Source organism: Flavobacterium sp. NG2 (genome assembly GCF_034119845.1).
Lineage (GTDB): Bacteria > Bacteroidota > Bacteroidia > Flavobacteriales > Flavobacteriaceae > Flavobacterium.
Genome location: NZ_CP139420.1, coordinates 3,595,071 through 3,652,741, shown reverse-complemented (window position 1 = coordinate 3,652,741; position 57,671 = coordinate 3,595,071). Strand labels below are relative to the sequence as shown.

The window sequence follows — 57,671 nt, the reverse complement described above, 5'->3', positions numbered from 1 at the left end:
TGTAGCCCCTGAACAGTTGTCATTAAAAACGGCATCGGTTACTGTTACAGAAGTTGAACAACCTGAACTAATATTCGCTGATTGATTCGCACCAGCGGTTAATGTTGGTAAAATAGTATCACTAATAACGATGTCTTTAGAACCAGTAGTCATATTTCCAGACGCATCAGTTACGGTATAGTTGATGGTTGTTGTTCCTTTGTTAAATGTATAGGTTCCTACTTGTCCATTAGTTATTGTTTTAGTAGTTGCACCTGTTAAAGTATAAGCAATAGAAGCCCCTGAACAGTTGTCGTTAAAAACAGCATCGGTTACTGCTACCGCAATTGAACAACCAGAACTAATGTTTGCTGATTGATTCGCACCAGCGGTTAAAGTCGGTGCAATAGTATCGTTAATAACGATGTCTCTAGAACCAGTAGTTGTATTTCCAACCGCATCAGTTACGGTATAGTTGATAGTAGTTGTTCCTTTGTTAAAAGTAAAAGTTCCTACTTGTCCAGAAGTGGAAGCAGCCGTAGTTGCACCTGTTAAAGTATAAGAAATAGTAGCCCCTGAACAGTTGTCGTTAAAAACTGCATCAGTTACTGCTACCGCAATTGAACAACCTGAACTAATGTTCGCAGATTGATTTGCACCAGCGGTTAAAGTTGGTGCAATAGTATCACTAATAACGATGTCTTTAGAACCAGTAGTTGTGTTTCCAGCTGCATCAGTTACGGTGTAGTTGATAGTAGTTGTTCCTTTGTTAAAAGTAAAAGTCCCAACTTGTCCAGAAGTGGAAGCAGCTGTAGTCGCACCCGTCAAAGTATAAGCAATAGTAGCTACTGAACAGTTGTCGTTAAAAACAGCATCAGTTACTGCTACCGCAATCGAACAACCTGAACTAATGTTCGCTGATTGATTTGCACCAGCGGTTAAAGTTGGTGCAATAGTATCATTAATAACGATGTCTTTAGAACCAGTTGTTGTATTTCCAGTCGCATCAGTTACGGTATAGTTGATAGTAGTTGTCCCTTTGTTAAAAGTGTAGGTTCCTACTTGTCCATTAGTTATTGTTTTAGTAGTCGCACCGGTCAAAGTATAAGCAATAGTAGCCCCTGAACAGTTGTCATTAAAAACTGCATCGGTTACTGCTACAGCAATCGAACAACCCGAACTAATGTTCGCTGATTGATTCGCACCAGCAGTTAAAGTCGGTGCAATAGTATCGCTAATAACGATGTCTTTAGAACCAGTAGTTGTATTTCCAGCCGCATCAGTTACGGTATAGTTGATAGTAGTTGTTCCTTTGTTAAAAGTAAAAGTTCCTACTTGTCCAGTAGTTATTGTTTTAGTAGTTGCCCCTGTTAAAGTATAAGCAATAGTAGCTCCTGAACAGTTGTCGTTAAAAACAGCATCAGTTACTGCTACAGCAATTGAACAACCTGAACTAATGTTCGCCGATTGATTCGCACCAGCGGTTAAGGTTGGTGCAATAGTATCGCTAATAACGATGTCTTTAGAACCAGTAGTCATATTTCCAGCCGCATCGGTTACGGTGTAGTTGATGGTTGTTGTTCCTTTGTTAAAAGTAAAAGTTCCTACTTGTCCAGAAGTAGAACCTAAAGTAGTTGCTCCTGTTAAAGTATAAGCAATAGTAGCCCCTGAACAGTTGTCGTTGAAAACAGCATCAGTTACTGCTACAGAAGCTGAACAACCTGAACTAATGTTCGCAGATTGATTTGCTCCAGCGGTTAAAGTTGGTGCAATAGTATCGTTAATAACGATGTCTTTAGAACCAGTTGTTGTATTTCCAGCCGCATCGGTTACGGTATAGTTGATAGTAGTTGTTCCTTTGTTAAAAGTAAAAGTCCCAACTTGTCCAGAAGTGGAAGCAGCCGTAGTTGCACCTGTTAAAGTATAAGCAATTGTAGCCCCTGAACAGTTGTCATTAAAAACAGCATCAGTTACTGCTACAGAAGCTGAACAACCCAAACTAATGTTCGCTGATTGATTAGAACCAGCGGTTAAAGTCGGTACAATAGTATCATTAATAACGATGTCTTTAGAGCCAGTAGTCGTATTTCCAGTCGCATCGGTTACGGTGTAGTTGATGGTTGTTGTTCCTTTGTTAAAAGTAAAAGTTCCTACTTGTCCAGAAGTAGAACCTAAAGTAGTTGCCCCTGTTAAAGTATAAGCAATTGTAGCCCCTGAACAGTTGTCATTAAAAACAGCATCAGTTACTGCTACAGAAGCTGAACAACCCAAACTAATGTTTGCTGATTGATTCGCACCAGCGGTTAAGGTTGGTAAAATAGTATCACTAATAACGATGTCTTTAGAACCAGTAGTCATATTTCCAGACGCATCAGTAACGGTATAGTTGATGGTTGTTGTTCCTTTGTTAAAAGTATAGGTTCCTACTTGTCCAGAAGTGGAAGCAGCCGTAGTTGCCCCTGTTAAAGTATAAGCAATTGTAGCCCCTGAACAGTTGTCATTAAAAACAGCATCAGTTACTGCTACTGCAATTGAACAACCAGAACTAATGTTTGCTGATTGATTCGCACCAGCGGTTAAGGTTGGTAAAATAGTATCACTAATAACGATATCTTTAGAACCAGTAGTCATATTTCCAGACGCATCAGTAACGGTATAGTTGATGGTTGTTGTTCCTTTGTTAAAAGTATAGGTTCCTACTTGTCCAGAAGTGGAAGCAGCCGTAGTTGCCCCTGTTAAAGTATAAGCAATTGTAGCCCCTGAACAGTTGTCATTAAAAACAGCATCAGTTACTGCTACTGCAATTGAACAACCAGAACTAATGTTTGCTGATTGATTCGCACCAGCGGTTAATGTTGGTAAAATAGTATCACTAATAACGATGTCTTTAGAACCAGTAGTCGTATTTCCAACAGCATCAGTTACAGTATAGTTGATAGTAGTTGTCCCTTTGTTAAAAGTATAGGTTCCTACTTGTCCAGAAGTTATTGTTTTAGTAGTTGCTCCTGTAAGTGTATAAGCAATTGTAGCCCCTGAACAGTTGTCATTAAAAACAGCATCAGCTACTGCTACAGAAGCTGAACAACCCGAACTAATGTTCGCTGATTGATTTGCACCAGCGGTTAAATTTGGATTAGTAGTATCTGTTACATTGAATGTTACTGTTTCAATGTTTGTTGCTGAAGCAGTGGTTGTAACTTCCAAAGAAACTAAATATTCTCCTACTGCTGAAGGAGTAAAAGATGTTGATGTACTGACTGTGTTGTCAGCTAATGTTCCAAAAGCAATAGTAGCAGTTGTTTCGTCAGGATATCTAACGTTCCATTTGTAAGAAACATTAGTTTCTGTCCCAGTGTAACCTCCCGTTAAATTGATTATTGAGCAACCAGAAACATTAACATAGTCAACTGAAGGAGTTGTGATATCAGCATTTACATTTCCTCCAGAGGCGGCTACTTCACCAAAAGTATACACATTTGAACCTCCTCCTACGCAGGCAGCATATCGTTTGGTTCCAATATAGATTTCATCGTTGTTTGTACAACTCCCCGCAAAATTACCTCCATTTTCTAACGTAATGACCGCGTTTGAAGGTAAATTTAATCGTATTTTATTGGAATTAAAATTTAGTATACCTCCATTAATATTTAAAAAAGGAGTTGATAGCGTAATAGTATTTGGATTAGATGATGGATTTAAATTTAAGGTTCCTTTTATATCCACTGTTCCCATTGTAGTTGTGGAAAGGTTATTAGGAATAGTAATAGTGTGTAAATTAAGTATCGTTACTGTATAGGAACCGTTATTTTGTCCAGGATAAAAAGTTGGAGCAGGGTCCCATATTCCGGCACCAATATAGATTTCCCAAGAGCTTGTAGCGTTCCAGTTACCAGTTGAAACTTTTGATCTATAGTCACCAATAACTTGTCCAAAGCTAATTAGGCAACTAAGAAATAGAATATGGATAAAAAAGTATTTTTGTTTCATAATAACCACTTTTTAAATGATTCAATGTTTACTGTGAATTTTTAGTGATCTACTATCCTTTACAGTATTAAATTGTATTGTTTTGCGGTATTATTTTGCAAACATTAAATTGTATTTATTAATGTTCGTCTAAGTTCTTTTTTAAGGAAATAATCTAATTATAGGAAATTTGTAGCAAAATTAATCATTTTTGTGAGTAAATACCTTTTTTTCGATTAACTACTTTTAAAATCCGATGAACAGTTTATTTCTTAAATAATTCTTAAAACATTTCAAAATGAAGCGTATAAGATATTATGGTGTAAAAATAAATGTTTTTTCTGTATAACATCGATAAAATGACATAAATAATCGATAAAATGCATTATTTGCTTAATATGTAAGAATAAAGGTATTTTATTTATAGTTTTTTAACACGGCTTACACATCATATAGAGGAGTTTGTATTAAATAAAAAGAGCTAAAGGATATTTATAATTCAATTTTATTAATTAAAGGGAATTTCTAATAATAATTGAGGATTCATTTTCTATTTGTTCGTTTCTTCCGGTTAAAGCCATTTGAGCTACAATTTTCCCCATAGTCTCGAAGTTGGTAGAAATTGTCGTAATGCCATTTTCTACTATTTTTTTTAGAGGGGTTTCATTGTAAGATATGACACCAAAATCAGTACCTAATTTAAACCCCTGTATTTTCGATCGTTCAATTACGCTTACGAGGTCTCTATCGTTAGGTATAATATAAACTTCTCCTTTTTTTAAGTCTCTTTTTTTAAATTCAGAAATGATTTCGAAATCAAACGAATAATCTTGACAAAAGTTTTCAAATCCAATTTTCATTCCCACAGGTTCTCTAGAGCCAGAGAAGATCATTACCAGCTTGTTGTATTTTTTAAGTTTGATTTTTTCTTTGGATAAACCTTCGTATATGTTTTTTTTAAAATTTTGATAAACTGCAGGATAAGATTTTAATTCTTCATTGGTTTGGTCTAATATATAAACATCGTTAACTGGTAGGGTTTTTATAAAAGTACTAGCTTGAAGTAGATTGGTTGGCATTATAATGTATTTTGTATAATTGCCATTGCAGTCATTAATCAGTTTTTCAAATACTTTGATATTGAAATGATGAAAGAAGATATCAACTTGAGCGTCCTCACCAATGTTTTCTAAAATAGAATTATAGAGGTCTTCTTTAAAAATGTTTAATTCGTCAAAAAGTAAAAATATTTTTTGTTGAATGGATACTTGAGTGCTTTTTACATAATAGCCTTTACCTAGTATAGCATAGATTATCCCTCGTTTTTTGAGTTCTTCATATGCTTGTAAAACAGTGTCTCTTGAAAGTGAAAATTCGAGACGTACTTTGTTGATAGAAGGTAATTTATCATCTTTTTTTAAAATGCCATTTTCAATTGTTTTTTCAATTGAATATATGATTTGCTTGTATTTAGGAATGCCTGAGTTGTTTTCGATACAAATAATTTTCATCCTTGATAATTTTTTGCAATATATAAAAAAAACTGGTAGGTACTGGTGTGTATGGCTGTATTATTGTTCTAAATTTGTTTTTACTATTTAATAATAAAACAATGGAAATAAAACATATATCTCATTTAAATCAAGATTTTTCAATCAAATCATTTGGTTTTACTCCAGAAGGGCAAAATGTCGAAGTTTGTGAATTAGTAAATAAAAACGGAGCCAAAGCAAATATTATTACTTACGGTGCAACATTAACTTCTTTGCAATTACCAATTCCTAAAGGTATTTTAGTTGATGTCGTTTTGGGATTTGATAATTTGGAATCCTATATAAAATCGTTTGAATTAGATGGAGCACCTTATTTTGGTTCAACAGTAGGGAGGTATGCGGGCAGAATTAAAGACAGCAAATTTACACTGAATGGGAAAGACTATCAGCTAAATACAAATAACTTCAATCATTCGTTACATGGTGGAATCCAAAATTTCAGTCGAAAAAATTGGACTATAAAAAACACTACTACTGGCGAGAATCCTTCAGTGACATTAACCTGTGAAAGTAAATCGGGTGAAGAAAATTATCCTGGGGACTTAAATGTTGAAATAACCTATACCTTAACAGAAGCTGATGAATTGGTATTAGAGTACAAAGCAACTACGTCCGAAGATACTGTGATTAATTTAACGCATCATAGTTATTTTAATTTAGACGGTCATAAAGGGACTGTTGTCAATCAACAATTACAATTACCATCAGCAACTACGGTTGAAATTACAAATGAAGGGGTACCTACCGGTAAAATTATTGAAGTTGCCAATACCAAGTTTGATTTTAGAGAAGTGAAAGCTTGCCCTGACTCTATTGATAATAGTTTTGTAATTGAAGATAATGATAAGGTTGCTGCGACTTTAACCAGCGTTAAAAATAATCTTAAAATGGAAGTGATTACTGATCAGCCAAGTGTGCATATCTATGTAGGTGGAAAAACGGCTTCAGAATTAGAGAACAAAGAAGGGGTTGAATATCATTCACAAAGTGGAATTTGTTTTGAAACGCAAAACTATCCCGATGCTCCTAATCATTCTCATTTTCCAAATTCTGTTTTAAAAGCAGGAGAAATTTATCAACAAAAAACAATTTACAAGTTTTCAAGAGCAATGATTCTTTGGGACTAAATAATATATTCTAATAACTTCAAATAGTACGATAATGAATGAGATTTTAATTAAAGACACAACATCTTTTTATCAAAAAACATTTAATAAACCTGCTGAAAAAGTAATTCTTTCTCCAGGAAGAATTAATATCATAGGTGAGCATATTGATTACAATGATGGTTACGTTTTACCAGCTGCCATTGATAAAATAATTTGTTTTGCTTTCGAAAAAAACAATACAAAAACGGCAAACATTCACGCCATTGATTTGGGGGAAAGTTTTGAAATTGATGTTACAGCTAAGCCTGAATTAACAGATACCGTTTGGACAAACTATTTGAGAGGGGTTTTGAATCAAGTACAATTAAAAGGTCATTCAATCGAAGGTTTCAACTGTGTGTTTAGCAGTAATATTCCTTCGGGTTCAGGGTTGTCGTCTTCTGCTGCTCTAGAATGTGGTTTTTTATATGGAATTAACGAATTGTTTAATCTAGATATAAAGCCTATTGATATTGCGCTAATGGGACAAAGTGCAGAGCATTGGGTTGGAATTAACTGTGGAATTATGGACCAATTCTCTAGTGTTATGGGATTGGAAAATAAGGTAGTAAAAATCGATTGTAAGACATTAGATTATACGTATCATGAAGCTAATTTTGTGGATTACTCTTTAGTTTTATTTGATAGTAATGTAAAGCACTCTTTATTTACATCAGAATATAATACTAGACGTATAGAATGTGGTGAAGGATTAGATATTATCAAAGCAAATTATCCAGAGATTAAAAGCTTTAGAGATTGTAACGAAAGTCATGTAACCAGTTTAAAAGATAAAATGACTGACAACGTATACCGAAGAAGTTTGTATGTTGTTAAAGAAATAAGTCGAGTAATTCAAGCTTGTGAGTCATTAGATAAAGGTGATATTCTAAACCTTGGGAAGTTAATGTTTGAAACACATGATGGATTGTCTAAGGATTATGAAGTAAGTTGTGAAGAGTTAGACTATTTAGTAGAATTAGCGAAAGAAGAAGAAAACGTAATCGGTTCTCGATTAATGGGTGGTGGTTTTGGAGGTTGTACCATCACATTAGTGAGAAAAGGAAGTGAAGATGCAGTGAAAGCGAAGTTTTCAAAACTGTATTCGGATAAATTTGGAATTGAATTAAAAATACATGATGTAAAAGTATCTAACGGAACATCACTTTATAAAAACTAAAAATAGCATGAGAAATTTTGATATCAACGAAGATCCGCACAGAAGATATAATCCTTTAATTAACGAATGGGTATTAGTTTCCCCACATAGAGCAAAACGTCCGTGGCAAGGGCAAAAAGAAAATGTTGCCACTGATGACAGACCAGAATACGAACCAGAGTGTTATTTATGCCCTGGAAATGTACGTGTAAATGGAGAAGTAAACCCAGAATATACAAGTTCATTTGTTTTTGAAAATGACTTTGCCGCTTTGAAGCAAGATGAAATCAATTTTGAAGATAATGGTAGTGATACTTTCTTTAAAGCAAGACCTGAAAGAGGAATTTCAAAAGTGGTTTGCTTTTCGCCAAAGCATAATTTAACTTTGCCTGAGATGGAATTGGATACCATTGAAGATGTAGTACGTACTTGGCAAAAAGAATATACAGATTTAGGGAGCGTAGACTATATCAATTATGTGCAAATTTTTGAGAACAAAGGAAGTGTAATGGGATGTAGTAATCCACATCCTCATGGACAAATTTGGGCTCAATCATCATTGCCTACTCAGGTTGAGAAAACGCAAAATAACCTAAAGGCTTATCACGATAAATTTGGTACTAATCTTTTAGTGGACTATTTGGAAAAAGAATTGTTGCTAGAAGAACGTATTGTAGTCGAAAATGAACATTTTGTAGCTTTGGTTCCGTTTTGGGCGGTTTGGCCATTTGAAACAATGATTGTAGCCAAACGTCACGTAACTAAAATCACTGATTTTACGAAAGATGAAGTAGCTGCATTTGCTGTAATATTAAAGAAATTAACAGCTAAGTACGATAATCTTTTCGAAACGTCATTTCCGTATTCATCAGGGATTCACCAAGCACCAACAGATGGTCAGGAGCATCCAGAATGGCAATTCCATATGCATTTTTACCCACCATTGTTGCGTTCGGCTTCAGTGAAAAAATTCATGGTAGGATATGAAATGATGGGCGAGTCACAAAGAGACATTACAGCTGAGAAGAGTGCTCAAATGTTGAGAGACTTATCGGATGTTCATTATAAAACAAAATAAAGAATATGAAAATATTAGTAACAGGAGGTTTAGGGTTTATTGGGTCTCATACTGTAGTTGAATTGCAAAATGAAGGCTATGAAGTAGTAATAATCGACAATCTTTCCAATTCGTCTGAGGATGTGTTGAAAGGAATTGTTTCTATAACTGGAAAGACGCCTATTTTTGAAAAGTTAGACTTGAGAGATAAAGCATCAGTTCAAAGTTTTTTTGCAAAATATACTGATATTGCTGGAGTGATCCACTTTGCTGCTTCCAAAGCGGTTGGGGAGAGTGTTCAAAATCCATTACTTTATTATGAAAACAATATTGCTGCTTTAGTTTATATTCTTCAAGAATTAGAGAAAAAAGAGGAAGCAAACTTTATTTTCAGTTCTTCTTGTACCGTTTATGGTCAAGCAGATGTTTTACCTATTGATGAGAATGCACCTATAAAACCAGCGATGTCTCCTTATGGAAATACCAAACAAATAGGGGAGGAAGTAATTACAGATGTTTCTAAAGTAAGCGGAATCAAAGCAATCTTATTGCGTTATTTTAACCCTATTGGTGCGCATCCTTCGGCAGCAATTGGTGAATTACCAATTGGTGTACCTCAAAATTTAGTGCCTTTTATTACACAAACCGGAATTGGGTTACGAAAAGAGTTGATGGTGTATGGTGATGATTACCCAACAGCTGATGGAACTTGTATTCGGGACTATATTCATGTAGTTGATTTGGCCAAAGCCCATGTGGTAGCACTACAACGTCTACTAGGGAATAAAAACTTAGAAAAAGTAGAAACTTTTAACTTAGGAACAGGTGTAGGTAGCTCTGTTTTGGAAGTTATTAAAAGTTTTGAAAAAGTAAGTGGCAAGCCGTTTCCTTATAAAATCGTAGACAGACGCGAAGGTGACGTAACAGCAGCTTATGCAAGCACAGACAAAGCAAATAATGTATTGGGTTGGAAAACTCAATCTTCATTAGATGAAGCGATGGCTAGTGCATGGAAATGGGAAACCAAAATAAGAAGCTAGCAATTATGAAGGCTTTATATTGTTAATATAGAACAGCCTTGATGAAATTTAAAATAGATTGATCCTTTAAGTTTTTAAGGTTGTTAATTTAAATTTTATTGAGGTTGTTGTGTTTTTTGATTCGAATGAAGCAAAAAACGGCGATGTAAACAAGTAATTTCTTATTTTTTTTAAAAAAGAGAAAACGTTTTCGATATGTAGATTGATTATTAGAGGTGTTTTTTTTGATATATAAAAACGCATCATTAAACACGTATAATATTGTTAATCAGTGCTTTGAGAATTATGTTTTTTGGTGTGTCCATTAAAAGCCTCTATATTGTTAAATAGCGAAAGAAGTTTTTCGTATCATTGCACATCACTATTTAAAACAGTGTTTTTTTATGATATTCGTTTTTTTATTTCGAAATTTTAGAAAAATATGTTTTTTTTTTTTTTTTTTGAGTATTATTTGAATCACGCATTTGAACATTGAACTAAATATAAAAATTGAATTTTAAAAGTAAAAATTAATTATGGAAACAGGATTTGGGTTTATTGACTACGCGGTCTTTGCTGCTTATGCAGTTTTAATCTTAGGAGTGGGTTTATGGGTCTCTCGTGATAAAGAAGGAGAGCAAAAAAATGCCGAGGATTACTTTTTGGCAAGTAAATCTTTGCCATGGTGGGCTATTGGTTCATCATTAATTGCAGCAAATATTTCTGCTGAGCAATTTATCGGAATGTCTGGTTCTGGTTTTGCATTAGGTTTAGCTATTGCTTCATATGAATGGATGGCTGCCTTTACGTTGATTATTGTGGGTAAATATTTCTTACCTATCTTCATTGAAAAAGGAATTTATACAATTCCTGAATTCGTAGAGAAACGTTTCTCAACCAACCTTAAAACGATTTTGGCAGTTTTCTGGATTGCTTTATATGTTTTTGTGAACCTTACAACAGTATTGTACTTAGGAGGTTTGGCTATCGAAACTATTTTAGGTATTGATATGATGTATGCTATTATTGGATTAGCATTGTTTTCAGCAGCTTACTCACTATACGGTGGATTGTCAGCGGTTGCTTGGACAGATGTTATTCAAGTAGTTTTCTTGGTACTTGGTGGATTGGTTACTACTTATTTGGCGTTGAATACAGTTTCTGATGGAGCTGGGATGTGGGAAGGTATGAAAACCGTTTACCACTCAGCACCAGATCGTTTTGTGATGATTTTAGACGAATCTAATCCAGAGTATATGAACTTACCTGGAATTGGAGTTTTAGTTGGAGGACTTTGGGTAGCGAATATTTACTACTGGGGTTTCAATCAATATATCATTCAAAGAACTTTGGCTGCTAAATCTTTAAGAGAAGCACAAAAAGGTATTTTATTAGCAGCTTTCTTAAAATTATTAATTCCGTTTATCGTTGTTATTCCTGGGATTGCGGCTTACGTAATGGTTAATGATCCAGCTATCATGGCTAGATTAGGAGCAATGGCTGCTGAAAATTTACCAGGTATAGGTACTGCTGACAGAGCGTATCCATGGTTGTTACATTTCTTACCTGCAGGTATGAAAGGATTGGCTTTTGCTGCATTAGCTGCTGCAATTGTATCTTCATTAGCTTCGATGTTGAATTCAACTTCAACTATCTTTACAATGGATATTTACAAACAATATATCAATACAAGCGCAAGTGATAAAACTACGGTAAATGTTGGTCGTATTTCGGCTGGTGTAGCTTTACTTATTGCTGTTATTATGGCGCCACTTTTAGGAGGTATTGATCAAGCTTTTCAATTCATTCAAGAATATACTGGAATTGTAAGTCCAGGTATTTTAGGGGTATTTTTGTTAGGGTTATTTTGGAAAAAAACAACAAACAAAGCTGCTATTTGGGGTGCATTAGTTTCTATTCCAATCGCTTTATTCTTTAAAATAGGACCTAAAGGATGGGCTGAAGGAGCGATGTTCCCAACATTACCATGGATGGACCAAATGGGGTATACAACTGTTTTAACTATGATTGTTATAGCTGTTTTAAGTATCACACAAAACAATGGTAAAGATGACGAAAAAGGTATTTCTTTGACTAAAGAATTCTTCAAAACGAGTCCATTATTTAATATTTGTTCGTTTGTAATATTAATTTTGTTAGCTGTTGCTTACGCTTTTTTCTGGAAATAATAAAATATGGAACTTTAGTTCCTAATTAATATAACTGCATTAATTGCTATTCTTCAAATAGTAATTAATGCAGTTTTTTTGTGAGTTGTTGAAAAGTTTAAATGCGATATGGACTAAAAAGAAGTCTTATACCATTCTGGCTTACTTCTGAATATGCCTATGTTATAAAACAATTAAAAAAATCTGTGTTATCCGTGTTCCAATGTGTTGTCTAGGTTTAATTAATTTATTCAATCTTCAAAAACTCTCCTTTGAAATTCTGATTTAAAACGGTCATAACTATTGGGCTTCCATCGGCATCAGGGATTACTTCAATCGAAGCTTTTCCGTTGGCCATTTTGATAGACTCACTACCAGTAGGTGTGCCTTGGTTTTTTAAGGTGGTTCCACCTTTTAAACATTGGAAATAGATTCTTTCTTCGTAATCTAAACAACGTAAATTATTTTTATCTACCGCAAGTGCAGTTACTAAGTAATTACCATTTTTTAATTTTTCGGCAGATAAAGTTAATCCTAAGGCAGTATCATTTTTCTTAAATCTGTAGTTAACATTTATAGTGTCTGAGACGGTTTTACCATCTTTGGTTTCACCAACAGCTATTAAAGTGTTTTTTCCTTCTTCAAAGTTCAAATCCCAGTTCAAACCACAAGCTGGAAAAGCTTTACTATCCCGTTGCTTTTTACCTAATGATTTTCCGTTATGGTAAAGCGTCACTTGGTTGCAATTACTATACACATTAATGTTTCGAGCCACGTCTTTCGGCCCTTGTCTATCAGTCCAAGTATGAGATTCGATATAAGCAAACGGTTTTTCGCTCCAATAGCTTTTAAATACATAATAGGCATCTTTTGGATTTCTGTTTCTGTCTGTTAAACCTTTTTGGTTCATATAAGGGATGTCGTCTTCTGGACGTAACGGCGTAGCAAAATCTTTGAAAGCCCACTGTATATTCCCTACAAAATCAGGATCATTTTCAGCAACATGTAAATGCCAGTCAAATAAATCGACGATATAATTTTCGCTCCAATCACCTATTTGAGCAATATTAGCCACTTGTGTTTGTACAATGGCTTCTTCCCATCCTTCAGATTTAATGACTCCTTCTCCAGTAACAGGCTTTTCGGTATGACGTCCTACATGACTATCTCCACCATATTCCGCATGTATAAAATGTTTGTATTCTTTTTTATAAGTATCCAATGCTTTTTGATAGCTTTTGTAACTTCCAGAATACCATCCTGACCAAATAGAAGGGGAGAATACATCCACAATATGGGAGCCTTCATAATATTTACGAATCGCTGTTTTGCGGGATGGGTCTAGTTGGTGTGCTAAGTCATTCAATTCGCTCAAAAAAGCAGTCGTTTTTTCAGGGTCATCACCACCTGGGAAATCAGGTAACCAGTTCATTTCATTTCCTAACGACCAAAGTATAATACTAGGATGGTTGAAGTTTTGAGCAATCATTTCCTTTAGCATGTTTTTGCTATTGGTTTGCCAAACATCATTTCCAAGACCACCCCGACACCATGGCAGTTCATCCCACACTAACAAACCTAGTTCATCACAAGCTTTGTAAATTTCTGGATCTTGAGGATAATGAGCTAGACGTACAAAATTAGCACCCATTTCTTTGATGGCTTCCATATCAGCATGGTGTTGTTTATTGGTCATAGCTGCACCTACACCCGCATGCTCTTCGTGTCTATGTGTGCCACGAATTAACAGTCGTTTTCCGTTTAGGTAAAAAGGCCCATGATCTTTAAATTCAAACCAACGGAAACCCACTTTTTCAGTTAGTTGGTCTTTTTCTTTATTCTTATCTAATAAAGAAACAGTTACTGTATAAAGATTTGGTTTTTGAGTATCCCACAATTCAGGGTTTTTGATATTATCGAATGTGATTGTGGTTTTTACACTATTTGGGATTACTTTTTTTGTAGTGACTATTTTTCCTTTTGGATTTTTTAGTGAGACTTCTAATTTTAAATCTTTATTCGCTTCTAAATTGTTGATTGTTGCAACAACATTTAATGAAGCTGATTGATTGGAAACCTTTGGAGTGGTAATTTTAAGGTTATCAATATGATTTTTTGGCAAAGCCAATAACCAAACATCTCTTGTAATTCCGCCATAAATGGTAAAATCACTTTTTTGCGACGGAATGATTTCAGGATTATAGCTATTGTCCACACGAACAGCAACTTCATTATTTCCTTGTTTAATCAAGGAAGTGATATCAATCGTAAAACCAATATAACCACCTATATGTTCTCCCGCTTCTTTCCCATTAACATAAACTTTTGTTGTAATATTGGAACCCTCAAAATACAATTGGTATACGGTATTGGCAGCAATTGCAGGGATAACAAGTTGTTTTTTATACCAGCTCGCAGCACGTCTGTAACCTGGGATGTTATCAGTAGCATCTTCACTATTCCAAGTATGAGGTAAATTGAGAACCGTCCAGTTTTTGGCTTGATTGGCTGTGGTAATTTTATTAGTATCGTTTTCTAAATAACTCCAGTTTTCATTAATATTTGTTTTCGTTCTTTGTGCATGTATACCATGCAACGAGAATAAAAAACAGGCTATTGCAATCGAGTATAATAGCGAGGAATTCAAGGGATTAAAATGCTGCTTTTTCATAAAATCATTTCTTTTTTTGTCTTAATAGTGCCTCTAAGTAATAATAGTCACCGTATACGATAGGTTCGTCAACTTCATCGTTTTTAGGCTTATGTCCTGTACTATGGTCTAAAATAAAAGGACCTTTTACAGTTTTGTCTAAAATGTAATTTTTGGTACTCAAACTAGTCATTACTTTGTTTGCATAATTCAGATAGATGTCGTTTTTAGTATAGTCGTACAGCTCATAAAGTCCTGAAGCAACTAATGCCGCAGCCGAAGAATCTCTTGGAGCATTAGGAATAGTGGGGTCTTTAAAGTCCCAATATACAATCCCATCATCGGGCATGTTTTTGTTATTGATAAAATAATTTGCTGTTGCTTCTGCTTGTTTGAGATAGGCCTTGTCTTTCGTATAACGATAGCACATGGTATAACCATATATCGCCCATCCTTGACCTCTTGCCCATGAAGACTCATCGTTGTACCCTTGATGGGTCACTTTCATTTTTGGTTTTCCTGTGATGGTGTCATAAGACACAACATGGTAGCAACTAGCGTCAGGTCTAAAATGATTTTTTAAAGTGGTATTCGCATGTTGAATCGCAATGTCACGATATTTGGCATCACCTGATATTTTTGAAGCTTCGAATAACAATTCAAGATTCAACATATTGTCGATAATCACGGGAAAATCCCAAACTTCTTTATTGAAATCCCAAGAACGTATGGCACCTACTTTTTTATTGAAACGGGTGCTAAGTGTTTGTGCACTTTTTACAATAACGTCTTTATAGTGCTGATTATTTTCGTGTTTAAGTCCATTTCCAAAACTGCAAAAGACTTTAAACCCCATATCATGAGTTTTATTATTGAATTTTTCTTTTTCAATAAAAGCTGTCCATTGTTTCGCTTTTTCTTTGAATTTAACATCACCTGTTAGTTCATATATTTGCCATAGATTGCCTGCAAAAAATCCACTACACCAATCTTTCGATGGTACTTTTCGGATTTTCCCCGTTGTTAATGACATACTTCTAGGGAAACTCAATGAATCGACAGGATATTCTAACAAGGCATTGTATCTTGAAGATAGAAGGATTGTGTTCTCTTTGTTGTTAGGTTCTTTCGCAACATTATTTTTGAGTTTACACGCTGTTACCAGCAGTGTAAACCCAAGAATAAAAGGTAAATAATAAATTCTATTCATAATAATTAAAACTAAAATATTTAGTAGCCAGTGTTATTGGGCTTTAAGTTAGGGTTTTTTTCTAATTCCCTACCCGGTAATGGGAAATAGTAATCTTTAAGAGGGTCAAATACTTGTTGTTCTAAACCATTAGCTCCAAAAGCTTCAACACCAATTTTTAATCTTTTAATATCGTACCATCTTCCAAATTCAAAAGCTAACTCTAATCTGCGTTCTCTTAGAACCATTTTTCTAAAATCTGTTTGTGACAAACCTACAATTTCATTAGCTGGATAGTTTGAAGGGACCCCCGCTCTGTTTCTTGCTCTCGCTCTTATTCTGTTAACATATGAAGTTGCTTCAATATTACCCGTTACAGGATTAATTTCGTTTAACGCTTCGGCAGCAATTAGCAAAACTTCAGCATAGCGCATCATGATATAGTTGCTACTAGATTCTCTACCATTTAGTCCCGCTAATCCAATTTTTCGGAAATATTTAGCAATATGCGGTCGGTTTACCGCTCTTGATGACATAGTGGTGAATTTGGTATAATCATAAGTAATAGTTCCTTTTTTACCAATAGTATCAAAACTTACTGCTCGTCTGTAATCACGTTGGTTCCAGTCATTGAAAACTTTTAAGGACGGAACGGCCACTGACCATCCTTCTCCAAAAGAGAAAGTTTGATCTCCTCTGATTCCTGTGATTGAAGCTAGATAATCTTGCCCTAAGTCATTTACTCTAGATTGGCCGATGAAGTCGATTGTGAACAAAGGCTCTTTTAGGGTTAAAGCTTTGCTAGAATCGAATAAATCTTGATAATTAGCATCTAAATCTAAGCCAAACAAACCCTCGTTATCAATTACATATTTCGCTTCATTATAAGCTTTTTGATTGTCTCCCAATGTCAGATAAACAGAAGCCAAGTAGGCAGCAGCAGTTGCTTTAGATGGTAACGATCGTACGGGTTGTTTATTAGGTAACCATTCTTTTGCATATTTTAAATCGGCGATAATTTTAGTATATACATCCGCTTCTGAAGTTTTGCTAATGCTATTAACGGTAGCGATATCCTTCACTGCAAAGTCAATATATGGAATGGCTCCAAAAAGGCGTACTAAATGATAATAGGCAAAGGCTCTAGAAAAATAAGCTTGTGCTGCAATGGCATTAATGGTATTTGCATCTCCACTGACTTTTGCTGCACCAGCAATGGTTTGGTTCGCAGCTCCAATAATTGCGTAGGATTGAGGCCAAAAAGCACTGACAATTTCACTACCATCATTCATCCTAAATTGATCCACTTCAACTCTTGCTGGTGTTGTAGTCAAATCACCTATTTGAGCCATATCTCCTCTTAATAGTAGGGACATGGACAATTGTCTTCCCCAATATTTTTCGGATGCCATATAGGCAAAACTACCGTTTGCTGATGCCTGAAGGTCGGCTGGGGTTTTGAAAAATGATTCGGGAGCCAATAATCCCACTGGATTTTCTTCTAAATCGGAGCAAGCCGTTGCAAAGATTGCTGTCGCGATTAATATGATATATTTTTTCATGGTTTTTCAGTTAGATAATTAAAATTTTAAATTCACTCCCATTGTAAACGTTTTAGTGTTTGGGTAGCTTCCGTAATCCAAACCTAGGTTGGTATTACTTCTTTCATTGTTGTTGTTTCTGTAATTTACTTCTGGGTCAGCACCTGGATATTTTGTAAAAGTCAATAAGTTCTGTCCACTGATGTAGAATCGCACTTTCTCGAAACCCACTTTTTTAACCAAATCAGAAGGCAGTGTATACCCAAGTGAAAGGTTTTTCAATCGGATGTAACTTCCGTCATACACAAATCGAGAGGTGATTCTTTTGGTACGTACTGCTGCCACTGGGACATTTGTATTTGTATTAGTAGGAGTCCAGGAATTCAGAGCTTCGGTAGTAGGATTAGCGTCTCCAGAAGCCATTTCAAGTAAGCTGTAGTTTAAAATATCGCCACCTACTGATGCTTGAAAAAACACATTCAAGTCAAAGTTTTTGTATTTAAAATCATTATTCATACCAGCGTTAAAATCAGGGTTTGGATTCCCAATAATCGTTTTGTCATCAGAGGTAATTTTACCATCAGGAACACCATTTGGCCCACTGATATCTCTTAAAAGTTCTCCTCCTGGAGTATTTTCATAACCGGTAGGGATAGTTTGTCCAGCCTGAATAACACCATCATAAATGTACCCAAAGAACGAGCCTACTGCTTCTCCAACTCGTAATATTTGTGAATCAGGTTGTAAGAAGTGACCTGGAGCCGAGTTGATTAAAATATCTGCATTGTCTGGTAAGGCTACAATTTTGTTTTTATTTGTTGAGATATTAAAATCAGTAGTCCATCTAAAGTTATCTGTTGTGATGTTTTTAGTATTAATCCCTAATTCAAAACCTTTGTTACTTAACTCTCCTATGTTTTGAATTTGAAAAGGATTTGCCAAACCTACATACTCTGGTAACGGACGCGCAAAAAGTAAATCTTTGGTTTTGATAGAATAATAATCTGCTGTAATGTTAATTTTATTATTGAATAAACCAACATCTACCCCAAAATCAGATTGATAGGATGTTTCCCATTTCAAATTGTCATTTGCCAAAACAGTCACGGCAACAGCATTTACAATTTGGTCTCCAATAACAGAATAGGTTTCAGAAAAACGTGCCAATGTTCCATAAGGAGCAATGGATGGATTTCCTGTTGCTCCATAACTTGCTCTCCATTTGAAGCTTGAAATCACTTTGTTGTCTTTTAAGAAATTTTCATTCCCCATATTCCAGCCCACTGCTCCTGATGGGAAAAGGGCATATTTATTGTTGGCACTAAAGTTGGATGAACCATCACGTCTAGCGGTAAAAGTAACTAGGTATTTGTCATCTAAATCATAATTTACCCTTCCAAAAAGAGATACAATTTCAGTTTCAGTTAAGGAAGAATTGGGCTGTAGATAAATGGCACCACCACCTAAATTGTGGTAAGAAACAGAGTTGGTTACAAATCCAGTAGCCCCCGCTGAAAAAGTAGATACTTTTTCTTTTTGATACGAATAACCACTCATTAACGTTAGTAATCCTTTTCCTAATTCCTTTTTATAGGTTAAGTAATTTTCAGATAGAATATTTGTTGTTTTAGAGTCATTAATAGTTGCTCTTCCTTTAACTCCTTTTCCTGATAATAATGTGTTTGGAACAAAAGTACCCACTTGACTATTAGCCGAATTTAATCCAAGAGTGGTTCTAAACTCTAAACCTTTTAAAAACTCATAGTTAGCATAGAAGTTTGTTCTATAGGTAGTTGCAATGGTTTCGTTGATGTTTTCTGTTGCTGTTGCAAATGGATTGTCGATTTCATCACCAATAGGGTTTGTTGTATACACACCATTTGTATTATAAATTCCTAGACTAGGGTCAAAACGATAGGCTGCTGAAACTACATCGGCTGTTCCTGTACCACCAGATTGTGTTTGAGTTAAAATTCCGTTTCTTTGGCTTTTGCTGCCAAAAACATTTAATCCTACTTTTAATTTATCAGTAACTTCTAAGTCAACGTTACTTAAGATCGTGTAACGTTCTAAATCAGAGTTAAGAACCACACCTTCTTGATTGTAATAATTGCCGGATAAATAGTATTTCACTTTATCTGTTCCTCCAGAAAAAGACAATTGTGTGTTTGAAATATTTCCTGATTTGTAGATTTCGTCTTGCCAGTTTGTATTAGCAGGTCCTTTCACATAATTCGTTGCAAAACTAGAACGATACGCAGCAAATTGGTCCGCATTAAGAACATCAATGGTATTGTTTACTTTTTGCGAAGAATACGATTGATTGAACTCTATATTCGTCTTTCCAGTTTTTCCTTTTTTAGTTGTTACTAAGATAACACCATTAGAACCTCTAGAACCATATATTGCTGTTGCCGAAGCATCTTTTAAAACTTCCATCGAAGCAACATCTTCTGGAGCAGGCATCGATGCACCTACAAATCCATCCACCACAATAAGGGCATCACTGCTGGCATTAATTGATGTTCCTCCACGAATTCTAATTTTGATTGGAGCACCAGGCTCACCACCATTATTAGACTGAACAGCAACTCCCGCCGCACGTCCTTGTAAAGCTTGTTCCGCACTAAGTACTGGATAAGCTGTTAACTCAGATGCTTTAACAGAAGAAACGGAACCCGTCATGTCACTCTTTTTACGAGTACCATAACCTACAACCACAACTTCTTCCAGTGAACTTACATCTGGATCAAGTGTTACATTAATAGTATTTTTATCGCCAACAATCACTTCTTTAGTTTTGTAGCCCACATAATTGAAAACTAATACCGTCTTTTTATCCGATACCATAATAGAGTAGGAGCCATCCATATCCGTTGAGATACCTTTGGACGTTCCTTTAATAAGTACATTTACACCAGGTAAGCCCATCGAGTCATCACTTGAGCTGATTTTTCCAGTAACTTTTCGTTGTTGTGCATTTACAATGGTTCCTATTAGGATAAATATTCCTAACACATACCACGAAGTCTTTTTTGTTTTGGTTTTCGTAAACATTCATTTTGGTTTTAAGTTAATTTTGATAGTAAATAAATAAGCCAAAAACACATCCCAATCATCACTACAATGAGGCAGGTTTGAATCAGTATTATTTTTGTTTTATTCATAATAGGTATTTATAAAGCCTATAATTAGGCTCTTAGTATTCTGTTAAAGCACTAATTTGTAATTCCTCACTATTTCTAAAGAAGAAAATATTTTGCAAATGATGAAGTCCTTTTAGCTCAATTTTAGTTGTAAAGTCAAACCATAATCCATTTACGGAGTTAATTTGAGTGCCAAATAAATTATAACTTGGAAAGTCTTTATAGTCTAATTTTATGGCTCCAATCTTTAGAAGTAATTCTTCTGTGATTGGTATTGGTCGACTATCGTTATTAAAACTTTCATTCTCCTCCTCACAAAGCTTAATGTCGTACCAATCAATAAAAAAATATTGCCATTCTAAATTTTCTCCCTCAGGATAATATTCTAAAAGATTTCCAATTCTTAAATCTGTAACCGAAACTCTAGTACATGGGGCGATCAAAGTACCGTTTTGGTTTCCTAAATTAGTTTTGTTTTTATTCGTTTCCATAAGTTTCTTTTGGTTTTAAAATCAAATTCACACAATCATCATCTGGGTTAATAGTACTATTTTTTACTTATTTTGATATCCCAAAACTAGGTATACAAAACCATATATAAATCCGAAAATAGGGGTGTAATTGTCCAAAAACCATTTTTTATCCCTTTAAAATCAAGGTTTTTTAATTTTGGATTATTTTTAGGAACAGAATGATTCGTGTTTAAGGAAGCAAAGTTCCTGCTCCCGAAGTTTCGGGACAAATACAAAAGGGTGTCTTCCGATACTTCGGATCTATCAGGGTTACCATTAATGTTTTTGGGTTTTATGGAGGTGTAATTATTGCGACCTAAATAGTTTGTTTACAAAACCTGCATGTTTAAATTTTAAGCAGATTTAATAGAGTGTGATAAATTTTAAAACATATAGAATTTTGCACCATAGTGCTATCAATAGATATTTTACCTAAGCATCTTCCTTAGAAAATTTATCCGCATATTGACTTGGAGTTTCTCCAAATTTCTTTTGGAAACATTTGCTAAAGTACTTCGGATTGTTAAAGCCTACTTTGTAGCTCACTTGTGAAATATTGATTTTGTGTTGTTCGAGTAATTGAGCAGCACGTTTCAGTCGGATTTCGTGTATGAATTCGTTTGGAGTAAAATTAGTCCAGGCTTTGATTTTTGAGAATAACATCGATCGGCCCACTCCTAATTCTGAACAGAAAAAAGGGATATCAAAGTGTTCGTTTGAAATGTTATCTTCTACAATTTGGAATGCTTTTTTGAGTAGTTCCTCGTCTAGTGATGAAACCGTGATTTCACTTGGGCTAAAAGAAGTTTCATTCGCAAATTTGGCTTTCAATCTTTCAGTTGATTCTAAAATATTCTTAATACGAAGTTTGAACTCGATGAGGTTAAACGGTTTACTGATATAATCATCAGCACCGCTTTCTAAACCTTCAAATTTATAGACTAATGCCGAACGAGAAGTTAATAAAATGACTGGAATGTGGCTGGTCCTGATGTCTTCTTTGATTTTGGCACAGAGTTCGGTTCCGACCATTTCAGGCATGATAACATCACTAATAATTAAATCAGGATTGTCATTTATAGCTTTTTTCAACCCTTTTTTACCGTTATCAGCTTGGATGATGTTGTATTCGTCTTTTAATAAATTTTTCATGAAGTTTCTCAAAACAACATGGTCTTCCACAATCAGAATCGTTTTTTTATCTTCAGAAGGAATGAGTTCGCTGATATCATTATTCTCAACGATCAATTCTTCTTCTAGTTGAGCGGTATATTGACTAATGTCATCGCTAATTTTAAAATCAGTTAGGATTTCATCCTCCATAAGATGTTCTTTTCCTAATGGTAAGCTGACTTTAAAGATAACCCCTTCGGTTTCTTTGTTTTGGACCGTAATGGTGCCTTTGTGTAATTGGACAATATTTTTGACAATAGAAAGTCCTATACCCGTTCCCTTATTATAATTTTCTTGAACTTTATTGTGCAAAGGAATTTCAAAAAACAAATCAAATATCTTTTCGATATGTTGTTCTGCAATACCTACTCCTGAATCATCTACTTCAATACTAATGTTTTTATCGTCGGTTGTGATTTTTACAGCAATTATTCCACCTTTTGGTGTATAGCGAAAAGCATTCGAAATTAAATTATAAAAAACGCGTTCTAATTTTGGACGGTCATAATAGAGCAGGATTTCGTCATTTGAAGATTCAAAAGTGTAGGTGTAATCACCATCTTTGGCATATTCGATGAATGATAAATAGATTTCTTTGGTGAATTTAACAACATTACCTTCAGCGGCTTCTAATGTATATTGTTTGGTTTCTAATTTTCTAAAATCCATTAATCGATTGATTAAACTCAAAAGATGATTGGCGCTACTTTCAATAACGAGTAATTTTTTGTATATGTCATTCGTCCCGTTATATTTAAGGAGAATTTGTTGTAAAGGACCTAATATTAAGGTCAATGGTGTTCTAAACTCATGTGAGATATTGGTGAAGAATTCTAATTTGGCTTGATTGGTCTCTTTAATTCTCTCGGCTTCAATGTATTCTAACTCTAATTTTTGTTTTAGATTGGCTTTGGATTTTAAAATCCAATTTAGCTTATAAACGGCAAATCCAATTATTAAAAGATAAATTAACATTGCCCAAATACTTCTCCAAGGGGCGGGTTTAATAATAAACGTTAAAGTTGTAGGCTTCTTGTTCCAAATACCATCATTATTAGCTCCATATACTTCAAAAGTATAGGTGCCTGGATTTTGAATGATATAGGTGGCTTCTGTATTTTTGGTGATGGTCCAGTTGTTTTCTAGTCCTGTTAAACGGTATTTATATTGGTTGTTTTTTGGACGTATAAAATTTGGAATTGCATAATTGATGGAGAAATTAGCCTTGTCATAAGCTAAGGTTACTGATTTGGTATAACCTATACTTTTTTCTAAAATTCCATTAGCATCATTGGCATTGATGGATTCGTTTTTAATTTTTAAATTGGTAATTAAAACCTGAGGAATATAGTTGTTATGTGATAGGGTTTTGGTATCTAGAAAACTTACGCCTAATGGGCCTCCAAAGTAAAACTGACTGTCATTAATTTGCAAACAGGAATTGTCGTTAAACTCGTTCCCAACCAGACCATCTTTTTGGTTGTAGACTACTATTTTTTTGGAGTTAGGATTGTATTTAATAATGCCCTCATTGCTACTCATCCATAAGTTATGGTTAGCATCTTCATTTATCGTGTGAATAGAGGTGATAAGGGTGTTTTCAAGATTAAGCAGTTTGGTTTTTACGAATTTTTTTCCATCAAAAAAGTACAATCCTTTGGCTTTGGTTCCTATCCAAATTTGATTTTTACGATCTTGAAAAACGGTAAGAATATCATCTCCCGAAAGCAGGTTGTTATCAAAAAAATAATGTTTGATAACATAGGAGGTTTTTTCTTTGTTCTTAAAAAAGATGCGATTCAATCCGTTTTGTGTGCCTACCCACAAGGTTTTTTTAGAATCAACTAATAAGGTTCTAATCCGATTATTAGTCAAGAAATTGGTTTTTTTAGAATTATCAATAACATGAAAATTCCCGTTAGTAGTATTGTATTGAATCAATCCTTTTCCAAAACTCCCCAACCATAAATGAGTACTATCATCATGAATAATGGAATAAATTCCTGTTTGCTCTACAAATTGAGAAAGTTTTTGCGAAATGATTTCAGGTGTAAATCTTTTTGATTTTGTATTGTAGGCAGTAAATCCTTTGGTAAAAGTCCCAATCCATAAAGTTCCATTAGGCGAAATATGAAGTGATTTTATGTCGTTTTGTGAGTTGTTAGGAGTGTTTAAAAAACGAGAGTTTTGAGATTGAGCATCAAAAACAGTTATTCCAGAACCTTCAGTTCCTAAATAGATATTCTTGTTTTTGTCAGCAACTATGGAACTAACTACATTGAAACTTAATTTTTTATGGATGGAGTTTTGGTTGAAATTAGTAAAATTAGTATTGGAAACATCCCATAAATTAATGCCATTGTAATAAGAACCTATCCATACTGAACCTTTGTTGTCGGTATATATTGATTTGATTTTATCAATATTAGGCTGGTTGCTGCTATTGGTTTTAATCTGTTGTAAGTTTGTGTTGTTTTCCAAAACATAAATACCATCATAAGCGCCAATCCAAAGGGAACCTCGGTTGTCAATACTCAGTGTTCGAATATCAGAATTTAATTTATTGAAGTTGGGTTTGTTAGACAAAAATGTAATCACTTTTGTATTCGGGTGCAATTGTACCAGCCCTTTGTTTTTTGTTCCTATCCATATTGTATTAGCGGCATCTTCCATCATGCACTGAACAAACAAATTTTCAGGACCAAACCTTACAAATTCAAACTGATTGTTTTTACGCGAATTTAGTTTACAAAAGCCTTTAGAAGTTCCTATCCAAATGCCGTTTTTTTTGCTGTTTATAATACTTAAAACATAGTTGCTAGGAAGGCTATTTTTGTTGTTGCGAGCATGAAATAAAGTGATTATTTTTTTTGTCCTCTGATTGTAAATGGTTATCCCTTCGGAGGTTCCTATCCAAATTTCATCACCAATTTCTTTGATACACCAAATAGCATTATTGCTCAGTGAATTGTTTAAGTTAGAATGTGAATAGCGTTTAAAGGTATTGTTTACAGGGTTGTAGCAGTTTAAACCATTATAAGTTCCTATCCATAATTTCCCAAATTGATCTTCTTTGATGGATAAAATATCGTTGTTGCTTATGGAAGCTGGATTTGTTTCGTCAGTTCTGTAAACAGTGAATTTACTTCCATCGTATTTGTTCAAACCATTACGAGTTCCAAACCACATTTGGCCTAATTTGTCTTGATGAATAGCAATGACTGAACTTTGTGAGAGTCCATCATTTGTAGAAATATTTTTAAAACGATAGTTTGCGTTTTGCGAGGAAAGTGTACAAGCAATTAGTAATAAATAAACTAATATCGTTTTTTTCATATTATAAATATTCAGCAAGAAAAAACTTAAAAAAAAACAATATAGGCTATATGATATTTATAAACAATACTTTATGTTGCTATAGTAAAGTTCTCTAAAATGTATTTTAGTATCTCTTACTTGCTATAGTGTTTAAAAAAAGCAACCACAAATTTCACAAATTAGCACAAATTAAATTTATGAAATTTGTGGTTCCTAAATCTATGGTATTAGATACCTTGGTGATTTATCTCTATTTTACAAATCAGTAATTGGGCTATATTTTGGAACCAATATTTTCATTACTGTCCAACCTATTAAATAACAAACTGCACAAATAGAGAAAATGATAAAATATCCTGCTTCAATTCCGTGAAAGCCCATGAAATCCATTTCGGTTACAGTAGCATAATCAAATAATAGGCCCGAACTTTTATTAATCACCGTTGAACCCACTCCTCCAGCTAATCCACCAATTCCGGTAATGGTTGCGATTGCTTTTTTAGGAAACATATCTCCAACAGTCGTGAATATATTGGCAGACCACGCTTGATGTGCTGCTCCTGCAATACCAATGATGATAACTGGCAACCAATAACTAATGTGACCTAAAGGTTGTGCTATTAATGCCAATAATGGAAAAAAAGCAAAAATTAACATCGATCTCATTCGACCAGCATAGGGATCCATTCCTTTCTTTTCAACGAAGTAGGTTGGTAGCCATCCACCAATAATAGAAAGCAACGTAATCATATACAATACAAATAAAGGAAATGCGGCTTGTGTAGAATCCATTCCGTAAACAGAACTTAAGTAAGCTGGTGTCCAAAATAGAAAGAACCACCAAACCCCATCAGTCATGAATTTTCCAAATGCGAAAGCCCAAGTTTGTCTGTAAGTTAAACATTGTTTCAACGATACTTTCGTAGTCGTTTCAGGAACATAACCTACGAGTTTGCTGTCTGCTATCTCGTCTTGTTGAATGTATGCCAACTCAGCAGCACTTACTTTTGGATGTTTTTCAGGTTTATCATACATAAAAATCCAAAATCCCATCCATACAAAACCTAAGGCTCCAATAATGATAAAAGCCATTTCCCATCCAAAAGCTTTAGCAATAAAAGGAATTGTAATTGGCGCTGCCAAAGCCCCTACTGTAGCCCCTGCGTTAAAAATACTAGTAGAGAAAGCTCTGTCTTTTTTAGGGAAATATTCTGCGGTTGTTTTAATAGCAGCGGGAAAGTTTCCTGCTTCACCTAAGGCCAAAACGAAACGAGCAAAAATAAACAAAGTAACACTCACGTTGATAACTGTTCCAGTATCGCTAATATTTTCAATAATATCTTTCGCACCTTCAAAACCTACGAGCCAATTGCCAGTAATAATTCCTGAAGTTGCAATTCCGCAAAAGGCATGCAAACACGCACCAAAAGACCAAATTCCAATAGCCCAAAGAAACCCTTTTTTAGTATCTAACCAGTCTACAAATCTACCTGCAAATAATAAAGATACGGCATAAAAGATAGAAAATAAGGCAGTAATATTTCCATAATCATTGTTAGTCCAATGGAACTCAGGGGCGATAAAGTCGCTCCATGTTAAGGATAATACTTGCCTGTCTAGATAATTAATGGTAGTTGCAAAAAAAAGCAATCCGCAAATTGACCAGCGGTATTTTCCAATTGTTTCGGTCTTGTTGTTCATAATAGTTAATAGTTTTTTTTATTAAATAGGGAGGTGGCTTTCCCAAAAGTAAATATATATTATTCTTTTATTGGAATATTAAAATAGCCTTTTGCATTTTTATAACAAATGACTTTTACTAAGTCACCAATGAGTTTCATGTCATTTGGGAGTTCTCCTTTTTCGACTTCGTCACCCAAGGTGTTACAAAGTATACGACGAAAATATTCATGACGAGGAAAAGATAAAAAGCTTCTTGAATCTGTTAGCATCCCTACAAAACGAGATAATAATCCAAAATTTGATAGTACATTCAGTTGTTTTTCCATACCATCCTTTTGGTCTAAAAACCACCAAGCTGCACCGTATTGCATTTTTCCAGGTGTTGAACCGTCATTGAAATTTGCTGCCATTGAAGCAAACATCTCACTGTCTTTAGGGTTGAGGTTATACACAATCGTTTTGGTCAAAGAATCACTTTCACTCAGTCTTCCAAAAAAAGCACTCATCGCATTGGCAGTGTTCAAATCCCCAAGTGAGTCAAAACCTTGATCAGGCCCAAAAAGATTCATCATTTTAGTGTTGTTGTTGCGAATGGCGCCGATGTGAAATTGTTGAACCCAGTTGCGTTTGTGATTCATTTTGGCAATTTCAAACAAAACAGCCGACTTATATTTATTAATTTCAATTTCAGTTAAAGACGTCACGTTTATTCCTTTTGCAAGAATGGTATCAATTTCGTCCACTGTATAAGTTTCAGCATAAAATGAAGCGTGTCCGTGGTCTGAAATACGACATCCATTTTCATGAAAATAATCATGACGCATTTGCAAGCCTTGAATCAATTTTTCGAATGTTTTGATTTCGAAACCAACTGTTTTTTCAAGTTTTTGAATCCAGTTAGCAAATAAGCTTCCTTTTTCGATTTCAGTCGCTTTATCAGGACGGAAAGAAGGTAATACAGCAATGTCAAAATCCTCCTCACGAAGTTGTTTGTGGTAACGCAAATCATCTGTTGGATCATCTGTTGTACCGACCATTTTGACATTCATTTTCCGCAACAAATTACGAACACTAAACTCTGGTTTATTTAGTAATTCATTACATTGATGGTAAATGGCATCAGCCGTTTCTTCATTGAGTAAATCGTCAATTCCAAAATAGTTTTTTAGTTCCAAATGTGTCCAATGGTACAATGGATTTCTCAGTGTATAAGGTATAGTAGCGGCCCATTTCATGAATTTTTCATAATCTGTAGCATCACCACTAATGTATTTTTCATCTATTCCGTTAGCACGCATCGCGCGCCATTTGTAATGATCGCCTTCAATCCACAATTGTGTAATGTTTTCAAATTGACGGTCTTCGGCAATATCTTTGGGAGACAAATGATTGTGGTAGTCAAAAATAGGCTGAGATTTAGCATATTCATGATATAGCGTGCGCGCTACTTCATTGTGCAACATGAAGTCTGGAGTGATAAAGGCAGTTTTAGTCATTGTCTATGAGTTGTGGTTTTTAGATAGGTCTTTTTAGAGTACCATAAAGTTTGAATACAGTTTTGAATGTATTTTAAGTTTTTAAGCCACGAATTCACGAATTAAAAATTATATAAGAAATCGAGTTTTACTATTTCAAAATAGATTCGTGAATTCGTGGCTAACTTTTTTATACAGAGTGTTGACTAATTATAAACTTCTTTTTATACCTACTTCAAGCCCCCTTAGTTCAGCTAAACCTCTTAAACGGCCTATTCCTGAGTAACCAGGATTGGTTTTCTTATTCAAATCATCTAGCATTTGATGACCGTGGTCTGGACGCATTGGAATAATTCTTCCAGTTTCTCTTTCTTTTTTAACAATCGATTTTACGACTTCGTACATATCTACATCGCCTTCTAAGTGATTGGCTTCATAGAAATTTCCTTCGTCATCTCTTTGTGTACTTCTCAAGTGGATAAAATTCATTTTGTCTCCATGACGGTCTACAATTCCTGATAAATCATTTTCAGCAATTACACCATAAGAACCCGTACACATACAAAATCCGTTTGAAGGAGAATCAATAGCGTCTAGCAATTGTTTCAAATCAGCTTCCGTACTTACAACTCTAGGTAAACCTAGGATTGGGTATGGAGGATCATCAGGGTGAATAGCCATTTTTACACCCGCACTCTCAGCAACAGGGATGATTTCACGGAGGAAATAATATAGGTTTTCTTTTAATTTGGCCGCGTCAATTCCATCATATCCTTGCAAAACTTTCAAGAAATCTTCTACAGTATAAGATTCTTCAGCTCCGGGTAATCCTGCTATGATGTTTTGTTGTAATTTGATTTTATCGGCATCGCTCAATTTTTCAAAAGTAGCTTTAGCTTTGATTTTTTGTGCTTCAGTATAGGTTTCTTCTGCACCTGGTCTTTTTAAGATAAACAATTCAAAAGCAGCAAATTCATTTACATCAAAGCGTAATGCTTTTGAACCATCTTCTACTTCATAGGATAAGTCTGTTCTTGACCAATCTAAAACGGGCATAAAGTTGTAACATACTATGTTGATACCACAAGCAGCCAAGTTTTTGATACTTTGCTTGTAGTTTTCGATGTATTTCAAATAATCACCTGATTGTTTTTTGATATCCTCATGAACTGGAATACTTTCTACCACTGACAAAGTCAATCCAGCAGCTTCCACTTCATTTTTTCGTTTCATGATTTCATCAACTTCCCACACCTGTCCGTTTTTGATATGATGTAAGGCAGTAACAATTCCAGTTGCACCTGCTTGTCTAGCATCTGATAATTTTACTGGGTCATTTGGTCCGTACCATCTCCACGTTTGTTCCATTTTATATGTTTTTTAAAAGTAATAGTTAATTTTGTTTACCATGAATTAAATAGATCGCTAAAACTGTTAAATTTCACCATTAAGAAATTAAGTTTATTAAGGCTTAATTTTTCTTAATTTCTTAATGGTAAACTTTTTTTAATTGTAATGTTTTATTAGCACAATCAATTTATATACATTGGTTTATTTTTAAATACTTGATGCAGCAAATCCACCGTCAACATTTACCACAGTTCCTGTCACAAATTTTGATAAATCGCTACACAAGAATAACAAGGCTCCATCAAGATCTTCAGGTACTCCAAATCTTCCCATTGGTGTATGTTCGATGATTTTTAATCCACGAGGAGTTAATTCTCCTTCTGGAGTCAATAACAAGGCGCGGTTTTGTTCGCCAATAAAGAAACCTGGTGCAATTGCATTTACACGGATTCCTTCACCATATTTAGATGCTAATTCAACTGACATCCATTGTGTGAAGTTGTCGATTGCTGCTTTTGAAGCAGAATATCCAACTACTCTTGTCAATGGTCTTTTGGCTGAAGCCGAAGAAATATTGATTATGTTTCCTGATTTTTGCTTAGCAAAAACTTCAGAGAAAACCTGTGAAGGCAATACTGTTCCAACAATGTTTAAGTCTAAAACTTTACGTAAGTCTTCTGTTTTTAAATCGTATATAGCTTGGTCAGGACCAATAGTTGCGCCTGGCATATTTCCACCAGCTGCATTAATTAATATATCAAGGCGACCGTATTTTTCAAGGATGAAATCTCTAATTTTTTCTAAGTTTTCTTTATCCAATACATTTCCTTGTACGGCATATGCTTGACCTCCAATCTTTTCAATAGCTTCAACAGTTCTGTTTGCTTCTTCGATTGTAAATCCTACAATTCCAACAATAACTCCTTGTTTAGCTAAAACAGTAGCCATATTACTTCCTAAAACTCCTGCGCCCCCTGTAATAAGAGCAATTTTTCCTTTTAAATTAAAGATTGAATCCATTTTGTAAATTATAAATGATTGTAAATGATGTTTTTAACGATTTATTGTTGTCGAGATTAGTATTTGAAAAATAAATTTATAAGGGTACTTTGACCGATATATAAATATATTTTTTACCTTGCGTGTTCGCACACGGACTTTACAAATGTATATAAAAATTCAACTGAAACAAGTTTTTTAGAAAAAAAAATTAATTTTACTTTCTGGAAAGCAGTATTAACTTAAAGACTACAAGTATCATAACAATCAAAGAAATAGCCCGTTTAGCCAATGTTTCAACAGGAACAGTGGATCGTATTATTCATAATAGGGGGCAAGTGGCACAAGAGAATATTGATAAAGTAAATGCTATCATTGATGAATATGGCTACAAGAGAAATATCTTTGCGAGTAACCTAGCTTTTAATAAGAAATTTAAATTTGCTGTTTTGTTGCCTCAGTATAATGACTTGGAATACTGGGGAGTACAGATGAGCGGAATAAAGAAAGCAGAGAAGGAGTTTGCTTCTTACGGGGTTAATTTGGAGTATTTTTTATATGATTTTGACCCTATTTCGTTTAATAAAATGGCTCAAATAGTATTAGAGTCGGATTTTGATGGCCTGCTTTATGCTCCTGTTTTTTACGATGAGGCTATTCGTTTTTTGAAAGAATTTAAAAAAACAGAGAAGCCAATTGTGATGATTGATTCGAATATAGCTGATAGCGAAGGTCATGCATATGTAGGTCAAAATGCTTTTAAAAGTGGTTTTCTTGCGGGAAGACTTACTAGTTTTGCTGTAAAAGAAGAGCGACAAGTGCTTATTGTTAAAATCACTCGTGATATTGAGGCGACTTCAGTTTACTTACAACGTATTGATGGATTTTATTCTTTCTTTAGAGAAAATAAGCATCTTACTAATTTTAAATTCTCAGAAATTACAATTAATGATTCCAGTTTAGATCAATTAGATTGTGCCATTTTTGAAGGAATAAATAGTGTTTTTGTTCCTAATTCTCGGGCTTATATCGTAGCGCAATTTTTGGAAGACAATAATATTAAAGGAATTCGAATTATAGGTTATGACTTATTAGATAAAAATGTGGAGTATTTAAAGAAAGGCGTAATCGATTTTTTAATTAATCAAAAACCCGAGGATCAGGGGTATATGGGGATTAATCATTTGTATAAAAAATTAGTATTACAAGAACCCGTTGACGAAACCTACTATATGCCTCTTGAAATCATTGTGAAGGAAAATTATATTTGATGTTACTAAACATATAAAAGATTCTAAGGTACTAAGCTACTTAGTTCCTTAGAATCTATAAAAAAAATTAAATACTCTTTGCTCCAAATCCTCCGTCGATATGAACGACAATTCCTGTTACAAATTTTGAAGCTTCACTACACATCCAGATTAGAGTCCCATTAATATCATCAGGAGTACCAAAACGTCCCATGGGGGTGTTCGCTATGATGGATTCACCTCTTGGAGTTAAATCACCTTGAGGGGTTAGGAGTAAAGCACGGTTTTGTTCTCCTATAAAAAAACCTGGAGATATTGCATTTACACGGATTCCTTCACCGTATTTGGTTGCCATTTCTACTGCCATCCATCGTGTGAAATTATCGATAGCAGCCTTTGCTGCTGAGTAACCTACAACTCTTGTCAAAGGGCGTTCGGCTGTAGGTGATGAAATATTAACGATTACTCCATTTTTTTGTTTAGCAAATAATTCGGAAAAAACTTTTGAGGGTAATAAAGTTCCCATAATATTCAAATCCAACACTTTTTGAAGATCATCAGGACTTGCATTGAAAAAATCTTGTTCAGGAGTTACTGTTGCACCAGGTATATTTCCACCTGCTGCATTAATTAAAATATCTAATCGATTGTGTTTTTCTAGAACAATTTTCTTGGCTTTCTCTAAATCTACTTGATTTAATACATCTGCTTGTAAGGCAAAGGCTTGCCCGCCTTCATTTTGTATTTTTGACACAGTTGCATCTAGTTTGTCAATAGATCTCCCTAGAACACCTACAATAGCACCATTTTTTGCTAAAGACTGCGCCATGGAACTCCCTAAAACGCCACCACCACCAGTAATAATTGCAATTTTTCCTTTTAGATCAAATGGTTGATTCATTTTAGATTTTTACTTTGAAAATTAGTTTTTTAATTTCTCCTTCTCCAATCATCGAAGCGTGACAATCTTCAGGATATAGTATAGCAAATTGATTGTTTGTTAGTTGAAAAAAAGTGTCGGGTTGGTCAAGCCAAAAACGCACATCTTTTTCAGTATTGTAGTCACCATTAGGTTGGTTGCATTTTTCTCTCGTTTTCCAAGCATAGGTTTCTTGTCCACTTACACAAAGTTGGATGTCAATATGTTCGTCGTGACATTCAAAGAATTCTAATGCTTCTTCTTTTTTATTTCCGTTTCCTGTATTTACGATGAGACGTAAGCCATCTGCTAAAGTAATCATTCCATCAGGAAGATTAGCAATGTCATTTTGCTCAACAAATTCAAAAGCTTTTTTGAAATTTGGGTGCATATGGTAATATCTAGCTGCATTACTTAAAGTGTCTATTATCATAACTTTATTTTTTTTGTTCTTTTCAGAAAGGGTTAATACTACTGCTAATATAGTCTTGTGTTCAGAATTTAAAAAATATAAAATACGATTTTATGTTTTTTTTCTGAGATGGTTTTATTTTACTGTATTCAAAATATTCTTTTTGGAAAATTTTAATTAAGTGTTTTACTAACTAGTAAAATGTTTGTATTTGAAAATTTATTTGAATTACTTTTTTGACGAAAATAGTATAGAGAGTAATTTCTTGATTTTCAGCAAAGGCTAAGATAATTGGGGAGCAATAGCAAGTTGAAAATTTTAAAATGAAACTATCTTTATAGTAGGATTGTTGATAGTTTGATGGTTGAAAAGTATTGAGGAAATTTTGTTTTTACTAATACTATACTGTTTTAAACAAAAAAAGTAACCAAATAAAGTTACAAAATTTATTTGGTTACTAGTTATAAGAAGTATTTTTTTAATCCCAGGATAATTTACTGCGTTCCTCCCAGTAAGCAGTTGGATTAGTTCGCAACAATTTTAATTCTTTTAATTCTGAAGCTGAAAAGGTTAAATTAGGCTCTAAAGCTTTTAGATTTTGTTCTAATTGATTCGTATCCGATGCGCCACTCAGCACATAAGTGGGGTTGAGGCTTTCCATTACAAAACGGATTGCGATAGCGTCAATTCCAACCTTGTATTTCTTTGAAAGACCTTCTAATACTGGGAAAACAGTTTTGTTTTCTTTGTTGAATATTCTACCATTTGCCAAAGCTTCTTTGATGATAATGGTTTTATTTTTGGATTTTAAAACATTTAAAACTTCAAATGTAGATTGCTCGAGAATGTTATAAGTGACTTGGAAACTATCAAATAAATAGTCGTTATCTACTTTAATATTTAAGGCTTCGAGTATAATTTCGTTTTGATTGTCACCACTTGTTGAAATTCCAATTTGAATTCCCATGACTTGTTTTATCCAATGTAATTGACTTAAGACTACCTCATTCTTTAATATTCCACTATCCAAAGTAGCCGAATGAACTTGGTATATTTGTAATTCAGGCAAAAGCAATTTAGATTCTTTCCATTGTTCTAGTAATTTTTCAATAGAATGTTCTTTTACTTCGTGCTTTCCTTGGTAACCCAGTTCCCAGTTGGCAACATAGGTGTAGCCCCATTTGGTACTTAAAAACACATCTGAATGTTTTCTATCCGTTTTCCAATCGATTAAATAGCGTTCTCCTTTTCCGTAAGAAGGTGCGGTGTCAAAATAGCGAACGCCTTTTGCGTAAGCGAAATCCAACACTTTAAAAGCATTCTCTCTAAAGGCTACAGGAGATTTGTCTATAGCATGATTTTCCCGTATATTAATGTATTCGGGTCTTCCCAAGGCTGCTAAACCGATTCCTATTTTTGTTGTTGTACTCAAAGGAGTGAGATTTTAAATTCTATTTTGTAATTACTTGCTCATAAAAGTACTTAAAAAGATGTACTTAAGCGACTTTTATTAGGTTGAAAAAGTAATGCCACAAATTTAAAGAAAGTGGTCGGACTATGACAAAGAGTTGCTAACTTTTAAGCCACGGATTTCACAGATTTCCACAGATTCAAAAAACGTATTAAAATCAATTACACAAATTTCTAATTAATATCAAAATTATTATCTGCGAAAATCTGCCGAATCTGCGTGCTTATTTTTTGCACGCAGATTTAAAGAGATTTATGCAGATTTTTTCAATAGAAATATTTAATAAACAGACATTTAAATAAAGAGTTAGATAGAATTATAATGATGTTGCAGGTTGATTCTGTATTCTTTAAATTTGTGGCATTGTATAAAGTATTGAATGGTTGGCATAACGGCTTTTTATTCAAAACTACAAACTAGTTGTTCGAAGTACTTTATTTTATAATATGATTTGGAAAATCGGCTGTTTTTTCACAACAAATTTGTTCCATTACTTGTTGTAATTCAGTTTTCAAAAGTGAAATAGTGTGATCTCCACCTTTTTTTCCTAAAGCAGCAACTCCATACATAAAAGAACGGCCTAAGAATGTAAAATCAGCTCCACTAGCCATAGTTCTAGCGATATCTGGACCTGAACGAACGCCGCTATCCATCATTACTTTGATATCTTTTCCGTATTTTTCGGCAATTCTAGTCAATGGTTTGATTGCTGATTCACCAGCGTCTAATTGTCTTCCGCCATGATTAGATACGATTACACCATCAACTCCTAAGGCGATAGCTCTTTCTACATCATATTCGTTAGCAACTCCTTTGATAACTAACTTACCTTTCCACATATCACGGATTGGTTTGATTTTTTCTTCATTTAATCTACCAGAAAAAGTATCATTCATGAATTTTCCTAATTGCTTTAAATCCAAACCTTTTGGCATATATGGTTCTAGCGTTTTAAAACTAGGTTGTCCATATCTTAAAGTATTTAAAGCCCATTCTGGTCTTCCCATAACTTGAAGAATGTTTGCTACAGACATACTAGGAGGCATTGCCAATCCATTTCGGATATCTCTTGGACGGAATCCAAAAGTAGGTACATCAGATAAAATAACTAAAACAGGACATTCAGCTGCTTCAGCTCTTTTGATAAGGCTGTCTCGTAAACTATTTTCAGCTGGATGGTATAATTGGAACCAAGATTTACCCTCAGTAATTTCTGAAATTCTTTCGATACTACTTGTACTTACTGTACTTAAGATAAAAGGTACGTTATGTTCAAAAGCGGCTTTTGCTAAGATTTCAGGAGCATTAGGCCACATTAAACCTTGTAAACCAACTGGTGCAATACCAAATGGAGCGTCATAAGTATGTCCAAAAAGTTCCGTTTTCATGCTAGAACCTGTATGCTTACTCAAATAATAAGGTAATAATTCTACATCCCTAATTTCTTTAGTGTTTTTATAAAGGTTAACATCTTCATTACATCCTCCATCAAGATATTCAAACGCAAATCTTGGAATTTGTTTTTTTGCTTTTTCCCTTAAATCATCAATTGAAGGATATTTAGTATTGATTTTTATTTCCTTTTTGTTATTCATGGTATTAATTTTTATATTCTAAATTTGTGTTTGAGTATCAAATATAATTATTGTAGTATGATGTATGATGCTCCTATTATAATGAATGTTTTTAATTTTTTTTTGATAAAAGCTTTTTAAATGCTATTTCTGAAGCTTCATTTAAAGAGATTTTATTTTCTTTTATAAGTACTTTAGTAAGGGTTCTCCATTCTTGGAAAAATCCTTTTTTTGAAGCTTCAAATCCTAATTCTTCAATTCTTTTTCCGTTTATTTCCATGTTATTATTCATTAAAAATTAATTCGTATGTACTTTAATAGTACGGTAGCCGTAAATGGCAATGAAAAAGAAACAAAATAAAGGAAGTATAAATGAGAAGTTAACTGCTGAAAAAGCTCCTACAGTTCCTAAATCGATAATTGATCCTTGTAAAACGGGCATAATGGCACCACCTACAATCGCCATAACTAATCCTGCAGCTCCTAGTGTACTGTCGTCATTTCCTAAACCATTCAATGCAATACCATAGATAGTAGGGAACATCAAAGACATAAAGAATGATGTCGCTATTAGAGAATACAATCCTAGTGTACCTTCAATCAATATCGCACCAGAAGTAGTCATCATAGCGCCAATAGCAAAAATCGTTAGTAACTTCTTAGCATTGATAAAACGCATTAAATAGGTACAAATGAAACGGCTGGTTAAAAACATTCCCATTGCTAGGATGTTGTAATTTTGAGCTGTAGCTTTGGTAACACCAATGTTTTCTGCGTATTGAATGATGAAAGTCCAACACATAATTTGTGCAGCAACATAAAATAACTGGGCCAAAACTCCTTCGCGGTATTTTCCGTTTTTCATTAATCTTTTGAAAGAATCCATAGCAGAATCTTGATTGCTGTCATGTGCTCTTTTAGGCATTTTTAATATAGAGATAAGAATCAACATAAAGATGACAACGCCTCCCAGAATAACATAAGGGTTTCGGATGATTTCTAGGTCATGTGTTCTAATGATTGCTTTTTGAGCTTCATCTAAGTTGGTGAAAATTAATTCACCCATTTCGTTTCTTTTATCAGAATCCAAGGCTACTAAGATAAATTTAGACGCTACAAACATTCCCATAAGCGAACCAATAGGGTTGAAGGCTTGTGCTAAATTCAATCGTTGGGTAGCAGTACGTTCGTCACCCATTGATAAAATATATGGGTTGGCAGTAGTTTCTAAAAATGCCAAACCAAAAGTTAGAATGTAAAGGGAAATTAAAAAGAATTCGAAAATTTCATATTTGGCCGCAGGATAAAAAAGTAATGCCCCAAAAGCATACAGAACAAGTCCTAAAATAATACCTTTTTTGTAACTGTATTTTCGAACAAAAAGCGCTGCTGGAATTGCCATAGTAGCATAACCACCATAAAAAGCAAATTGTACTAAAGCAGCTTTTGCAGTAGAGATTTCCATTACGGTACCAAAAGCGGCAACCATTGGGTTGGTGATATCATTTGCAAACCCCCATAAGGCGAATAAGGAAGTGATTAAAATAAAAGGTATTAATACCTCTTTGGTTACTACTGGAATTTTTTCCGTGCTTTTCATTTCTTAATTGAGTTATAGTTTCGTTATAGTTTCGTTATAGTATTGTTTTTGTACAAAGGTGGTTTTATATAAAAGTGAAAAGCATGCTATAATTAAATTCTAAAAGAATACTTTAAATTACAACATGCTTTTCTGTATGAAAATTATTTTAGCAATTTATTTATCTAAATTGAGCGTAAACAACTTTAGTTTGTAAGTACTCTTCCATTCCGTGTTTACCATCAGCTCCACCTAATCCAGATTTTTTCCATCCAGCGTGGAATCCTTGGATAGCTTCGAAGTGCTCTCTGTTGATATATGTTTCTCCAAATTGCAATTCGTTTGAAGCATGCATTACTTTGTTGAAGTTTTCAGAGAAGATTGATGACGTTAATCCGTATTCACAGTCGTTAGCTAATGCGATAGCTTCGTCCAAAGTGCTAAATTTCATTACAGGCATTACAGGTCCAAAAACTTCTTCTTGAATGATTTGCATATTTTGAGTTACATTAGTCAATAAGGTAGGTTGGTAGAAGTATCCTCTGTCAAATTGCTCAGAACGTTTTCCTCCAACTACTACTTCAGCACCTTCACTTTTAGCAAATTCTACCATGGAAGCTACTTTTTCAAGTTGGTCTTTAGATACCATACTACTCATGTCAGGATTATTAGTAGAGAAAGCATCTTCTACTTTTACTGAATTCATTTTTTTAGTAACCATATCCATGAATTGGTCGTAGATAGAATCTTCAACATAAACTCTCTCAGCACAGTTACATACTTGTCCACTAAAGATTACTTTTGAAGAAACAATAGCGTTTACAGCTAATTCTAAGTTGGCATCAGCACATACAATCGCTGGAGCTTTTCCTCCTAATTCAAGAGAAACTTTAGTAATATTGGCAGCAGCAGCTTCCATGATTTTTTGACCTGCAAAAACACTACCAGTCAAACTCACGATACCTGTAATAGGGCTCTTAGTAAGTGCGTTTCCTACTGTTGGACCAGTACCACATACTACGTTTAATACACCTGCAGGTAATCCAATGTTTTCAATTAATTTAGTAAATTCCATAATGGTGTTTGGAGCAATACAACTTGGTTTGATAACACATGTATTTCCAGTTACTAATGATGGAGCTACTTTACGAGCCATTACGAAAAATGGGAAGTTCCAAGGGCAAATTCCAACCGCTACACCAATAGGTGCTTTGTGTAAAAAGATATGTTCTTTTCTACGGTCACTTTGAATAATTTCTCCTTCAATTCTACGAGCCCATCCTGCATTATAATCAAAATAATCAGCAGTAACATCAATTTCAACTTGAGCTAATCCAATTACTTTTGCTTGCTCACTTGCCAATGTTTCAGCTAAGAAAACTCTATTCTCACGAATAACATTTGCCATTTTGTGTAGATATCCTGCTCTTTCAATAGCTGTTAGAGCGTTCCATCCGTGTTGTGCTGCTTGAGCTGCTTCTAATGCTTTGTTTGCGTCTTCAACAGATCCTTTTGGGATTACAGATAAAACTTCTTCGGTACATGGGTTTAATACCTCTGTTACTTCAGTTGAAGTTGATTTTACAAATTTACCGTTAATGTATTGATTAAATTCTTTCATAATTAATTAGATTATTTTTTTAGTTAATTTATTTGTCAGTAAACAATAAAAGTTACTTAGATAATGAACAGTGTTTAGTGTTGGTTCAAAAAGCATGTATTTAATACAAAATTTAAATGTGGCTTTAAGAAGTAAACAGTGAATTACAAATTTACGAAGAGAGTAGTCTTTGTAATTTATCCATAATAATCTACTTTATGTACAATTTAAACATGAGTAGGCTGTTATTTGAATATGTAAGGGGTAATTAATTGGTAAACAGTGGTTAATGTTTTTTGAGGTTGTTTTTAAGGGGGTTGGGTTCTTTTTAGGTGTATTTGCCCGATTTATATACGGCTGGCGAGATTCCAGTGATGGATTTAAAAACGCGAGAAAAATGATAACGATCAGCGAATCCTAAGATATCTGAAACGTTTTCAATGGTTTCGCTCGAATGTTCAAATAGTTCACAGGCTTTGGCTATCTTTCTGTTTTGAATAAAATTATGTAGGGTAATATTCATTTCTTCTTTGAATAAACGGGCAAAGGAATTAGGAGCCATATTGACTATTTCGGCTAGTTCTGAATTGCTAAGTTTTTTATCAATGCTAGCTTCTATATATCTATGTATAGTTAAAACTCTACTATCTATAGTTATTGTTTTCCAAAGCTCGGGGCCTATATTGGATATTGCTTCCTTAATAAAGGACTGTAGTTTTAAGTTGAAAGTGAGTTTAAAGTCGTGATTTTCAGATTTTAATCGGTCGGTTAAGTAGTGAAGTCGCTCGTTAAGGTGTTCGGTTAATTCAATTTTAAAGATACCAGGAACGACATTGTCAAAAGGGGTTCCAAGATTAAAGTGGGTAAAAAAATGAATCAACGATTTTTCTTCATAATAGGTTTCGTTGTCTCTTTCAGATAGGTTGTTGCCAGCTACATGTATTCCGGTGCTGTACTTGTGGTTCTTAGAATATTGGGTAGAAAAAGAGGTGAAAGGGGATATGATATATAAGGAGTCGGGTTTCATTATATAGGTCTCCTCTTGGAATTTTAATGCTCCGCCTTCGTTTTTGTTCCAGTAAATCCTCCAAAACGGAAACACCATATCGTGACAATCCCATAAGTCAAGATACCAATATCGGCAACAAGATAGTTTTAATTTAATGTCGATAAAGTTCTGTTTATTCGTGGATGGATCTCCTAGTTCTATTTTTTTTACAAATTCCATTTGTGGCTAATGTTTAAATTGTACACAAATATACAGATTTTGAATATCTTTTTTTGCTTGAGTTCGCTTTAAATTTACAAAATCAAATAATGTAAAAAATCAAATTTTAAATCATATTAATATGAGTGATATAAAACTTCCAGTTGAAGTAGAGAAAGAATTGAAAAAAGTGTCCAAAGTAGCTGGATATTTATGGCAGAGAGAATGGGCAGAAAGAAATGCAGGGAATATTTCTATGAACCTTAGTTCGTTCTTTGATAAAAACGAAATAATTGAGAAAACAAAAGGGAAAGAGTTTGTTCCTTTTGATTTTCCTAAAGACTGTGCAGGTTTTGTAATCTATATTACAGGTACAGGATGTTACTTAAGAGATTTGGTGGATATGTTGGAAGAAGTATCTTGTATTCTTTATATAAACGAAGACGCTACGGGTTATACCATTATTTGGGGTGGAAAAAGACCAAACTTTGGGCCTACCTGTGAGTTGATTTCTCATGCTAGTATTCACTTGTTTAATTCTGTTCATCATCCAGAAAATTTAGCAGTGGTACATACACATCCTTTGGAGTTGATTTGTATGAGTCACCATGAATTATTTGATAATGAAGAAGAATTGAATAGACAAATTTGGATGATGTGTCCTGAGGTTAAAGTTTTTGTTCCTAAAGGAATTCACTGTACGCCATATGCATTGTCAAGTACAGCATCTTTAGCTAAGGTTACCATAGATGCTTTTAAAACGAGAAACGTTTCTCTTTGGGAAAAACACGGAGCAACGGCAACTGCACCAGATGTTGAAAAAGCTTGGGACTTTTTGGATGTAGCCAATAAAGGAGCGAAGTTGTTAATGATGTGTTGGGCAGCTGGTTTCCAACCTGCAGGACTTTCAAATGAGCAATTGACAGAATTAGAGCAATTTACTTAATAGTTAATTATAAAAAGATATGAATAGATTAATAGGAAGACTTCCTAAAATTGGAATTCGCCCCGTAATTGATGGACGTGAGCGAGGAGTAAGAGAGTCATTAGAAGTACAATGTATGGATATGGCTAAGGCTGCGGCTAAATTAATTTCAGAAAACTTACGTTTCCCGAGTGGTGAACAAGTAGAATGTGTGATTGCTGATACTACTATTGGTGGTGTGGCCGATGCTGCTGCTTGTGCAGATAAATTTAGTAGAGAAGGTGTAGAAGTTTCTTTGACAGTAACTCCTTGTTGGTGTTATGGAACAGAGGTAATGGACACTGATCCTTTGATGCCTAAAGCCGTTTGGGGATTCAACGGAACCGAAAGACCAGGGGCTGTTTATTTAGCTGCAGCCTTGGCTGGATATTCTCAAAAAGGATTGCCTGCTTTCGGAATCTATGGTAAAGAAGTTCAAGATGCTGGAGATATGAGTATTCCTAAAGATGTAGAAGAAAAATTATTGCGTTTTGCTAAAGCTGGTATTGCAGTAGCTTTGATGAAAGGGAAGTCTTATTTGTCTATTGGATATAGTTCTATGGGAATTGCAGGTTCAATGGTGGATGTGAATTTCTTGCAAGATTATTTCGGAGTGAGAGCCGAGTTTGTAGAGTCAGTTGAATTGTTGCGTCGTATGGACGAAGGGATTTATGACCATGAAGAATTCGAAAAAGCATTAGCTTGGACTAAGAAAAATTGTAAAGAAGGAAAAGATTATAATAGCGAGGAAGCTCGCAAATCAGCTGAAGTGAAAGATCAGGAATGGGAAAAAGTAGTTAAAATGACTTTAATCTGTCGTGATTTAATGAACGGAAATCCTAAATTGAAAGAACTAGGTTTTGGAGAAGAAGCTAAAGGTAGAAATGCCATTATGGGTGGATTCCAAGGACAACGTCAGTGGACAGATTACCAGCCAAACGCTGATTTTACAGAGTCTATTTTGAACTCTTCTTTCGACTGGAACGGTATTCGTCAAGCCTATACTTTTGCTACTGAAAATGACTGTTTAAATGCTGTTTCGATGTTGTTTGGTCACTTATTGACTAATAAAGCACAATTGTTCTCAGATGTACGTACGTACTGGAGCCCAGAATCAGTAGAAAGAGTTACCGGTAAAAAATTAACAGGAATTGCTGAAAACGGAATCATTCACTTGATTAATTCAGGGTCAACGACTTTGGATGCTACAGCACAACAATCAGATGCTGATGGTAATCCTACGATGAAACCGTATTGGGAAATTACTGAAGAAGAAGTTCAAAAATGTTTGGATAATACCAAATGGCCAGCAGCTATCTGGGAATACTTTAGAGGTGGAGGATTCTCTTCACAATTTAAAACGAAAGGAAGCATGCCAATGACAATGTGTCGAATCAACCTTGTAAAAGGAATTGGACCAGTATTGCAAATTGCTGAAGGATGGAGTGTTGAACTTCCTGAAGATGTTCATACCGTTTTAGATGAAAGAACAAATCCTACTTGGCCTACGACTTGGTTTGTACCAAGATTAACAGGAAAAGGATATTTTAAAGATGTGTATAGTGTAATGGCAAAATGGGGAGCAAACCACGGTGCTATTTCTCACGGTCATATTGGAGCTGATTTAATTTCATTGGCTGCTATGTTGAGAATTCCTGTGAATATGCACAATGTGGCCGATGAAGATGTTTTCCGTCCAAGTGCATGGTCTGCTTTTGGAGAGGACCTTGAAGGCGCTGATTATAGAGCTTGTACTAATTACGGCCCGCTTTATGGGTTCAAAAATTAATTTTTGATTTAAAAATTTATACTGTGAAAAACGTTATTGCTGTTTTTGATATTGGTAAAACCAATAAAAAAATGTTTTTATTTGATAAGGATTTTAAAGTCGTACAAACTGATTCGATTCGTTTTGATGAGGTAGTGGATGACGATAACGACCCTTGTGATGATATTGAGTCTATTGAAAAATGGATAAAGAAGGAAATAGAAACAGTTCAGCAAGAAAATAAATTTACAATAAAGGCCATCAATTTTTCAACTCATGGTGCAAGTTTGGTTTATTTGGATAAAGAGGGGGAGCGTATTACCCCTCTTTATAACTACTTAAAGCCATTGAACATGAATTTTAATGCATTTTATGAAATGCATGGTGGAGTGGAAGAGTTTTCTAGAAAAACCGCTTCGCCAGCTTACGGAATGCTAAATTCAGGCTTGCAAATGTATTGGTTGAAAAATCAAAAACCTCATTTTTGGGATAAAGTGGAATCTATTTTACATTATCCACAATACTTGAGTTATTTGTTTTCCAAAAAAGTAACTGCCGATTTTACATCGATAGGAGCGCATACGGCAATTTGGAATTTTGACAAAATGGAATACCACAAATGGTTGTCATTTGAAAATATTTCTTTGCCAGAGCCAAAACCTGGAAAACAAGCATGTATGTCAATGGTTAACGGGCAAGAAATTGCTATTGGGAAGGGTTTACATGATAGTTCTTCTTCTATTATTCCGTTGTTAGAAAGCAATGAGAATTCAGGTAAGGAATTTGTGTTGTTGTCAACAGGAACTTGGATTATTTGCATGAATCCGTTTAGTAAAGAGCCCTTAACACAACAGCAATTAAAAAATGATTGCCTGTGTTTTATGACTCCTGATAAGCAACAAATTAAGTCTTCGATGCAGTTTTTAGGACGTGTACACGAAGTGAATGCTATTGAGTTGAGTAATCATTTTGGGGTAACCAAAAATCATTATTTAGAATTAACACTTGATAAAGGACTTTGTACAGCAATTTTAGCAAAGAAAGAAGACAAATTCTTTCCAACTGAAATTCCAGATGATTTTAAAAGTGAGTTAAAGGATTTAGATTGTTTTGAGGATTACGAGCATGCTTATTACCAATTGATTTATGAAATTACAAAACCTGTACATGAAGGAATTATGCGTATTTTAGATGCAGATCATAACTTGAAAGAAGTGTATATTTCAGGAGGTTTTAATCGTAATGAAATGTTTGTTGAATACCTACGCCAAATGATGCCAAATCAAAAAATATTATTCCCAAAAGGAGAAAATGCTAGTGCTTTGGGAGCGGCTATGTTGATGAAAAACTATTTGGATTAGATTGTGTTATATTGTGATCTATGAATTTTTAATTTAATATAAGAATTAAAAAGGTATTTATAATAATGAAAATTTTATAATAGATTTACTGTAGCTTACAGTAATAGAAAAATTTATTTACTACTAGTCAAAAAGTTTTCTTGTTATTATTAGTCGTTAAATTGAATTAGTTTAAAAACTAACAACCTTCTCTAGTTTTATATTCGTGTTGGTTCTACTTTGTCCTTTGACCTTGAAAATAGCGGTAAAATATTTTTTGTCTTTCAAATGTTGTTTGGTGAACTTTTGAATGCTATCCTGATTGGTAAAATACTCCACAGTGGCACTAACCCCAATGTCATGCTGAGAAAAAAAGACAAAATGTTCGGTGTCGTTGTTATTGGGGTATTTTGAGACTATAGCATATTCTAGAGTGTCTTTTGGTGAACTTAGATCAAAGGTTTCGTTTTTAAACTGCGGATGATTGGTTAAGTAAAGGACATTTTCTTTTAATTTAAAATAAGGATTCGCTTCATTAAAAAAGGGAATGAATTGACTATTATTTTTACTAGGCCCCACATAAATAGCATTTCCTTCTTTGATTTCAACAACCGAACTTTGAGTTGAAAAACGAATGGTAAAATCGTGCTGGTAGTTTTGATAAAATCGTTCCAATTGCTGGGTAGCTAATATTCCCATCTTGGTGCTATATGAAAAATCAGAAGGTTTAATTTGGTTTTTAAGCTCTGGGTATTGGTCTAATAGTTTATAAAAGTCGGTATAGTTGTTAATGCTAAAATCTCTGGTCCAGCCTTTACCATGGGTTATTGTATTGCCGATGATTCCAAAATGATCACCTATAAACAGATTAGTAATTTTATCTTGGTTTAGGAAATTGCTCCATAGTTCTGGTTTTTGAGCTGGTATTTGGTTGAAAATAAGGATTATTATTGCGATGCCTAATCCTATATAAGGCACAGCAATTTTTTTGTCAATTTTCCTTTTAATCTTTCTTTCTTTTTTAAAGAAGCGAATGTGGTATTGTCCTTTGTCAATGGTTAGTTGCCAAGGGTCATCTTGTCCTTCTTCTTCATAATACGAAGCAATTTTTTTTCTCAAATTATAAACATTTACACGAACTCTAGGATTGGTTTTGTCCGAGTTTTGAGAGCCTCCAAAAAAATCAATATCAATGGTAGCTTCCTTAATTGCGCTTTTGTTTTGAGTGGCCTCAAAAAGGTATTGAAGTAGCGCACTACTTGTAGGTGCATTCTTAAAAGTATTGCTTTTTTTTAGTTTTGATATGATTTCGAGCTTCTCACTTTCTGATAAAGTCATTTTGGTTATGTTGTTGGTTGGTAGTCGGTTAGGTTTTGGTTTAACCGTTATAAGTACAGTTAAAGCTGGGTTAAAGTTATAAAAAGATAATGAATTAGATAGCTTTGACTAATTGATTTTTAAAATCTACGGGAATCCTACTGGATGATAGTAGTTCTACTATACTTATTAATTTTTAATACTATTACAACTTTATGAAAAAGCTGGCTTTAGCACTGGTGTTTTTAGGATGGAGTTTTGTGTCATTGAAAGCACAAACTCTTAAAAATACCTCAAATAACAAAACCGAAATTCAGTATTTATCTGGAATCGATAAAGACCATATGGTGGACTGGGATTTCTTTTGTTCTGAAGGAAATAATAGCGGGAAATGGACCAAAATTGGTGTGCCTTCTTGTTGGGAATTACAGGGATTTGGTGGTTATAACTACGGACATGATGGACGAGATAAGACCAAAAAAATACATAAAGAATATGGTTTGTACAAGCGTTCTTTTTTTGCTCCTTTACAATGGAAAAACAATGAAGTTAAGATTGTTTTTGAAGGTGTAATGACGGATGCCGAGGTAAAAATCAACGGAAAACTAGCAGGAGAAATTCACCAAGGTGCTTTTTATGAATTCAAATATACCATTAGCGAACTTTTAAAATACGGTAAAGAAAATTTACTAGAAGTAAAAGTAAATAAGGTGTCGTCCAATACTTCCATTAATTTTGCCGAGCGTGATGCTGATTTTTGGATTTTTGGCGGAATTTACCGTCCCGTTTATCTTGAAATTGTACCAAAAGACTTTATGGAACGTATAGCAGTTAATGCTAAAGCGGATGGTACTATTGAAATGGATGTTTTTTCTGCTTCTAAAAAAGCAACTGGAGTGCAACTGTTTTTATCCGACCTAAAAGGGAATAAAATTCAGGATTTACCGCTCGATAGCATGAATTTTAAAAATGGTAAATGGTCTATTGCTACTAAGGCAAAGAACGTAAAAACCTGGAATCCTGAAAAACCGAATCTTTACTTATTAAACGTAGCCCTTGTAGATAAAAGTAAAAAAGTATTGCACAGCCTTACCGAACGCATTGGTTTTAGAACGGTTGAAATCAAAGCTGGCGATGGCATCTATGTTAATGGACAGCGAATCAAATTCAAAGGAGTGAATCGTCATTCTTTTTATCCATCATCAGGAAGAACCACCTCTAAAGCATTAAGTATAGCTCATGTAAAAATGATGAAAGATATGAATATGAATGCAGTTCGTATGTCACATTATCCGCCTGATGTTCATTTTTTAGAAGTTTGTGATTCCTTAGGTTTATTTGTTATTGATGAAGTATGTACTTGGCATTCTCCTCATTTGGATACTAAAGTAGGCGAAAAAATTGTAAAAGAAACCGTTGTTAGAGATGTTAACCATCCTTCGATTTTATTATGGGCAAATGGAAATGAAACAGGCTGGAATACAGAATTGGATGATGATTATGCCATCTGGGATATTCAAAAAAGAGAGGTTTTGCATCCGTGGAATATTTTTAATAAAACCAATACCATGCATTATCCAAGTTATCATGTGTTTGCTTATGATGGGTATGCCAAAGACAAAATATATTTCCCAACTGAATTTCTGCACGGATTATACGATGGAGGTCATGGAGCAGGTTTAGAAGATTATTGGAAACAAATGTGGAATATGCCTTTATCGGCAGGTGGATTTTTATGGGATTTTGCAGATGAAGCCGTAGTTCGTACCGATAAAAACGGATTTTTGGATGCCGATGGAAATCACGCAGCTGATGGAATTGTAGGCCCTTATGGCGAGAAAGAAGCGAGTTATTTTACCATCAAACAGATTTGGTCTCCCATATACCTAGAAGATCGTTTTATTAAAAATGATTTCAATGGTGTTTTTAGGGTAGAAAATCGCTATCATTTTACAAATTTAGAGGAGTGCAAAATCACGGCTAAGTGGGTTCAATTTGAAGGGCCTAAAGGTTCTAGTAAATTAAATGTTTTAGCACAATCAAACGTAGCATTGCCAAGTTTGAAACCAGGCGAAAAAGGAACATTCACTGTAGCTTTACCAACGAATTGGCAAACAGCTGATGCATTGTACTTAACAGCAATAGATGCCACTGGAATGGAAATTTTCACTTGGAGTTACCCTGTAAAGACACCACAACAACTGAATACAAGGATTATAGCTAAGTCTAACAATGGAGCTATTAAAATGGTTAAAGACAACGGTCAAATAATCGTAGAGGCTGCTGGAATACGCTATGTTTTTTCAGATAAAACAAGTTTGTTGCAAGAGGTGAAAAAAGAAGGAAAACTAATTCCGTTTCACAATGGCCCTATCATTTTAGGACATAAGGATAAAATCATTTCGCTAACAACCAACACCCAAAAGGATAAGATTGAGATTCTTACGGTTTTCGAATTAAAAGACAAATCTCCTGATTGGGCTTCGCATAAAGAGTTGAGTTCTGATCAAATAAAATGGACAATTCATTCTAATGGTTTGTTGGATTTAGAAGTTCAAATAAAAGGAAAAAAGCAAGTAACCGATTATAAAGGAATTACATTTTCATTTCCTGAATCAGAAGTCAGCGGTATGAAATGGCTAGGTGATGGTCCGTACAGAGTGTGGCGAAATAGGATGAAAGGAACGCAGTTTAAAGTTTGGGAGAATGATTATAACAATACCGTGACTGGAGAGTCTGGATTTGTTTATCCTGAATTTAAAGGTTTTTTCTCAAGTTTGTATTGGGCGACTGTAAAAGGGAAAAACAATAATGGCTTTACCATTTATTGTCATTCACCACATACGTTCTTGCGAATGCTTACCCCACAAAACCCTACACCGAAAGAGGATCCTAAAGGCCGATTGTCGCCTAAATTTCCTCAAGGAGATATTTCCTTTGTGAAAAACATACCTGCCATTGGAACTAAATTTCAAGAAGGAGACAAAATGGGACCTCAAGGCAATTCTGAAAATTATTTTGGAAATGATGATGAGCCTATTGTCCTTCATTTAACATTTGAATTTTAACAACAATCTATTAACTAAACCAAAAAAAACATAAATAATGAAAAAAAACAGTCTAGTATTTTTTCTATTCTTGATAGCTATAAATGCTTTCTCTAAAGAATATCATGTTGATGGACGTAATACATCAGCTGGTGATGGTTCGGTTGCAAATCCGTTCAAAACCATCACACAGGCGGCTAACATTATGGTCAAAGGAGATATATGTTATATTCACCAAGGAACCTATCGTGAAAATATTGTTCCTAAAAATTCGGGTACGGCCTCAAAACCAATATTGTTTACTTGTTTTGAAAAGGATATTGTAATAATATCGGCTACTGAGCAAATGAAGGATTGGAAGAAATACTCGGGAAATATTTATAAAAAATCGGATGTGAATTTGGTTTTAGGAGATGGGAATAATGTGTATCACAATCAAAAAAAGATGCAAATTGCCCGTTGGCCTAATGACTCAGACCAGAATGAATACACACTAGATGCCAAATATATTGATATTACTAAGGGCAATTACTCCATGTCTTTTATTAGCAATAACGAAATCCCAAATATCGACTGGACAGGTGGAAGTATTCATTATTTAGGAGCGCATAGTGGGTGCAGTTGGGAACGTACTATTACTCAATATGACAAGGATTTACACCGAGTTTATTTTGAAGAATTGCCTAACAATTGGCCTTTTGGAGAAACCCACAGTCCCAAACGTTTAGAAAACGGTCATCGAGGAATTTTCTATCTCATGAATAAATTAGAAGCGCTTGATGCACCACGGGAATGGTATTATGATGAAAAAAACAAAGCGCTTTATTTCTATGCTCCGGAGGGAAAAAATCCTAATGAAGACTTGGTTGAGGCTGCTGCTCGCGTTCATACCGCCATTCTTGACAAAGATTATATTCAGTTGAAAGGCCTTAATTTTTTTGGTGGAATGATTACCATTACGGGAAATCATAATAAAATCACCAATTGTATGGTAAAACATGGGGCAGAACGTTTGATAACCAATTTAAAAGGGGCTGCTTTACCAGATGCCGCTATTCAAGTCTTAAAAGGAAGTCACAACCTAATCGAGAAATCAGTTTTAGAAAATGGAACTTTAAATGGCATTTACTTAGGTAGTCAAGCTGAAGATAGCAGGGTCGAAAATTGTATTGTTCAATATTTTAACACCATAGGCTTACATGCGCAATTGCTGAATAGTGGAGGAGCTCGCGCTAAGATTTTCAAAAATTCATTTTATGGTTCGGCAAGAGATGGGGTAAAAGTTACGGGTGATGATAGTGAGTTTGCTTACAATCACGTTCAAAAAAGTTTAATTTCAGGAGCCGATGGAGGCTTGTTTTATGTAACGGGTAACAGTATTCCCAAAAATATTAGTTTGCATCACAACTGGTTTCATGATGCTTATGCTGCACCACATGCAGGAAAAAAAGCAACGGGTATTTACCTTGACAATAATGCTGCTGGCTATATCGTCCATCACAATGTCGTTTGGGATGTGGAATGGGGTGGTTTGCATTTTAACTGGACAGCAGTCAAAAATGAAATATACAATAATACTTTTTGGAATACTGGGGCTGCTGAGCAATCACTGATTGATAGCTGGGTACCTAAAAGAGATGGAGTTCAGACCAATGTTAAAGACAATACACTCTACAATAATATTTCAGATGTTCGCCCTTGGTGGCATTCTGGTGATGGAGGCAAATACAGAGTGGATGAAAAAGAATACGAAGGTCCTGAAGCCGACAATGATTTTAAAAACAACCAGCAATATGCAGCACTTCCTTTTAGTGTTGAAAAAGGTAAGATGTTTGCTCCTTTGGCCAATTCACCACTAATTGATAAAGGACTTAAAATTAAAAAAGTAACCGATGGTTACAAAGGGAATGCCCCTGACATGGGTGCTTATGAGTATGGAGAAGCCATTTGGATTCCTGGAGTCGATTGGACACCTACTGGTTTTGCGTGGATTCCTGGAACCGATTACAAGAAAGTGGAATTTATAAATAAAGCTAAAAAATAAATTGAGAAATGAAAAAAGCCTATATATTATTGTTTGGATTGGTTCTTTTTACGAGTTTGACTAATGCTCAAAAGAAGGATAAATCAACTAAAAAAACGGATACTGAAGCATTTCCTTTTTTTATAACAAAAACAAAGCCTAATCGTCCATTAAGTACTGCCGTAGCCCGTAATTATGATGCTTATGAAGCCGTTAGACCGGAGCAAAATGAGTTGTACACCCAATTCAAATATACCAAGCTCAAAGGATTTGATTACAACAATGGCGACGGAACCATTACACGTCGTGATCCTTCCAAAGTGATATTCGAAAACGGAAAATACTATCTGTGGTACACTTATAGGAATACGCCCGTGAAGCCTGTGGGGATGGCGAGAGCCAAAGAAGCCACGGAAATCATTCCGTCTTCTGACTGGGATTTGTCTGAAATTTGGTATGCAACTTCCGATGATGGTTTTACTTGGAAAGAAGAAGGAGTTGCAGTGCCGCGTCCTCCAAAACCACAACCCGGCTGGCGCTCTGTAACAACTACCGATATTTTGAAATGGAAAGGAAAATACTATTTGTATTATCAAGCGTTTATGGAAGCAAGTGGTTTACGAGGCGACTTTTGTCCTGTGGCGGTTTCCTATGCTGATTCTCCTAATGGGCCGTGGACAGCAGCTAATCAAGTGGTAATACCAAATGGACCAGAGGGAGCTTGGGATCAATATTCAATTCACGACCCCTACCCATTAGTTCATGATGGAAAAATTTACCTCTATTACAAAGCTGATTTTGATAAACGCCCCGAGTTAAATCCTTCTAAAATAAGAATGCAAGGCGTGGCCATTGCTGACAATCCGCTGGGACCCTTTATCAAACATCCATTGAACCCTGTGCTTAATTCGGGTCATGAAACCACTTTGTTCCCTTTTAGAGAAGGTGTTGCGGCCATTGTTCAACGTGACGGAATGGAGCACAATACCATTCAATATGCCAAAGATTGGATCAATTTTGAAATAGCATCAATAACAGAATTATTACCCGTTGCTGCAGGTCCTTTTGTACCGGATGCTTTTACAGATACGAAAAACGGTCAAGGAATCACTTGGGGAATTTCGCATTTCATTAATGCCGGTGGAAACTGGAATCATACAGAGTTGGCGCGTTTTGATTGTGATTTAAGTCTTGAAGTGGATGACCAAGGAATGAAAGACCATTATTACCAATACAGTCCTGAGTTTCACTACACGCACAAATTGAGTGCTAAACAATTGGAACGCATCAAACAACAAACTGAAAAATTAAAAAAATAATTATTCACTTAACTAACCAAACAACCAAAATGAATTTTTTACGTACCCTAACCATAATAGTATTGTTGCTGTTTACTAGTGTTTCTATAGCACAACAGCAAAATGCTCAACGATTGATTCATGATTTGAGTGGTCATTTATGGAAACTACAAGGAACCTTGCCAGGACGTGGTATGGAAGAAAAGTTTCCAGAGATAAGCTACGATCATATGGGAGATGCTTTAAACTGGGCACCTGCTCAGGTTCCTGGTGATGTTTTTACTGATTTATGGCGAATTGGTCGTATTGAAGATCCACATTTTGGACGCAATAGTGTCAAGGCTAAATGGGTCAATGAATACGAATGGTGGTATTTGCGCATTTTCAATGTACCCAAAGAAATGGAAGGCAAAAATATTGAACTAAATTTCGAGGGAGTTGATTATGCTTGTGATGTGTATTTAAACGGTACTTTACTAGGCTCTCATGAAGGAATGTTTACGCCCTTTTCGTTTGATATTACAAAACTCATAAGCCTAGAGCAATACAAAAGAGGTCGTAATGTTTTGGCGGTTCGTTTACATCCAGCACCCCGAAGATACAGTCAAGTAGCAGGTAAAAAACCTGCATGGCATGGAGATTACTGGGTGGACTTAGTACCTACAGGAATATGGAAACCCGTAAAGTTAATGGCTTATGATAAAGCAAAAATTGATCAGGTTTATGTAGAAACTAAGGTAAATCTAAAAAAGCAATCGGCTGATTTGGATATTCATCTAGAAATTGAACATTCCGGGACTGTGGCCTCCAATGTGGAGCTTGAGATTGAAGTACAGGGAGAGAATTTCAAATCCAAAGTGTACAAAACGACAAAAACCACTAGTTTAAAACCTGGTAAAAATGAACTTAAAATTCCCCTTACCATTGCTGATGCAAAACTTTGGTATCCATGGGATTTAGGAGATCAAAACCTATATATCGCAAAAATCACGGTCAAAAATGACAACAAAGTACTTGATGCGAATGATAAACTCTTTGGAATTAGAGAACTAAAAATGGAGATGAATCCAGGATTTACCAAACAAGAAGTTGAAAATCCTTGGACTGTAATGATTAATGGGAAACGTCATTTTATTCGTTCGGGTACTTGGGGCGGACCACCAGATATTTTCTTCGGTCGTGCTACTAAGGAAAAATACCAAGAATTTATTCGCTTGGCCAAATCGGCTAATTTTAATAATCTCAGAATATTTGGATGGCATCCTACAGAAATTGAATATTTCTATGAATTATGTAACCGCGAAGGAATCACTGTTTGGCAAGATATTTTGCCCATTGCAAGTTTGTCGTTACCCAAGGGAGAAGCCTATAAAAAATCGCTATTCGCTGATGCTATTTCAGTAGTAAAACAATTGCGTAACCATCCTTGTATGGTGATTATTGAGGGAGGAGAGGAAATCCTAATGACCGCCTCTGACCCTGTTTATAATCTTAATTTTATGAAAGAATTAGGAGAGGTTGTCAAACCGTATTCGAATCTTCATTATGTGCCCGTTTCTCCTTTGAGTGACCATGTAGGAATCAAATTAGGTTTTAAACCAAACGAAAGTGTACATGCTAATGGCTTGTTTTACAGCGAAGGTAGGATTAATACAGAGAAGTTTTTTAACAAACAAAATTTTGCTGTGGTACCAGAATTAGCTATTTCTTCGTGCCCAAATGTAGCGAGTATTAAAAAATTTATTCCAGAAAATGAATTGTGGCCTCCTGGACCGAGTTGGGGGCATCATTGGACAGATTTTGATGTGTTTAGAACGCTTAATTTTGATGCTTTAAACACTGAAGCTACAGGAAGTATGCAAGAATTTGTAGATGCAACTCAAATTGCCCAAGGGGTTATTTTTCAGTATGGATTAGAATATTATAGACGAAGAAAACCAAAGTCTAGTGCCATCAGTATCTGTCATTTTATCACTTTTGCGCCTGATATGAAATGGGGAATTGTTGATTATTACCAGCAACCTAAATTATCCTATGATTATGTAAAAAGAGCTTATCAGCCAGTCTTAGTTAGTTTAGAACACGAACGTAGAAGATGGTTGCCAGCGGAGCAGTTTGAAGGGAAAATATGGGTGGTTAATGATTTGTACCAAGATTTTAAAAACTGTAAAGCCGAAATCTTTTTTATGGATAATAATCATAAAGAAGTGAAGCGAGAAACATTCAGTTTTGGTGACATTAAAGGGGATAGCGCAACTAAATTTGTTACTGTAAATTGTAAAGTTCCCGGGAAATTGGGTGATAAATTTTATGTTAATTTGAGTTTAAAAGACGTCACAGGTAAAGCTATTTCAGAAAATAAATACCTTCTATTAGTGGGAGACGAAAAAGTTGATTTGCCTAAGTTAAGAGCAATAGGACAAGAAGCTATTTCTAAAAAAGAAAAATATGGTTCTCATAATTATTTACGTTATTTCGAAAGCTTAAATGGGGCAGCAGGTGTCAAACAAGCCGATGAGAAACAGCCATTTGTGAAAGAATTTGATAATAAATAACGGACTGGAAACGTCTAAAAATTAGTTCTGATGAAAAAAAACAAGTTCCTTTTAAAGCAAATAACCCAAATCCAATGGTTGTTTTTAATACTTACTACCAGTATTTGTGTCGCACAAAAAACAATGGTTGATATTAATATAGACACACGAAGAGTGGTAGAGGGTATCGATAGTTTTGACAGGCAAAAGTATATCACCATACATGCAAGTATTACGAATGACTGGGAAGGCGATCATGTAAGTCCTGATATACGAAAAGATTTTTTGGATAAATACGATGTGTATTTAGGGAGAGAAACGGGCGGACTGAAAGGAGCACTAAATGCGGTAAGACAAGATCCCGCTCGTGCAGGTTATGCTGATGTTTCTCAACTTAAAAAAATGGGAGAAAATAACCGCAATAGTTACAGTAAAAAATCGCATTTGCATCCGTATGAAGACCGACTGAAAAATATGATTATTGGGGCGCAGTTTGAGCCTTTTTGGCCACATGGCACTAAAACAAAGCAAGGATGGGCGCTATCCCAAAAAGATACTGCAGAGGAACCCTTTGGGACTGCTACAGGAGAATTTATGGCTCATTTTGTTAAAGAATATTATGGTGGAAATGGCGAGCCAAGACCCCGATTCATAGAGGTGATTAACGAACCACTCTGGGAATTGATTCCCAAAAAAGAAGAGGGAAATCCTGAAAAAGAAAATAGAGCAGTACAGCAATTGGCCAAATTTCATTCCACAGTTGCTCGTGAAATTAAAAAATTGAACCCTTATGTGCTCGTGGGTGGTTACACCTGTGCGTTTCCTGATTTTGAATTATATGATTTTAAAAGATGGACGTACCGATGGAAACAGTTTATTGATTTAACGGGTAATGATATGGATTTTTGGTCTTTGCATTTTTATGATTTTCCTTGTAAACAAGATTACCGCACAGGTAAATTAGAATATGTAAAAAAGTACCGTAAAGGAAGCAATATTGAGGCCTCACTCGATATGTTAGAACAGTATAGTATGATGCGTTTTGGAAAATTAAAACCTATGATTATTTCAGAATATAGTGTGCAAGCACATCAATACCGTGATTTGCCATGGACTCCTTGGCGTGATTATTTGTATGTTAAAAGTGCCAATGCCTTGATGATGTCTTTTATGGATCATCCGCAATCTATAGCCGTGGCGATTCCTTTTTTTATGCTCAAAAGCGAATGGGGGCGAACCAAAGAAGGGTATCCTTACCGTAGCCGATTATTTAGACAACAATTTGAAAAAGAAGGAGAAACTGGCGATAAATGGGTTTTTACTGATTTGGTAAAGTTTTACCAACTTTGGTCTGATGTAAAAGGGAAACGAATAGATACCAAATCTAATCTGGTGGATATTCAAACAGATGCCTATGTTGACGGAAAAAAGGTTTATCTGATTGTAAATAATTTGACTGAAACAAAACAGGCAATTCAACTGAATGTTTTGGGTCAAAAAAACAATACACTAGAGAATATAAAAATGAAACACTATTATTCACCTTATAAGCCTGAAGAAGCCAAAAGAGAAGGGATAATTGAAGAGAAAAAACTAGCTGCAACGACCAAAGAAGTACTGCTAGAGAGTGAGGGAACAATGGTTTTAGAATACCATTTCAAACGTCCTGTTGTAATTGCCGAAACCGCTGAAGAAAAAAAGTATTATGCTACCGAAAACTACAAGCCAATTGAGGCTAACAAACCGATGGAGTTTGTTTTTGAAAAGATTCAAAAAGCACAAAATGGTGAAGTAGTTTTACGATTAGGACTAGGACGTGACCACGGCAGTGTTTTAAAACCCACCGTTTTTATCAATGATGTTCAGATTGAAGTCCCTGAAAATTATGCTGGCGACCCACAAACCATGCGTGACCGTTTTTATGGTGTCATCGAAATTCCTTTGGACTATAAATTACTATCCGAAAAAAATACAGTTAAAGTAAGTTTCCCTGATTCAGGCGGACATGTCGCTTCGGCTACTTTGAGAGTTTTTAATTTTAGTAAAGCAATAAAACGAACCTTTGTTCCCAATTAATTTAAAACCAGCTCTATTACGAAGGTACAAGGGAAGTGTTTGATAAAATAGGACAGGCTTGGGAATATTTTCCAGCTAACTTTTTACCGATTTTAATGGTTTTTTAATGGAAAACAAAAACACAAAATTAAAATTTTTAAACAAAAACAAGATGAGGTTTACCCAATTAATAATAGTGGTTGCATTGGTTTGTACGGGCTGTAAACA

36 protein-coding genes (2 of these 36 cut by a window edge) are annotated in these 57,671 nt (G+C 34.8%); 15 read left to right on the top strand and 21 right to left on the bottom strand.

Annotation, left to right across the window (positions count from 1 at the left end):
* Both SLW70_RS14685 and SLW70_RS14680 read right to left on the bottom strand, forming a co-directional pair.
* A protein-coding gene (locus tag SLW70_RS14685; RefSeq protein WP_320889375.1) for a T9SS type A sorting domain-containing protein crosses the window boundary here: on the bottom strand, positions 1 to 3,966 show its 5' portion. Its footprint begins 7,599 nt before the window's first position; 3,966 of the gene's 11,565 nt are visible here — the first part of the coding sequence; it begins with the start codon at positions 3,964 to 3,966; its stop codon lies off the left edge, out of view.
* A gap of 491 nt (positions 3,967 to 4,457) precedes the next feature.
* Positions 4,458 to 5,456: a GntR family transcriptional regulator gene (locus tag SLW70_RS14680; RefSeq protein WP_320889374.1), complete on the bottom strand. Its 999-nt coding sequence runs from the start codon at positions 5,454 to 5,456 to the stop codon at positions 4,458 to 4,460.
* A gap of 101 nt (positions 5,457 to 5,557) precedes the next feature.
* On the opposite strand from SLW70_RS14680, the gene SLW70_RS14675 reads away from it, so the two are divergent.
* The 5 genes from SLW70_RS14675 (at position 5,558) to SLW70_RS14655 (ending at position 12,070) form a co-directional block, all read left to right on the top strand.
* Positions 5,558 to 6,625, top strand: a complete 1,068-nt coding sequence (locus SLW70_RS14675; RefSeq protein ID WP_320889373.1) for an aldose epimerase family protein — start codon at positions 5,558 to 5,560, stop codon at positions 6,623 to 6,625.
* Between the two features lie 34 nt (positions 6,626 to 6,659).
* Entirely contained in the window at positions 6,660 to 7,826 is a 1,167-nt protein-coding gene (gene galK, locus SLW70_RS14670) for a galactokinase (RefSeq protein ID WP_320889372.1), read from the top strand.
* 7 nt (positions 7,827 to 7,833) lie between these two features.
* Positions 7,834 to 8,883, top strand: a complete 1,050-nt coding sequence (locus SLW70_RS14665; protein ID WP_320889371.1) for a UDP-glucose--hexose-1-phosphate uridylyltransferase — start codon at positions 7,834 to 7,836, stop codon at positions 8,881 to 8,883.
* A gap of 5 nt (positions 8,884 to 8,888) precedes the next feature.
* On the top strand, positions 8,889 to 9,902 hold the full coding sequence (gene galE / locus SLW70_RS14660) for a UDP-glucose 4-epimerase GalE (RefSeq protein ID WP_320889370.1): 1,014 nt from the start codon (positions 8,889 to 8,891) through the stop codon (positions 9,900 to 9,902).
* 515 nt (positions 9,903 to 10,417) lie between these two features.
* A complete protein-coding gene (locus SLW70_RS14655) occupies positions 10,418 to 12,070 on the top strand; it encodes a sodium/sugar symporter (RefSeq protein WP_320889369.1) in 1,653 nt (550 codons plus the stop codon).
* 226 nt (positions 12,071 to 12,296) lie between these two features.
* On the opposite strand, the gene SLW70_RS14650 is transcribed toward SLW70_RS14655, so the two are convergent.
* The 10 genes from SLW70_RS14650 to SLW70_RS14605 all read right to left on the bottom strand — a co-directional run bounded on the left by SLW70_RS14650 (position 12,297) and on the right by SLW70_RS14605 (position 31,106).
* Positions 12,297 to 14,720, bottom strand: a complete 2,424-nt coding sequence (locus SLW70_RS14650; RefSeq protein ID WP_320889368.1) for a glycoside hydrolase family 2 protein — start codon at positions 14,718 to 14,720, stop codon at positions 12,297 to 12,299.
* A gap of 4 nt (positions 14,721 to 14,724) precedes the next feature.
* Positions 14,725 to 15,909, bottom strand: coding sequence for a glycoside hydrolase family 88 protein (locus tag SLW70_RS14645; protein WP_320889367.1), 1,185 nt, complete (start codon positions 15,907 to 15,909; stop codon positions 14,725 to 14,727).
* Positions 15,910 to 15,929: 20 nt separating this feature from the next.
* On the bottom strand, positions 15,930 to 17,450 hold the full coding sequence (locus SLW70_RS14640; protein WP_320889366.1) for a RagB/SusD family nutrient uptake outer membrane protein: 1,521 nt from the start codon (positions 17,448 to 17,450) through the stop codon (positions 15,930 to 15,932).
* Positions 17,451 to 17,468: 18 nt separating this feature from the next.
* Positions 17,469 to 20,486, bottom strand: coding sequence for a TonB-dependent receptor (locus tag SLW70_RS14635; protein WP_320889365.1), 3,018 nt, complete (start codon positions 20,484 to 20,486; stop codon positions 17,469 to 17,471).
* 142 nt (positions 20,487 to 20,628) lie between these two features.
* Entirely contained in the window at positions 20,629 to 21,066 is a 438-nt protein-coding gene (locus SLW70_RS14630; protein WP_320889364.1) for a hypothetical protein, read from the bottom strand.
* Between the two features lie 453 nt (positions 21,067 to 21,519).
* A complete protein-coding gene (locus tag SLW70_RS14625; protein ID WP_320889363.1) occupies positions 21,520 to 25,596 on the bottom strand; it encodes a two-component regulator propeller domain-containing protein in 4,077 nt (1,358 codons plus the stop codon).
* A 237-nt stretch (positions 25,597 to 25,833) separates the two neighbouring features.
* The gene (locus SLW70_RS14620) at positions 25,834 to 27,279 is read right to left on the bottom strand and encodes an MFS transporter (RefSeq protein WP_320889362.1); all 1,446 of its coding nucleotides are present in this window, start codon (positions 27,277 to 27,279) and stop codon (positions 25,834 to 25,836) included.
* 59 nt (positions 27,280 to 27,338) lie between these two features.
* Complete coding sequence (gene uxaC, locus SLW70_RS14615; RefSeq protein WP_320889361.1) at positions 27,339 to 28,757, bottom strand: glucuronate isomerase; 1,419 nt, start codon at positions 28,755 to 28,757, stop codon at positions 27,339 to 27,341.
* A 189-nt stretch (positions 28,758 to 28,946) separates the two neighbouring features.
* Positions 28,947 to 30,104, bottom strand: coding sequence for a mannonate dehydratase (uxuA, locus tag SLW70_RS14610; protein ID WP_320889360.1), 1,158 nt, complete (start codon positions 30,102 to 30,104; stop codon positions 28,947 to 28,949).
* A gap of 189 nt (positions 30,105 to 30,293) precedes the next feature.
* Positions 30,294 to 31,106: an SDR family oxidoreductase gene (locus SLW70_RS14605; protein ID WP_320889359.1), complete on the bottom strand. Its 813-nt coding sequence runs from the start codon at positions 31,104 to 31,106 to the stop codon at positions 30,294 to 30,296.
* A 287-nt stretch (positions 31,107 to 31,393) separates the two neighbouring features.
* On the opposite strand from SLW70_RS14605, the gene SLW70_RS14600 reads away from it, so the two are divergent.
* Positions 31,394 to 32,356: a substrate-binding domain-containing protein gene (locus SLW70_RS14600; protein WP_320889358.1), complete on the top strand. Its 963-nt coding sequence runs from the start codon at positions 31,394 to 31,396 to the stop codon at positions 32,354 to 32,356.
* 67 nt (positions 32,357 to 32,423) lie between these two features.
* On the opposite strand, the gene SLW70_RS14595 is transcribed toward SLW70_RS14600, so the two are convergent.
* From SLW70_RS14595 to SLW70_RS14560, 8 genes are all read right to left on the bottom strand, one after another.
* Positions 32,424 to 33,236, bottom strand: a complete 813-nt coding sequence (locus SLW70_RS14595) for an SDR family oxidoreductase (RefSeq protein ID WP_320889357.1) — start codon at positions 33,234 to 33,236, stop codon at positions 32,424 to 32,426.
* A gap of 1 nt (position 33,237) precedes the next feature.
* On the bottom strand, positions 33,238 to 33,687 hold the full coding sequence (locus SLW70_RS14590; RefSeq protein ID WP_320889356.1) for a YhcH/YjgK/YiaL family protein: 450 nt from the start codon (positions 33,685 to 33,687) through the stop codon (positions 33,238 to 33,240).
* A gap of 457 nt (positions 33,688 to 34,144) precedes the next feature.
* Positions 34,145 to 35,098, bottom strand: a complete 954-nt coding sequence (locus tag SLW70_RS14585; protein WP_320889355.1) for an aldo/keto reductase — start codon at positions 35,096 to 35,098, stop codon at positions 34,145 to 34,147.
* A 473-nt stretch (positions 35,099 to 35,571) separates the two neighbouring features.
* The gene (locus tag SLW70_RS14580; protein ID WP_320889354.1) at positions 35,572 to 36,732 is read right to left on the bottom strand and encodes an alpha-hydroxy acid oxidase; all 1,161 of its coding nucleotides are present in this window, start codon (positions 36,730 to 36,732) and stop codon (positions 35,572 to 35,574) included.
* 91 nt (positions 36,733 to 36,823) lie between these two features.
* Positions 36,824 to 37,003 (bottom strand): hypothetical protein, encoded by a 180-nt coding sequence (locus SLW70_RS14575; protein WP_320889353.1) that lies wholly within the window; start codon positions 37,001 to 37,003, stop codon positions 36,824 to 36,826.
* Positions 37,004 to 37,009: 6 nt separating this feature from the next.
* Complete coding sequence (fucP, locus tag SLW70_RS14570) at positions 37,010 to 38,311, bottom strand: L-fucose:H+ symporter permease (protein WP_320889352.1); 1,302 nt, start codon at positions 38,309 to 38,311, stop codon at positions 37,010 to 37,012.
* 160 nt (positions 38,312 to 38,471) lie between these two features.
* Positions 38,472 to 39,911: an aldehyde dehydrogenase gene (aldA, locus tag SLW70_RS14565; protein ID WP_320889351.1), complete on the bottom strand. Its 1,440-nt coding sequence runs from the start codon at positions 39,909 to 39,911 to the stop codon at positions 38,472 to 38,474.
* Positions 39,912 to 40,218: 307 nt separating this feature from the next.
* On the bottom strand, positions 40,219 to 41,118 hold the full coding sequence (locus SLW70_RS14560) for an AraC family transcriptional regulator (protein ID WP_320889349.1): 900 nt from the start codon (positions 41,116 to 41,118) through the stop codon (positions 40,219 to 40,221).
* Between the two features lie 121 nt (positions 41,119 to 41,239).
* Between SLW70_RS14560 and rhaD the strand changes: the two genes are divergently transcribed.
* Genes rhaD through SLW70_RS14545 form a run of 3 tightly spaced genes read left to right on the top strand, consistent with a single transcriptional unit; the run spans position 41,240 to position 45,190 of the window.
* Positions 41,240 to 42,043: a rhamnulose-1-phosphate aldolase gene (gene rhaD, locus SLW70_RS14555; protein ID WP_320889348.1), complete on the top strand. Its 804-nt coding sequence runs from the start codon at positions 41,240 to 41,242 to the stop codon at positions 42,041 to 42,043.
* A gap of 19 nt (positions 42,044 to 42,062) precedes the next feature.
* A complete protein-coding gene (locus SLW70_RS14550; protein WP_320889347.1) occupies positions 42,063 to 43,850 on the top strand; it encodes an L-fucose isomerase in 1,788 nt (595 codons plus the stop codon).
* A 23-nt stretch (positions 43,851 to 43,873) separates the two neighbouring features.
* On the top strand, positions 43,874 to 45,190 hold the full coding sequence (locus tag SLW70_RS14545) for an FGGY family carbohydrate kinase (protein ID WP_320889346.1): 1,317 nt from the start codon (positions 43,874 to 43,876) through the stop codon (positions 45,188 to 45,190).
* A 171-nt stretch (positions 45,191 to 45,361) separates the two neighbouring features.
* On the opposite strand, the gene SLW70_RS14540 is transcribed toward SLW70_RS14545, so the two are convergent.
* Positions 45,362 to 46,507: a hypothetical protein gene (locus SLW70_RS14540; RefSeq protein WP_320889345.1), complete on the bottom strand. Its 1,146-nt coding sequence runs from the start codon at positions 46,505 to 46,507 to the stop codon at positions 45,362 to 45,364.
* Positions 46,508 to 46,701: 194 nt separating this feature from the next.
* On the opposite strand from SLW70_RS14540, the gene SLW70_RS14535 reads away from it, so the two are divergent.
* The 6 genes from SLW70_RS14535 to SLW70_RS14510 all read left to right on the top strand — a co-directional run.
* Positions 46,702 to 49,554, top strand: coding sequence for a glycoside hydrolase family 2 protein (locus SLW70_RS14535; RefSeq protein WP_320889344.1), 2,853 nt, complete (start codon positions 46,702 to 46,704; stop codon positions 49,552 to 49,554).
* Positions 49,555 to 49,591: 37 nt separating this feature from the next.
* Positions 49,592 to 51,577: a right-handed parallel beta-helix repeat-containing protein gene (locus tag SLW70_RS14530; protein WP_320889343.1), complete on the top strand. Its 1,986-nt coding sequence runs from the start codon at positions 49,592 to 49,594 to the stop codon at positions 51,575 to 51,577.
* Positions 51,578 to 51,585: 8 nt separating this feature from the next.
* On the top strand, positions 51,586 to 52,875 hold the full coding sequence (locus tag SLW70_RS14525) for a glycoside hydrolase family 117 protein (RefSeq protein WP_320889342.1): 1,290 nt from the start codon (positions 51,586 to 51,588) through the stop codon (positions 52,873 to 52,875).
* Positions 52,876 to 52,904: 29 nt separating this feature from the next.
* On the top strand, positions 52,905 to 55,409 hold the full coding sequence (locus SLW70_RS14520) for a glycoside hydrolase family 2 protein (protein WP_320889341.1): 2,505 nt from the start codon (positions 52,905 to 52,907) through the stop codon (positions 55,407 to 55,409).
* 30 nt (positions 55,410 to 55,439) lie between these two features.
* Entirely contained in the window at positions 55,440 to 57,464 is a 2,025-nt protein-coding gene (locus tag SLW70_RS14515; RefSeq protein ID WP_320889340.1) for a hypothetical protein, read from the top strand.
* Positions 57,465 to 57,615: 151 nt separating this feature from the next.
* Positions 57,616 to 57,671, top strand: partial view of an alpha-L-fucosidase gene (locus SLW70_RS14510; protein WP_320889339.1) — the start only. 1,465 nt of this gene lie beyond the right edge of the window; 56 of the gene's 1,521 nt are visible here — the first part of the coding sequence; its start codon is at positions 57,616 to 57,618; its stop codon lies beyond the right edge, outside the window.

What these genes read in the sequence shown, in the direction of transcription:
- galK (WP_320889372.1), top strand. Translation starts at nt 6,660, where the DNA reads ATGAATGAGATTTTAATTAAAGACACAACATCTTTTTATCAAAAAACA.
- SLW70_RS14625 (WP_320889363.1), bottom strand. Translation starts at nt 25,596, where the DNA reads ATGAAAAAAACGATATTAGTTTATTTATTACTAATTGCTTGTACACTT.
- SLW70_RS14520 (WP_320889341.1), top strand. Translation starts at nt 52,905, where the DNA reads ATGAATTTTTTACGTACCCTAACCATAATAGTATTGTTGCTGTTTACT.
- SLW70_RS14645 (WP_320889367.1), bottom strand. Translation starts at nt 15,909, where the DNA reads ATGAATAGAATTTATTATTTACCTTTTATTCTTGGGTTTACACTGCTG.
- SLW70_RS14535 (WP_320889344.1), top strand. Translation starts at nt 46,702, where the DNA reads ATGAAAAAGCTGGCTTTAGCACTGGTGTTTTTAGGATGGAGTTTTGTG.
- SLW70_RS14655 (WP_320889369.1), top strand. Translation starts at nt 10,418, where the DNA reads ATGGAAACAGGATTTGGGTTTATTGACTACGCGGTCTTTGCTGCTTAT.
- uxuA (WP_320889360.1), bottom strand. Translation starts at nt 30,104, where the DNA reads ATGGAACAAACGTGGAGATGGTACGGACCAAATGACCCAGTAAAATTA.
- SLW70_RS14605 (WP_320889359.1), bottom strand. Translation starts at nt 31,106, where the DNA reads ATGGATTCAATCTTTAATTTAAAAGGAAAAATTGCTCTTATTACAGGG.
- SLW70_RS14560 (WP_320889349.1), bottom strand. Translation starts at nt 41,118, where the DNA reads ATGGAATTTGTAAAAAAAATAGAACTAGGAGATCCATCCACGAATAAA.
- aldA (WP_320889351.1), bottom strand. Translation starts at nt 39,911, where the DNA reads ATGAAAGAATTTAATCAATACATTAACGGTAAATTTGTAAAATCAACT.
- SLW70_RS14550 (WP_320889347.1), top strand. Translation starts at nt 42,063, where the DNA reads ATGAATAGATTAATAGGAAGACTTCCTAAAATTGGAATTCGCCCCGTA.
- SLW70_RS14525 (WP_320889342.1), top strand. Translation starts at nt 51,586, where the DNA reads ATGAAAAAAGCCTATATATTATTGTTTGGATTGGTTCTTTTTACGAGT.
- SLW70_RS14575 (WP_320889353.1), bottom strand. Translation starts at nt 37,003, where the DNA reads ATGAATAATAACATGGAAATAAACGGAAAAAGAATTGAAGAATTAGGA.
- SLW70_RS14595 (WP_320889357.1), bottom strand. Translation starts at nt 33,236, where the DNA reads ATGAATCAACCATTTGATCTAAAAGGAAAAATTGCAATTATTACTGGT.
- SLW70_RS14650 (WP_320889368.1), bottom strand. Translation starts at nt 14,720, where the DNA reads ATGAAAAAGCAGCATTTTAATCCCTTGAATTCCTCGCTATTATACTCG.
- SLW70_RS14665 (WP_320889371.1), top strand. Translation starts at nt 7,834, where the DNA reads ATGAGAAATTTTGATATCAACGAAGATCCGCACAGAAGATATAATCCT.
- fucP (WP_320889352.1), bottom strand. Translation starts at nt 38,311, where the DNA reads ATGAAAAGCACGGAAAAAATTCCAGTAGTAACCAAAGAGGTATTAATA.
- galE (WP_320889370.1), top strand. Translation starts at nt 8,889, where the DNA reads ATGAAAATATTAGTAACAGGAGGTTTAGGGTTTATTGGGTCTCATACT.
- SLW70_RS14540 (WP_320889345.1), bottom strand. Translation starts at nt 46,507, where the DNA reads ATGACTTTATCAGAAAGTGAGAAGCTCGAAATCATATCAAAACTAAAA.
- rhaD (WP_320889348.1), top strand. Translation starts at nt 41,240, where the DNA reads ATGAGTGATATAAAACTTCCAGTTGAAGTAGAGAAAGAATTGAAAAAA.
- SLW70_RS14640 (WP_320889366.1), bottom strand. Translation starts at nt 17,450, where the DNA reads ATGAAAAAATATATCATATTAATCGCGACAGCAATCTTTGCAACGGCT.
- uxaC (WP_320889361.1), bottom strand. Translation starts at nt 28,757, where the DNA reads ATGACTAAAACTGCCTTTATCACTCCAGACTTCATGTTGCACAATGAA.
- SLW70_RS14620 (WP_320889362.1), bottom strand. Translation starts at nt 27,279, where the DNA reads ATGAACAACAAGACCGAAACAATTGGAAAATACCGCTGGTCAATTTGC.
- SLW70_RS14590 (WP_320889356.1), bottom strand. Translation starts at nt 33,687, where the DNA reads ATGATAATAGACACTTTAAGTAATGCAGCTAGATATTACCATATGCAC.
- SLW70_RS14515 (WP_320889340.1), top strand. Translation starts at nt 55,440, where the DNA reads ATGAAAAAAAACAAGTTCCTTTTAAAGCAAATAACCCAAATCCAATGG.
- SLW70_RS14635 (WP_320889365.1), bottom strand. Translation starts at nt 20,486, where the DNA reads ATGTTTACGAAAACCAAAACAAAAAAGACTTCGTGGTATGTGTTAGGA.
- SLW70_RS14580 (WP_320889354.1), bottom strand. Translation starts at nt 36,732, where the DNA reads ATGAATAACAAAAAGGAAATAAAAATCAATACTAAATATCCTTCAATT.
- SLW70_RS14675 (WP_320889373.1), top strand. Translation starts at nt 5,558, where the DNA reads ATGGAAATAAAACATATATCTCATTTAAATCAAGATTTTTCAATCAAA.
- SLW70_RS14680 (WP_320889374.1), bottom strand. Translation starts at nt 5,456, where the DNA reads ATGAAAATTATTTGTATCGAAAACAACTCAGGCATTCCTAAATACAAG.
- SLW70_RS14530 (WP_320889343.1), top strand. Translation starts at nt 49,592, where the DNA reads ATGAAAAAAAACAGTCTAGTATTTTTTCTATTCTTGATAGCTATAAAT.
- SLW70_RS14630 (WP_320889364.1), bottom strand. Translation starts at nt 21,066, where the DNA reads ATGGAAACGAATAAAAACAAAACTAATTTAGGAAACCAAAACGGTACT.